The organism is Marisediminitalea alba (genome assembly GCF_002993365.1).
Taxonomy (GTDB): Bacteria; Pseudomonadota; Gammaproteobacteria; order Enterobacterales; family Alteromonadaceae; genus Alteromonas; species Alteromonas alba.
In genome coordinates this window covers 1-44,699 of sequence record NZ_PVNP01000200.1, presented here as the reverse complement: position 1 = coordinate 44,699, position 44,699 = coordinate 1, and the positions used below count along the sequence as shown (strand labels likewise).

Annotated in this window: 35 protein-coding genes; 15 read left to right on the top strand and 20 right to left on the bottom strand. The window is 49.8% G+C overall.

Going from position 1 to position 44,699, the window contains the following annotated elements; translation table 11 throughout:
• Positions 1-3: 3 nt before the first annotated feature.
• The 5 genes from C6Y40_RS20595 to C6Y40_RS20575 all read left to right on the top strand — a co-directional run bounded on the left by C6Y40_RS20595 (position 4) and on the right by C6Y40_RS20575 (position 5,560).
• Entirely contained in the window at positions 4-1,056 is a 1,053-nt protein-coding gene (locus C6Y40_RS20595) for an ISAs1 family transposase (RefSeq protein ID WP_105933364.1), read from the top strand.
• A gap of 1,351 nt (positions 1,057-2,407) precedes the next feature.
• Positions 2,408-3,316, top strand: a complete 909-nt coding sequence (locus C6Y40_RS20590) for a hydrogen peroxide-inducible genes activator (RefSeq protein WP_105936280.1) — start codon at positions 2,408-2,410, stop codon at positions 3,314-3,316.
• A gap of 75 nt (positions 3,317-3,391) precedes the next feature.
• Positions 3,392-3,934: an RNA polymerase sigma factor gene (locus C6Y40_RS20585; RefSeq protein WP_105936279.1), complete on the top strand. Its 543-nt coding sequence runs from the start codon at positions 3,392-3,394 to the stop codon at positions 3,932-3,934.
• Positions 3,927-4,589: a hypothetical protein gene (locus C6Y40_RS20580; protein WP_105936278.1), complete on the top strand. Its 663-nt coding sequence runs from the start codon at positions 3,927-3,929 to the stop codon at positions 4,587-4,589. Before C6Y40_RS20585 ends, C6Y40_RS20580 begins: the two co-directional genes overlap by 8 nt.
• A 20-nt stretch (positions 4,590-4,609) precedes the next feature.
• Complete coding sequence (locus C6Y40_RS20575) at positions 4,610-5,560, top strand: coiled-coil domain-containing protein (RefSeq protein WP_105936277.1); 951 nt, start codon at positions 4,610-4,612, stop codon at positions 5,558-5,560.
• A gap of 536 nt (positions 5,561-6,096) precedes the next feature.
• Here C6Y40_RS20575 and C6Y40_RS20570 read toward each other — a convergent pair.
• Positions 6,097-6,393, bottom strand: coding sequence for a GIY-YIG nuclease family protein (locus C6Y40_RS20570; protein WP_105936276.1), 297 nt, complete (start codon positions 6,391-6,393; stop codon positions 6,097-6,099).
• Between the two features lie 62 nt (positions 6,394-6,455).
• Positions 6,456-7,472: a universal stress protein gene (locus tag C6Y40_RS20565; RefSeq protein WP_105936275.1), complete on the bottom strand. Its 1,017-nt coding sequence runs from the start codon at positions 7,470-7,472 to the stop codon at positions 6,456-6,458.
• A 242-nt stretch (positions 7,473-7,714) separates the two neighbouring features.
• On the opposite strand from C6Y40_RS20565, the gene C6Y40_RS25455 reads away from it, so the two are divergent.
• Positions 7,715-7,849, top strand: coding sequence for a hypothetical protein (locus C6Y40_RS25455; RefSeq protein WP_276309530.1), 135 nt, complete (start codon positions 7,715-7,717; stop codon positions 7,847-7,849).
• A 156-nt stretch (positions 7,850-8,005) separates the two neighbouring features.
• On the opposite strand, the gene C6Y40_RS20560 is transcribed toward C6Y40_RS25455, so the two are convergent.
• The 5 genes from C6Y40_RS20560 to C6Y40_RS20540 all read right to left on the bottom strand — a co-directional run bounded on the left by C6Y40_RS20560 (position 8,006) and on the right by C6Y40_RS20540 (position 14,876).
• Entirely contained in the window at positions 8,006-9,271 is a 1,266-nt protein-coding gene (locus tag C6Y40_RS20560) for an inorganic phosphate transporter (protein WP_105936274.1), read from the bottom strand.
• Positions 9,272-9,576: 305 nt separating this feature from the next.
• Positions 9,577-10,299 carry a phosphate signaling complex protein PhoU gene (gene phoU / locus C6Y40_RS20555; protein WP_105936273.1) on the bottom strand — a complete coding sequence of 241 codons (723 nt, stop codon included), beginning with the start codon at positions 10,297-10,299 and terminating at the stop codon, positions 9,577-9,579.
• Between the two features lie 24 nt (positions 10,300-10,323).
• The gene (gene pstB / locus C6Y40_RS20550; RefSeq protein ID WP_105936272.1) at positions 10,324-11,130 is read right to left on the bottom strand and encodes a phosphate ABC transporter ATP-binding protein PstB; all 807 of its coding nucleotides are present in this window, start codon (positions 11,128-11,130) and stop codon (positions 10,324-10,326) included.
• 13 nt (positions 11,131-11,143) lie between these two features.
• Complete coding sequence (gene pstA, locus C6Y40_RS20545; protein WP_105936271.1) at positions 11,144-12,733, bottom strand: phosphate ABC transporter permease PstA; 1,590 nt, start codon at positions 12,731-12,733, stop codon at positions 11,144-11,146.
• Entirely contained in the window at positions 12,726-14,876 is a 2,151-nt protein-coding gene (locus C6Y40_RS20540; RefSeq protein WP_105936270.1) for an ABC transporter permease subunit, read from the bottom strand. Before C6Y40_RS20540 ends, pstA begins: the two co-directional genes overlap by 8 nt.
• A 275-nt stretch (positions 14,877-15,151) precedes the next feature.
• Between C6Y40_RS20540 and C6Y40_RS20535 the strand changes: the two genes are divergently transcribed.
• The 3 genes from C6Y40_RS20535 (at position 15,152) to ppx (ending at position 19,376) form a co-directional block, all read left to right on the top strand.
• The gene (locus C6Y40_RS20535) at positions 15,152-15,658 is read left to right on the top strand and encodes a glycine cleavage system transcriptional repressor (RefSeq protein WP_105936269.1); all 507 of its coding nucleotides are present in this window, start codon (positions 15,152-15,154) and stop codon (positions 15,656-15,658) included.
• A 112-nt stretch (positions 15,659-15,770) separates the two neighbouring features.
• Positions 15,771-17,840, top strand: coding sequence for a polyphosphate kinase 1 (ppk1, locus tag C6Y40_RS20530; protein ID WP_105936268.1), 2,070 nt, complete (start codon positions 15,771-15,773; stop codon positions 17,838-17,840).
• Positions 17,841-19,376, top strand: coding sequence for an exopolyphosphatase (gene ppx / locus C6Y40_RS20525; RefSeq protein ID WP_105936267.1), 1,536 nt, complete (start codon positions 17,841-17,843; stop codon positions 19,374-19,376).
• Between the two features lie 8 nt (positions 19,377-19,384).
• Here the strand turns inward: ppx and C6Y40_RS20520 are convergent, their stop codons facing one another.
• From C6Y40_RS20520 to C6Y40_RS25450, 6 genes are all read right to left on the bottom strand, one after another.
• The gene (locus C6Y40_RS20520; RefSeq protein ID WP_170308550.1) at positions 19,385-20,521 is read right to left on the bottom strand and encodes a GGDEF domain-containing protein; all 1,137 of its coding nucleotides are present in this window, start codon (positions 20,519-20,521) and stop codon (positions 19,385-19,387) included.
• 1,066 nt (positions 20,522-21,587) lie between these two features.
• Positions 21,588-22,484: a fructose bisphosphate aldolase gene (locus C6Y40_RS20515; protein ID WP_105936265.1), complete on the bottom strand. Its 897-nt coding sequence runs from the start codon at positions 22,482-22,484 to the stop codon at positions 21,588-21,590.
• Positions 22,485-22,686: 202 nt separating this feature from the next.
• A complete protein-coding gene (locus C6Y40_RS20510; protein WP_105936264.1) occupies positions 22,687-23,862 on the bottom strand; it encodes a phosphoglycerate kinase in 1,176 nt (391 codons plus the stop codon).
• Positions 23,863-23,898: 36 nt separating this feature from the next.
• The gene (epd, locus tag C6Y40_RS20505; protein ID WP_105936263.1) at positions 23,899-24,915 is read right to left on the bottom strand and encodes an erythrose-4-phosphate dehydrogenase; all 1,017 of its coding nucleotides are present in this window, start codon (positions 24,913-24,915) and stop codon (positions 23,899-23,901) included.
• Between the two features lie 30 nt (positions 24,916-24,945).
• Complete coding sequence (tkt, locus tag C6Y40_RS20500) at positions 24,946-26,937, bottom strand: transketolase (RefSeq protein WP_105936262.1); 1,992 nt, start codon at positions 26,935-26,937, stop codon at positions 24,946-24,948.
• A 148-nt stretch (positions 26,938-27,085) separates the two neighbouring features.
• The gene (locus tag C6Y40_RS25450) at positions 27,086-27,217 is read right to left on the bottom strand and encodes a hypothetical protein (RefSeq protein WP_276309529.1); all 132 of its coding nucleotides are present in this window, start codon (positions 27,215-27,217) and stop codon (positions 27,086-27,088) included.
• A 192-nt stretch (positions 27,218-27,409) separates the two neighbouring features.
• On the opposite strand from C6Y40_RS25450, the gene metK reads away from it, so the two are divergent.
• Positions 27,410-28,555 (top strand): methionine adenosyltransferase, encoded by a 1,146-nt coding sequence (gene metK / locus C6Y40_RS20495; protein WP_105936261.1) that lies wholly within the window; start codon positions 27,410-27,412, stop codon positions 28,553-28,555.
• Between the two features lie 386 nt (positions 28,556-28,941).
• On the opposite strand, the gene C6Y40_RS20490 is transcribed toward metK, so the two are convergent.
• Positions 28,942-29,439 carry a CYTH domain-containing protein gene (locus C6Y40_RS20490; RefSeq protein ID WP_105936260.1) on the bottom strand — a complete coding sequence of 166 codons (498 nt, stop codon included), beginning with the start codon at positions 29,437-29,439 and terminating at the stop codon, positions 28,942-28,944.
• 419 nt (positions 29,440-29,858) lie between these two features.
• On the opposite strand from C6Y40_RS20490, the gene C6Y40_RS20485 reads away from it, so the two are divergent.
• Positions 29,859-30,371 carry a hypothetical protein gene (locus C6Y40_RS20485; protein WP_105936259.1) on the top strand — a complete coding sequence of 171 codons (513 nt, stop codon included), beginning with the start codon at positions 29,859-29,861 and terminating at the stop codon, positions 30,369-30,371.
• Positions 30,372-30,400: 29 nt separating this feature from the next.
• Here C6Y40_RS20485 and C6Y40_RS20480 read toward each other — a convergent pair whose 3' ends face one another.
• Both C6Y40_RS20480 and C6Y40_RS20475 read right to left on the bottom strand, forming a co-directional pair.
• Positions 30,401-31,093, bottom strand: a complete 693-nt coding sequence (locus tag C6Y40_RS20480) for an aspartate/glutamate racemase family protein (RefSeq protein WP_105936258.1) — start codon at positions 31,091-31,093, stop codon at positions 30,401-30,403.
• A 60-nt stretch (positions 31,094-31,153) separates the two neighbouring features.
• The gene (locus C6Y40_RS20475; RefSeq protein WP_105936257.1) at positions 31,154-31,678 is read right to left on the bottom strand and encodes a hypothetical protein; all 525 of its coding nucleotides are present in this window, start codon (positions 31,676-31,678) and stop codon (positions 31,154-31,156) included.
• Between the two features lie 405 nt (positions 31,679-32,083).
• Between C6Y40_RS20475 and C6Y40_RS20470 the strand changes: the two genes are divergently transcribed.
• Positions 32,084-32,815 (top strand): queuosine precursor transporter, encoded by a 732-nt coding sequence (locus tag C6Y40_RS20470; protein ID WP_105936256.1) that lies wholly within the window; start codon positions 32,084-32,086, stop codon positions 32,813-32,815.
• A gap of 12 nt (positions 32,816-32,827) precedes the next feature.
• Here the strand turns inward: C6Y40_RS20470 and C6Y40_RS20465 are convergent, their stop codons facing one another.
• From C6Y40_RS20465 to C6Y40_RS20455, 3 genes are all read right to left on the bottom strand, one after another.
• On the bottom strand, positions 32,828-34,462 hold the full coding sequence (locus tag C6Y40_RS20465; RefSeq protein ID WP_105936255.1) for a methyl-accepting chemotaxis protein: 1,635 nt from the start codon (positions 34,460-34,462) through the stop codon (positions 32,828-32,830).
• A gap of 400 nt (positions 34,463-34,862) precedes the next feature.
• The gene (locus tag C6Y40_RS20460; RefSeq protein WP_105936254.1) at positions 34,863-37,211 is read right to left on the bottom strand and encodes a TonB-dependent receptor; all 2,349 of its coding nucleotides are present in this window, start codon (positions 37,209-37,211) and stop codon (positions 34,863-34,865) included.
• A 193-nt stretch (positions 37,212-37,404) separates the two neighbouring features.
• The gene (locus tag C6Y40_RS20455; RefSeq protein WP_105936253.1) at positions 37,405-38,703 is read right to left on the bottom strand and encodes an aminotransferase class V-fold PLP-dependent enzyme; all 1,299 of its coding nucleotides are present in this window, start codon (positions 38,701-38,703) and stop codon (positions 37,405-37,407) included.
• A 219-nt stretch (positions 38,704-38,922) separates the two neighbouring features.
• Between C6Y40_RS20455 and C6Y40_RS20450 the strand changes: the two genes are divergently transcribed.
• The 3 genes from C6Y40_RS20450 (at position 38,923) to C6Y40_RS20440 (ending at position 42,965) form a co-directional block, all read left to right on the top strand.
• A complete protein-coding gene (locus C6Y40_RS20450) occupies positions 38,923-40,065 on the top strand; it encodes an HD-GYP domain-containing protein (RefSeq protein WP_105936252.1) in 1,143 nt (380 codons plus the stop codon).
• A 106-nt stretch (positions 40,066-40,171) separates the two neighbouring features.
• Positions 40,172-40,915 carry a sulfite exporter TauE/SafE family protein gene (locus C6Y40_RS20445; RefSeq protein WP_276309528.1) on the top strand — a complete coding sequence of 248 codons (744 nt, stop codon included), beginning with the start codon at positions 40,172-40,174 and terminating at the stop codon, positions 40,913-40,915.
• 121 nt (positions 40,916-41,036) lie between these two features.
• Positions 41,037-42,965 carry an alpha-amylase family glycosyl hydrolase gene (locus tag C6Y40_RS20440; RefSeq protein WP_105936251.1) on the top strand — a complete coding sequence of 643 codons (1,929 nt, stop codon included), beginning with the start codon at positions 41,037-41,039 and terminating at the stop codon, positions 42,963-42,965.
• A gap of 166 nt (positions 42,966-43,131) precedes the next feature.
• On the opposite strand, the gene C6Y40_RS20435 is transcribed toward C6Y40_RS20440, so the two are convergent.
• Entirely contained in the window at positions 43,132-44,265 is a 1,134-nt protein-coding gene (locus tag C6Y40_RS20435) for a hypothetical protein (RefSeq protein WP_105936250.1), read from the bottom strand.
• Positions 44,266-44,699: the final 434 nt, after the last annotated feature.

The window sequence follows — 44,699 nt, the reverse complement described above, 5'->3', positions numbered from 1 at the left end:
CAAATTAATGTTCAACATGACTTTATTGATGTGATATTTCTGACTGTGAGTGCAGTCCTTTCTGGAGCAGAGGGTTGGAGCGATATAGAAGTGTTTGGTCGAGATAAACTTGATTGGTTGCGCCAATACCGTCCCTTTGAAAACGGCATTCCTGTTGACGATACCATTGCCCGAATTGTCCGAGTAATATGCCCTGAACAATTAAATAAAGCCTTTATGAATTGGGTGAATGAAGTGCGTGTTGAAACGGGTAAGCCTCAAATTGCCATCGACGGTAAGACACTTCGTCATTCCTACGATGGCGATAAGCAAACGGCATTACATAGCATTACCGCCTGGAGCAAAGATGCAGGTTTAGTGCTTGCGCAACTGAAGTCATCGGGCAAGAAAAATGAGAATGCTTCGGTATTGGACCTACTCGACACGCTTAATATTAAAGGCGCTCTTATCAGTGCAGATGCCATGAACTCTCAGAAAAAGATAGTCGAGAAAATCAGCTCGGAGAACGCAGATTATGTGCTCTGCATCAAAAATAACCACAAACAACTACGCGATGAAATTGCCGCCTATTTCCATAAGGTAGAGAGGGATAATCCCGCTTGGATTGCCTGTAATGAACAGACTGATTCTGGCCATGGACGAATTGAAGTACGCCGGTGCCAGCAACTAAGAGTCAGTGAGTGGATAAGTGAAGCACAGCACTGGAAAGGTATACGCAGTGTTATCAAAATAGAACGAGAGCGCCACCTTAAAGACAAAGAGGTGAGCACTGAAACGCAATATTACATCAGTTCACTGGATATTGACCCCGTTGCGGTCAACCAGGCTATCCGAGCACACTGGGAAGTCGAAAATAAAGTCCACTGGGTGTTAGACGTGACGTTCAAAGAAGATGATAGCCGAATACGCAAAGAGGACGGAGCGGAAAATGTCGGAGTGATTAGGCGGTTTTGTTTGAATATGGCTCGTTTACACCCCAAGAAAGCCAGCATGAGAAGCAAACTCAAAATGGCTGGCTGGGCCGATGAATTCAGAGCAGAGCTTATTTTTGGGTAAAAGTATGCGGTTGCCCTGCCCATCCCCCCTGACTTTACGCTTAACTGTTCCGTTTATACGATGCGGATAAGTACTTCGTACTTTTTGGAATTACAAAAACCGCCCATCATCCCGGAAGTTTTGCCCTCCTTCGTCATCCTCGTATGCACCACCTTCGTCATCCCCGCATGCACCCACTACCGTCATCCCCGCATGCACCCACTACCGTCATGCCCGCATGCTACTACCTTCGTCATCCCCGCATGCTCTTGGGCGGGGATCTCCTCAAAAGACTATTTGAGCGGAGCAGACTGTTTAGGAGATACCGGATAGATACTTCGTATCTTCCGGTATGACGGGAGGAAGGAGATCCCGGCTCGGAGGCCGGGATGACTGAATTTTTTGGCCGGGATGACTATAATTTATGGCCGGGATAACAGGAATGGAAATAGTCATGCCCGCATGCCAACACCTTCGTGATCCTCGTATGCACCACCTTCGTCATCCCCGCATGCTCTTGGGCGGGGATCTCCTCAAAAGACTATTTGAGCGGAGTCAGACTGTTTGGGAGATACCGGATAGATACTTCGTATCTTCCGGTATGACGGGAGGAAGGAGATCCCGGCTCGGAGGCCGGGATGACTGAATTTTTTGGCCGGGATGACTATAATTTATGGCCGGGATAACAGGAATGGAAATAGTCATGCCCGCATGCCAACACCTTCGTCATCCTCGTATGCACCACCTTCGTCATCCCCGCATGCTCTTGGGCGGGGATCTCCGTAAAAGGCCATTTAAACGGAGCCAAACTGTTTGGGAGATACCGGATAGATACTTCGTATCTTCCGGTATGACGGGATTGAGAATAGTCATGCCCGCATGCCAACACCTTCGTCATCCTCGTATGCACCACCTTCGTCATCCTCGTATGCACCACCTTCGTCATCCCCGCATGCTCTTAGGCGGGGATCTCCTCAAAAGACTATTTAAGCGGAGCCAAACTGTTTAGGAGATACCGGATAGATACTTCGTATCTTCCGGTATGACGGGATTGAGAATAGTCATGCCCGCATGCCAGCACCTTCGTCATCCCCGCATGCTCTTAGGCGGGGATCTCCTCAAAAGACTATTTGAGCGGAGCAGACTGTTTAGGAGATACCGGATAGATACTTCGTATCTTCCGGTATGACGGGGAAGGAGAAGATCCCGGCTCGTGGGCCGGGATGACTGTAATTTTTGGCCGGGATGACTGAATAATATTTGTTGTGATGACAATGTTTTAATAACCATAATGATAGTAAATTTAAGGATGCATTTTCCATCTTTATCTATATACTAGATTAAAAATACAAATAACAATCGAGTACTTTGCATGAAATGGCCTAATTTAAAACATCTTCATTATTTGGTGACCTTGCATCAGGAGCAGCATTTTCATCGTGCGGCGCAGCGTTGTAATGTGAGCCAGTCTACCCTGAGTACGGCTATCCAGAATCTGGAGGAGCACTTTGGTAGTCAGTTACTGGAGCGGGAACATAAAACCTTTGTGTTTACCTCGCTGGGCCTGGATGTAGTGGAGCGTGCCAAGGTTATTTTGCAGGAAGCCGGCGAGCTGGTTGAGTATGCGCAGAATGCCGGTAACTGGCAGCGCGGTAAATTGCGGCTTGGGGTTATTCCTACCATTGCGCCATTTTTGTTTGAAGCCATGCTGGGTGCCTTTAATGCGTTTTTACCGGAGATCCAGTTAGAACTGCAGGAAGATACCACCGCCAATCTGCTGCAACAGTTAACAGATGGCAGTCTGGATTTGCTGGTACTGGCACTGCCCATGGAAACCCCGGGCTGTAAACAAATGGTGCTGGGGCACGATCCTTTTCATTTAATTGCCCATAAAGAGCTGGCCAGCCAATTACCTAAGCCGCTGGATATTCAGAGCCTGCCGAAAAAGAGTATCTTTTTACTGCAGCAGGAACACTGCATGACAGGCCATGCAGTAAGTGCCTGTAACCTGCAGCACAGCGATCAGATAAGCTCGTTGGCCGCCAGTTCGTTATACACGCTGGTGCAGCTGGCGAACAGCAAGCTTGGCTACACCTTTTTGCCAGAGCTGGCGTTAAACCAGGATCTGCTGAAAAACACCAACCTGGTGTCTTTTCCTTCAGAGGACGAAGCGTACCGTGAAATTGGCCTGGTCTGGCGCTCGGGCACCACGCGTATGCGGCTGTTCCGCCGGGTAGGCGAAATTCTTTCTCCCTTGTTACCGGTTCCTACGCTAAATTAATTTAAAACAGGGCAAACTTTTTTGCCCTGCCCCCCGACTATACCCACAACACAATCATAAAAATGGGAATATCCGGTGTTTGAAAAGCGTGACGAACAACTTATTGAACAGGCCTTAAAGGGCAGTAAGAAAGCCTGGTTCACGCTGATCAAACGCTACGAAACCGGTATTTATCAGTACGGTATTCGCATGACAGGCACGCCACACGACGCGGCCGACCTGATGCAGGATATTTTTATTGCGGTATTTAAGAGCCTGTCGAACTTTCGTGGTGAAGGCAGTTTTAAGGCCTGGTTGTATCGCATTGCGCATTTTCGTTGTATTGAGTTTTATCGGCGTAAACGCCCGGATACTCCACTTGAAGACAGCGAAGAGCTGAGCTGCGAACGCCCAACGCCCGAGCATTCATTAATGACCGACATTACCAGTCAGTCGTTAACGCATGCCATGCAGCGCTTACCGCTTGCCCAACGGGCTGTGATTGAACTGAAATTTTTTGGCCAGTTTACTTTTGAGGAAATCGCCGATCAGCTGGGACTCTCCAGCAACACGGTGAAGTCGCGCCTGTACAGCGCCCTGTCGAAGTTAAAGCTGGATTTGGAGGTAGAACATGGTTAATCAATCCCCTGAATATTTGTTTGGTCAGTGGCTCGATAACGCCCTGACAGAAGACGAACGCGCTGCGTTTGAGGCGTTGTGCATCAGCGATGCCGAGTTTGCGGCCCGGGTTGCCACCGCTACCCAGCTTAATGTGGCGGCCGAGCAGTTCAGCGCACCGCCCATGCCCGCCTGGGATAAGAACGCAACCTTTATTGCCCCGGATAAACCTAAGTGGTGGCAATGGCAGGGGCTGCCAGCGGTGTCGATGGCCATGTCCGCAGCAGCTATGGTGATGGTGCTCAGTGGCTTTTCAGTTCAGGTAGAAGAAGGTCGCGTTACCATGGGCTTTGCTCAAAGTGCACCGGCTGGCCCAACTGAAGCCGAAGTGGCCGCACTGGTAGCCGATCGTATAAATGATTACCAACAGGCCAATCAGGCCATGTTTACCCAGTATGTCAATGCCCTGCAGCAACAGCAACAAGACAGCAGTGCCCAGCTTGCGCAGTACTTATTAAAGTCGAGCCGCCAGGAGCGCCGCGAAGACTTTGCCGAACTGGTGCAGTTTATTAACCAGCAGCGCGACGACGACCAGCGCTACTACACACGCCAGCTCACTCAGCTGCAACGTGAAATTAATGCCATCGACGACGGTTATACCGCCGTTACCGAATAATCAACCTATTGGACACCATTATGAAAGTAACCACTCTTGCCACGCTACTGGGCACATTAATCGGTAGCGCAACGTTAAGCACTGCGGCCCAGGATTTACCCGAACTCGACCGTCAGCTTACGATTATGTCGGGCGTTATCGAAACGGCCCTGAAACAGGACACCCGTAAAGACAAAGTACGCTTTCGCAGTATTGAGTCAACTTACCTGGCCAAACAGGGCGTGGTATTTACTATTCGTACCGGCGGCATGGGGCGGGTATTTGACTTTAACTTTGGCGACTTCTTAAGCAATATCCCCGGAGCCCCACCGGCGCCGCCAGCGCCTGCTGTAACTGTAACTGCCGATGGTGTGCATGTAGAAACTGACGGTGACTATGATGTAGTTTTCGAGTCGGCCGACTGGGAAGACACCGCCCATCAGGTGATCCGTAAAGTGGAGCACATTATTCGGGAAACTGACGACCGCATGCGGGAGTTTCGCAGCGATCACCGCGAAGTAGAATGGGAAATGCGCGAGCTGGAGCGCCGCAACCGTGATTTAGAATTTGAGCTTCGCACGGCCGACAAAGAACGCCAGAAAGAAGTTGAAAAAGAAATGAAAGAAATGCAAAAAGAGCTGGAAAAGCTTAAAGCGAAAGAACAGGTGATCGCTCAGGAAACCAAAGAACTGGCTGCCGAGAAGAAAGCCGAGCTGGAAAAGCAAAAGAAAGCCCAGGAGGAGTCTTATAAATCTTTCCTGGCTAACTTTGAAGCCAGTATCGGCGATACCCTGTGTAGCTTTGGTGCGGGCTTGCGGGAATTACCGGATAGTGAGCACATTACCTTTGTGCTGGATGACTTTGCCCGCAGCGAAGAAGGCAAAAGCGCCGACCGTGTATACATCTTCAATAAAAAAGACATTAAGCGCTGTGTTACCGAAGATATCTCAGCCAGCGATATGTTGACCAAAGCCGAGGTATATACGTTTTAGATTGACCTTTTCTCGTCATCACCGCATGCCTCCCGTTCGTAAACCCGGCATGCCAACCCCTTCGTCATTCCCGCATGCCAACCCCTTCGTCATCCCCGCATGCTCTTGAGCGGGGATCTCCTTAAAAGGCTATTTAAGCAGAGCCAGACTGCTTGGGAGATCCCGGCTCGGGGGCCGGGATGACTGTATTTTATTGGTCGGGATGACGGGTAAATAAAGTCATCCCAGCATGCCACCCGTTCGTAAACCCCGCATGCTCCCCCTCTGTCATCCCCGCATGCTCTTGGGCGGGGATCTCCACAAAAGACTATTTGGGCTGAGCCAGACTGTTTGTGAGATCCCGGCTCGGAGGCCGGGATGACTGTAATTTTTTGGCCGGGATGACTGTATTTTATTGGCCGGGATGACAGTGTTTTATTGGCCGGGATGACTGTTTAATATTGGCCGGGGACAGCTGTTGTTTGGCCGGGATAACAGTATTTTATTATCCCGAATGACAAGAATATAATAGTCATACCGATGTTCTGCACCCTGCGTCACCCCTGTATTAGCGGGTATAAATCCTGCCAGTGGGGGTTTTGTTTTTCAATGAGCTTTATTTTCCAATCCCGGCGCCAGCGCTTGAGGCGCTTCTCCCGTTGAATAGCGGCTTCGATGTCTTCGTGCATTTCGAAATACACCAATAGCTTTAAGCCGTATTTCTTGCTGAAGCCGTCGGCCAGGTGCATTTTGTGTTGGTATATCCGTTGTAACAGGTTGGTGGTTACGCCGGTGTAGAACACGGATTTATAGGAATTAGTGAGTATATAAACTGCCGGGTATTTTTCGATCATGACTAGCCTCCTGAGAGGCTATTTCACGCGAAATACCAACGGGCAGACAACTGCACTGTGGGTTAGTTATTTTCCTTCGGCACGATTGATTCGAAGCCATCTGGTTTGAGGGCCAGTACTGCGCAGTCGAGGTTACTCAGTACATCTTCGGCGGTATTGCCCATTAACAGGCCTGGCACGCCCACCCGGGCAACTGTTCCCATTACTACCACATCTGCTTGTAGCGACTCAGCCATGCGGCATAATCCCTCTGCCGGGTGGCCATCGGCCAGGTGCACTTCAGGTTGCAGGTATCCTAAACTTTTTTCGTCAAACTTCTGCTGCAGACTGTCTACCAGTTCGGCCAATTCTTCGCTACGTTCTTTTTTAAGTTCAGCCAGGGCGTTGTCCATTTGCTGCTGATGGCTGCGCATCAAGCCGTCGCGCATCATATGCCGGGGCGCAGCATCGTAAACATGCACTATGTGTAACCGAGCGTTTTCGAGCAGGGCCACTTCTGCAGCGCTGGCGATTACCGCCTCGTTTAACTGCCAGCGAGTCTGGTTTTCTTCGCGGGTGAAGTGATAATTTACATCCACAGCCGCCATTACCGATTTATAGTTACGCGCGGTTTCTTCGTGGATCAGCCATACCGGGCATGGGCACTTGCGTAGCAGATGCATGGCGTCGGCACCCAATAAGAAGCCCGACATACCGCTTCTGGCCTGACTGATCACCAAATCATGACCGGCATGCATTACCTGCTGAATCACGTCATAATAAGGCTTGCCTACCGTCACCAAAGTCTCTGGCCGCTCAGTAACGTTTAACTTATCGACCATAGCACTGAGCCGTTCCTGGGCTTCTTCTTTGAGTGACTGCTGCGAATCAATGTAGGCGAATGACGCCATTACCAGACTGGCATTTGGCGGCAAGCTTTCCAGAGCCAGATGCAGAGTAAGCGAGGCCTGATGGCTTTCGGCCACATGTAAGGCTTGTTCAACCAGTGCTTGTTGCTCGCTGATACTGGTAATAACACAAAGAATGTTGTTGAAATGCCCAATCATGGTCGCTGCCTCACCATTATTTTTAGCCTGCATTTAATACTATAGATTAAATATGATGGTTCTATGATGGCTTTTCCAGCCATATCGGCGAATTATTTAAATTAATTTTGATACATCAATCGTAAAAATTAGTATCTATATATCAATTAGTTAAATTATTACAGGGTGGAGAATAACCGAACCTGATTTGTATCAGCCGCAAAATCCGCTTGATCACAAAACTGTAATAATGTAATTTTAAAAAGTGAAAAACCAAGTAAAAAAGGGGGCTTACCATGCTTAAGGCATTCACAAAATTTTTTAAACGCAAGCACCCGTACGCTATTGCCGCCTACCTGGGTCGTAAAAATACCCAGCGTATTCTGGATTGCAAAATCGAAAAGAAGTCTAAACTTCTGGCACACGACTAATAACAAAAAATAGAGCCGCTAATACGGTGATTTGTATTAAATCGTAAGCAACAGGTGCGTTACCTAAGTGCATACCGCATAAAGAAAATCCGATGGCAAAACCATCGGATTTTTTTGTATCTGAATACTTTTGCTCTGCAGCTATGCTGGCCGCTATTAAACGCCGAAAACAGCCTTAAGAGTGAAGAAGCAGGCGATGGATAAAATCGCGCCGGCAGGCAACGTTACAATCCATGAGATCACGATATTACGAATAATGCCCAGGTTGAGCGCCGAAACGCCGCGCGCCAGGCCCACACCCAACACCGCTCCAACCAGCGTTTGCGTGGTCGAAATAGGTAAGCCGGTGCCCGAAGCAATTACCACGGTACAGGCGGCCGCCATTTCTGCCGCAAAACCACGGCTGGGCGTTAAGTGGGTAATGCCCTCACCGATGGTCGCGATAACCCGGTGACCAAACAGCGCCAGACCGGCCACAATACCTAACCCACCCAAAGGCAGGATCCACGGCGCCAGTGTGCTGCTGGCAGTAATTTCGCCGGTCGACACAACGCTTACTACAGCCGCCAATGGGCCAATAGCATTCGCTACATCGTTTGAGCCGTGGGCAAAAGCCATACAACAGGCAGTTACCACCATTAGCAGGGCAAACACCTTTTCTACGTTAGCGCGTTGCAGTTCGGCATCGTCTGAATGGCTGTAAGTCTGACGGCTGATTAGCCACTTACCAATAAAGGCAATGACTGCCGAAAGGGCGATAGCGAGCAAATAACCAGAGGTGTCAGACATGTTAAGGCCAACATGCTTGAGGCCCTTTTTAATGGTAACCAGCGCCATTACAAAGCCGGCAAATGCCATATAGAAAGGCACGTATTTTTGTGCGTTTTCAAACGGCTTGTCGGTTTGGAAAATCAGTTTACTGGCGCTTTGATAGATGAGGTAAGCAATAATGCCGGAGATAGCCGGGGTAACCACCCAACTGCCCACAATGCCGCCCACTTTGCTCCAGGCAACGGCATCCATACTCACACCAACAGCGGTAAAGCCGATAATGGCACCAATAATGGAATGGGTGGTAGACACAGGCCAACCCAGATAAGACGCCACGCCCAGCCAGATTCCGGCAGCAAACAGCGCAGAAATCATACCCAGGACCAGGTATTCGGGAATATCAATAAAGTATGCGGTATCGATAATACCTTTACGAATGGTCGATGTCACCTCGCCACCGGCCAGATAGGCGCCGGCAAATTCGAAGATCATCGCAATAATGATGGCTTGCTTGATAGTTAACGCTTTAGAACCTACTGAGGTTCCCATGGCATTCGCCACGTCGTTAGCACCAATCCCCCACGCCATTACAAAACCAACAACGGCAGCGAGGATAATCAGGATCATGCCATAACTTTGTAGGATTTCCACAGACAGTCGCTCCGGTTGTGCCTAGCTGTATGCCACGAAAAATGCAGGAAACTGAGTTTCTGTTGTCTGAGCAAATTCTGTCGGTTTACTCAGTACTGGCAATAAAAAAACTTTAAGCATCTTGGTTTGGTTGAATTTTTATACAATTACCTTAATGGTTGCGGCGCATTCTAGCGCAAAGTGCCGTCGAGCCATAGGCCATTTTTAATAATTCATCACAATAAATCAGACAATCAGCACCGTTCGGCGATTATTAAGTCAATTATGTCATTTATATTACAGATTTAAGACAGCCATCCTCGTTGCTAGCTCTCGCTGATGTTGTCGAGCTTTTGCTGCAAATTCTCCAACGGCGTATGGCGAACATCACGCCCGCTGGTGAGCGACACCACATATTCACAAATATTTTTGCAGCGGTCGCCGATCCTTTCCAGCGATCGCAAGGCCCAGAGGATTTCCAGCCAGTCTTCCATGGAGTCGCCGGAGCGCGACATTTCATCAGCGGTATAGCTCAGCAGCTTTTTATATTCACTGTCGATACTGTTGTCCTGATCGTACACTTCCAGTGCCGCTTCCTCATCGAGGCGGGCAAAGGCATCAAAAGTCCCTCGCATCATGGCTACAGCCTGTTGCCCTATCGACAACATACTGCTCTTTATCGCCACATCGGTGGGCAGCTTTTGTTTGGTTACCAGCCTGGCGATCCGCTCTATCTCATCGCCCATGCGTTCAATATCGGTGATGGCCTTGGAGATAATCATAATCAGGCGCAAATCGCTGGCAGTCGGGTGGCGCTTGGCGATGATGCGTAAGCACTCCTCGTCGATCTGAATTTCCATTGAGTTAATTTTCAAATCGTTGAGGATGACCGTTTCGGCCAGGCCCGGATTATTGGTGGCAATGGCTTTTAAGGTATCCGCCAGTTGCTGCTCTACTTCCCCGCCCATGGCCATTACCGAGTTACGTAAGTTTTCCAGCTCAATATTAAACCGGCCTGAAATGTGTGTATTGAGTGCAACCTGTCGCATCATAAGCTCCTGTACAGCCCCTGATCAGCCGTAACGGCCGGTAATGTAGTCTTCGGTTTGTTTTTTCTCTGGCAGCGTAAACAGGGTATCACTGTCGCTGTATTCCACCAGTTCGCCCTGATGTAAAAAGGCGGTGTAATCAGACACCCGCGAGGCCTGCTGCATGTTGTGGGTAACAATCACAATGGTACAACGCTTTTTGAGGTCTGCCATCAGCTCTTCTATTATAAGCGTGGTGAGCGGATCGAGCGCCGAGGTAGGTTCGTCCAGTAATAAAATCGACGGTTTAAGTGCTAACGCTCTGGCAATCACTAACCGCTGTTGCTGGCCGCCCGAGAGCGTGGTGGCCGATTCGAATAAGCGATCTTTTACTTCGTCCCACAGCGCCGCCTCTATCAGCGCCCGCTCTACCGCGTCATCCAGCTGGCGGCGTTGTTTAATCCCCTGCAGGCGTAATCCGTAGCACACATTATCGTAGATGCTCATAGGGAACGGGTTAGGCCGTTGAAACACCATGCCCACCTGAGAGCGCAGTACAGAAAGGTTTTCTTTCTTGCGGTTGATGTTGCGCCCGTCAATGATAATCTCACCTTCCGTTACGCTGTTGTCGATAAGATCGTTCATGCGGTTAAAGCAGCTGATCAGGGTCGACTTGCCGCACCCCGACTGGCCAATCAATGCGGTAATGCGGTGTTTCGGAATACGCATGGTGATGTTGTGGAGCACATGCTTATCGCCAAACCGCAAACACAAATCGCGCACCTCAATGGCGGTTTGTTCCTCAGGCAGTTTTGCTAAGTTGAGCTGTTCTCGTTCAAACAATTTCAGCATGGGATCACAACCTCTAATAGCCGCGTAAATAACGCTTTCTTAAGCGCCGGCGCAATATCACCGCCAGTACATTTAACACAAAAACCACCACCAGTAACAACAGACAGCTGGCAAACATTAAGGAAGCGCTGCGCACATCGGTCTGGCTATGAAAAGCCCCATCGTAAATCAGTACGCCTAAATGCATAAACTGGCGATCCAGATGAAGATACGGAAACTCGCCGTCAAAAGGCAGGTTGGGCGCAAACTTCACTGCCCCCACCAGCATTAGCGGCGCCACTTCTCCGGCGGCGCGGGCAATGGCCAGGATCACGCCGGTCATAATGCCGGGGCTGGCCATGGGCAGTACGGTATGCCAGATAGTTTCAAATTTGGTGGCGCCCAGTGCATAACTGCCCGACTTTAAGCCTTCAGGCACGCGCCGCAATCCTTCTTCGGTAGCTACAATCACCACCGGCAGGGTTAAGATAGCCATGGTCAGTGACGCCCAGAACACCCCCGGCGTACCCATGGTAGGTGCCGGCAATGCGTCTTTAAAAAACAGCTCATCAATATTGCCGCCCACCAGGTACACAAAAAAGCCCAGGCCAAATACCCCATAAACAATCGATGGCACGCCAGCCATATTGCTTACGCAAATTCGAATTACCGAGGTTAAGTGGTTATCCGGGGCGTACTCATTAAGGTAAACCGCGGCCAGCACGCCAAACGGCGTAACCAGAATGGTCATAACAAATATCATCAGCACGGTGCCAAACAAGGCCGGAAACACGCCACCAGCCGTGTTGGCCTGTTTGGGCGTGTCGGTCAGAAATGCCACCACGCCAGCCCCCACAATCCCCAGTTTCCCAAACCAGTCGAGCTGGCCCGGATAACTCAGGCGATCGATGTCATCAAGGGGAATTAACAACTCACTGCCATTGTTAAACCGGGTGACCAGCTGATAATTTGCCAGTTGCGCTTCCAGGCGTAACACCTCCTGCTGCCAGCGCTCAAAGTCGGCATACAGGCGTAAGCGAGCCGGGGCATCTTGTTCCACCTGACGCAAATCCAAACTGGCCAGCTCCCGGTGAACACTGGCTAAACGCTCTTTACGCACCGTTTCGATTTGTTCCCGAATGGCTGATACCGTGTCGCGCACCTCATCGTACTGTACCAGCTCACCTGATTGCCCTTGTGGCAGGCGAATGCTTAACGGTTCGCTGAATACCCGGGTACCGTTATTTAACAAAATATCAGCCGCTTGTGGTGCCTCGCTGATGGCCTCCACGGCATTGGCTTCTACCAGTAATGAACGGCCATAGGGATGCTGGCTATCAGAATAGCGAAACACAAAGGCCGGCTCGCTGCCACTTTGTACTGGCGAGTTAATATGGCGCTCGTTGATTTGCGCATAAACCTGTTTGGTTGTGCCATCGGGTAACTCAAACTCAATACTCTGTACCGGCCGTGGCCAGAAATAGTCGAGCCCGCGAATGGTAATTAGCATTAGCACGCACGCCAGGGCAACTACCAGTAAACCGGCACAAAACGCGCCCAGGCTGATCACATAAGACTGCTGCTGACGGTTAGTTAAGAACTGCCGGAGCGACCACTTACCCATGACTTTTCACCCGGCGAGACCGCTGGCGCAATAGCTCAGCCAGCGTATTAACAATAAAGGTAAAGCTAAACAGCACGCAGGCTGTTAAAAACAGCACCTGATAATGAATACTGTGCACCTCGGCCTCGGGCAACTCAATGGCCAGGTTGGCGGTGAGCGCCCGTAACCCGGCAAATAAATCCCAATCGGCGATCGGCGTATTGCCGGTTACCATCAGTACTATCATGGTTTCACCAAAAGCGCGACCAAAGCCCAGCATCATGGCCGCCACAATACCCGGAAAAGCCACTTTTAATACCACCCGGCGCAGGGTTTGTAAGCGGGTGGCGCCCAGCGCATAGGAGGCCTGCCGTAAACTGTGGGGCACACCGCTGATAGCGTCTTCGGCCAGCGAGTAGATACTCGGTGAAATAGCCAGGCCCAATGCAATAGCTACCAGAATGGTGGTTTTACCCACCGGCACTTCGGTGGTATGGGCAAAAAAGGTAAAATCGTCGGCGTCCAGTGCAGCCAGCAGCCAGTCAGGTGCCCAGACCACGCAAATATAGCCGTACACCACTATTCCGAGTACCGGCAGCACGGCTTCGGCAAAGTTCTGCAACTCACTGCTAACGTTTTGCGCCACGCGGTGCTGTACCAGGGCAATAAACAGTAAAATCACCGGCAGGGTCACCATAAATACCGCAATGGAAAACAAGAATCGCTCAGCCAACGGCGCCAGCCATATCGCCGCAATAAAGCCAATCAGTACCGATGGCACAGCCTCGAGCATTTCGATGGTGGGTTTAATGCTGTCTCGCACCCGCGGGCGGGCAAAATACGCGGTATAAACAGCCGCGCCCAGAGCCAGCGGAATGGCAATCAGTAACGCCAGCGAAGAGGCTTTCAGGCTGCCAATCAGCAGCGGCACCAGGCTCATTTTAATTTCCTGATAATCCGAGGCACTGCTGGTTTGCCAGATTTGATCGGGAGCCGGATAGCCTTCATATAAATGAGGCATTAATAAACTGTTGGTGGTACTGAGCCCTGCCATGTTGCGTACTTCGTGGCGAATATAGGCATCCGCCCCATATACATACACCCGCGAATCAAACCAGCTAACGCCTGTGGGCTGCACCGGCAACTGCTGGCGTTCCACCACTTCGCCGCTGATGCGGTTAATTAACAATAACTGCTGCTGACTGGTAATAGCGGCAATGCCATTCACGCTGGCGTGAGCATACAGCGCCACGGGGACTTCGTTGGGCTCTAGCTGAATGGTGTAGGCCGGTTGGTAACGCAGAATGCCAGCCTGGTTATACAGGCTTAACCGCACCAGGGTGTTATTTGCCAGCGCCACAAACACCGAGCGATTTTTCACGATAGTGTCGGCCCAACTTACGTTTTGCGCCACCGTAAGCTGATGCAGCCGCTGATTGCTGCTGTCGACAAAAGTAAGCACGTTGTTGTTGATAAGCATGATCTGGCGAGTATCCGGCAACAACACCATGGGCTGATCCGCCGAGTATTGCTGACGCACGATGTGCGTAGGGTTGTTACGGTTAATCCACTGCACCAGGGTTTCATCCGGCGTATTTACCAGCATGATGATCCACTGTTCGCCCACCGCCATTTGCCAGCCGGTCTGCTGTGCCCATATATCTTGTGGCAAGGCAAAAGACATCTCATTGGCCAGCGGCGTATCAATAAAATTGGATTGCCGGAGTGGTTGGCTCACGGTAGGTACCGGGAGTAAACGCACCTGGCCGGAAGCGGAGATATCTACCACATAAGGCAGGCCGTAACTGGTCACCACATCCAGCGTATGCGAACAGGGCCGACGCAGGGTTTGGCGGGACGACAATATGCCGTTGTTTAACCGGGCCAGCGACACACTGCATCCCGGCCCGGCAATAACCGCCGCCTGACCGTTAGCCATATCCCCCACATATAAAAACTCCCCCCCTGCGAGTACCGGCGTTTCCTGGCGCGGTTTTACGCCCGGTGAGGCAGCAATATTCATGGCCTGGGAAAAAAGGTGCCAGATGATCATCACCATGGTCAGCAACACGATGTAGCCAAACACCGAGATCACCGACCGGGCAATCCGATCGCGACGTAAGCGTTTTTTCAGGAATGATACCTGTTGAGATGCTACATTCATGTATAGAACAACGATTTGCGTGAAATTGCACTGCCCAGCAGTGTAAGTTGTGATATTTTAAGATCAAGTGAAACTTAAAGGAAGCTGCGAATAAGCGGGATGTGTTGCTACTGATCCGTTGCGGTTAACCATAATAAAGCTGATCACCAGTATGCCGCGAGTGTCAGGCAACAAAAATAATCATCACGCAAGGTCACAGTAATGTAATTCGGTACCGTTAATGCCTGCGCGATGCACTTAGGTCGCGACTCAGGACGCAATAAAGGAGTAAGAGGATGAAGCCTGTCATCTTCACGATCATTGGTAAAGACAGACCCGGCCTGGTTGATGCAGTGGCCAAAAAAGTATACGAATACGGCGGCAACTGGCAAGGCAGTAGTTTTGCGCATATGGCCGGACAGTTCGCCGGGTTCGTGGAAGCGCTCGTGCCTGGCGATAAGCACCAGCAACTCATTGCCGCCCTCAACACCCTGGATGGCCTGCAGGTGCACTCGCAGTCGGTCACTGAATCCGCCCTGTCGGATGCCGATGAGCTGACCATTGAAGTCATGGGTAACGACCGCCCGGGGATCGTGCAGGAACTCACCAATGTGCTCAACCGCTTTGAGCTGAACATTATTCATTTTAACTCGACCTGCGAAAGCGCCCCTAACTGGGGCAGCGAGATGTTTAAAGCGCGCGTGCGGGTAGCCATTCCGGCCGACGTGGATCGCGACGACGTAAAAGATGCGCTGGAAGCGGTAGCTAACGATCTGGTTGTTGATATTACTACCACTGTGTAATTTTCCCTGCGGCCTTCAACGGCGAATTTTCGCCGGGTCGTCAACTGCCTGTCACACTTTGCTGGCAGGCTATAGCCTATTTTTTTGATTGCAGAAATAGTGATTTATCAATATGGAATCCACTGATTTATATTATCCCAAGGAATTAAGCTGGCTGGCGTTTAACGAACGCGTGCTACAAGAGGCTGCCGATAAAAATAATCCGGCGGTTGAGCGTATTCGCTTTTTGGGAATTTACTCAAATAACCTGGACGAATTTTTCCGGGTGCGGGTAGCAGACGTAAAACGTCAGATTGTGATTGCCCACAATGCCGGTAACGATGAAGAAGCCGAACACCAACGCCGGTTATTAATGCAAATCCAGCGCAAAGTCGTTGAGCTGTCTAAGAAGTTCGACACTATTCATAAAGAGGTGGTCAAAACCCTAGCCCGCTACAATATTTATATTCTGCCCAAAAATCAGCTCGATGAATATCAACGCGACTGGGTGCGTAACTACTTTATTAATAAGGTACTGCGCCACATTGCGCCCATTCTGATTGATAAGAAAACCGACCTGCTGAGCCGCCTGAATGGCACTGCGGTTTACTTGTATGTAGCGTTACGTCGCGAGGGCAAAAACCCGCGCTTTGCTGCTGTGCAGGTACCCACCGGCGAAATCTCGCGTTTTCATTTAATTCCACCGCAGCAGAGCCGCAAAAACAAGCACATCATCATGCTCGACGACATGATCCAGCTGTGTATGGAAGACATCTTCCGCGGGTTTGTGAAGTTCGATACCCTGGAGTCTTACTCATTCAAAATGACCCGGGATTCTGAGTACTCCATCAACGATGAAATTGATGAAAGTTACGTAGAAAAAATGTCAGAAAGCATGAAGCAGCGGCTGATAGCTGAGCCGGTGCGGGTGATCCACGACCAGGATATGCCGGAAGACATGGTGGAAGATCTGCAAAAACGCTTAAAAGTCACTAAGCTCGATACCCTGCATTCAGCCGGTCATTACCGTAACTTTAAAGACTTTATCGGCTTTCCCAATGTGGGGCGGGATTACCTGGAAAACAGCAAACTCCCGGCTATCGATACCAAAGACTTCTCTGGCTACAACACGGTATTTGATGCTATTACCGCGCACGATATTCTGCTTTATTATCCGTATCACCGGTTCCTGCACTTTACCGAATTTGTACGCCAGGCGGCTTTCGACCCCAGTGTAAAATCAATTCGTCTGAACATTTACCGGGTAGCCAGTCAGTCGCGGATTGTCAGCTCGCTGATTGATGCAGTGGATAACGGTAAGAAAGTCACCGTGGTGGTAGAGCTGCGCGCCCGTTTTGATGAAGAAGCCAACATTGAGTGGTCGAAACGCATGACCGATGCCGGTATTCGCGTGGTACTGGGGATCCCGTCGCTTAAAATCCACTCTAAGCTGTGTATTGTGTCACGCGAGGAGCGCGGCAAATTAATGCACTATGCGCATTTTGGTACCGGTAACTTTAACGAGAAAACCGCCAAAATTTATACCGATTACAGCCTGTTTACCAAAAACCAGGAAATGGCCGAAGAAGCTAACTCGGTGTTTGAATTGATTTCGTACCCGTACCGCCGGTTTAAGTTCCAGCATCTGCAAATATCGCCGCTCAATGCGCGCACTAAGATCCAGTCGTTGATCCGGCAGGAAATACAGTTCCTAAAAGAAGGCCACGATGCTCAAATTCTGTTTAAAATTAATAACCTTGTGGATAAAGAGCTGATTGACGACTTATACCGCGCCAGCCAGGCCGGCATTAAGATCCGCGGTATTGTGCGCGGTATGTGTGGTTTACGTCCGGGCATTAAGGGGCTTAGTGAAAACATTGAGCTGATCTCCATAGTCGATCGCTTTCTGGAACACCCCCGGGTAATGATCTTCAACGGCGGCGGTAACCGCAAGGTGTATATTTCGTCGGCCGACTGGATGACCCGCAACATGGACAACCGCATTGAAGTGGGTGCGCCTATCTATGATGAAACCCTGCAACAACGGATTGTCGATATCATGGAAATTCAGTTCAGAGACACGCTGAAGGCTCGTCAGATCGACAAAGACCAGTTGAACCAGTATGTTAAAAGGGGTAACCGCAAGAAGTTGCGTTCGCAAGAAGAAATCTACACCTATTTAAAACAGCTTGAGCAAAAATAAATGACGCCAACTCCCGCCTCTTTCGACAGCGTAGACAGCCGCGAAGCCAGTAAGGTTGCCGCTCTGGATATCGGTTCTAACAGCTTTCACCTGGTAGTGGCCCGCATTGTAGCGGGCTCGGTGCAAATTCTGCACCGGGTAAAACAAAAGGTGCGATTAGCCGAGGGACTCGATAGCAACAATGTGCTGTCTGAAGAGGCCATGGAGCGTGGGCTCGCTACACTTCGAGTGATTGCCGATAGTCTTAAAGGCTTTGAACCAGACTCTGTAAAGATAGTGGCCACTTACACACTTAGAAAAGCTGTTAACGCCAACGTATTTATAAAACGCGCCATAGAGATCCTTCCCTACCCCATTGAGGTGATTTCCGGGCCCGAAGAAGCCCGCTTAATTTACTCCGGCGTAGCCCATACCAATCATGATAATGGCAAGCGTCTGGTGGTGGATATTGGCGGTGGCTCAACCGAATTTATTATTGGTGAAGGGTTAACGCCCAAACTGTGCCGCAGCCTGCAAATGGGCTGTGTGAGTTTTACCCAGCGTTTTTTTGCTAACGGCGAGTTAAAAGCCAAACAGTTTGAGCGTGCCATCACCGCCGCCGAACAGGAAATGGAGCCCATTGAAGAGCGTTATCGCCGCATGGGCTGGCAGCGTTGTATTGGTACCTCCGGTACCATTAAAACGCTGTGTAACCTGGTAGTAAACCAGGGCCAGAAAGAGCCGACTGACGAAGCTGAGGTCACCCTTAAAGCCCTCAAGCAAATCATGAAGCAGTTTATTGAGGCTGGTCATATCGACAACCTTACCGACCCGGCTATCAGCGACGATCGCCGCGCAGTGATCCCGGCCGGTTTATGCGTGCTAATTGGCCTGTTTAAGGCATTAAAAATCGAATCGCTGCATTATTCTCCGGCGGCCCTGCGCGAGGGCGTGCTGTATCAGATGGAAGATGAACTGCACAACACGGATATTCGTGGGCGCACCGCATCGAGTCTGGCCACCCGCTATGATGTGGATACCAGCCAGGCCAACATGGTACTCACCACTACTAAAACGCTTTATGACGCCTGCCAGAAAAACTGGAAGCTGCGCCACAGCGACTACCGTGCCATAGTAAGCTGGGCGGCGCTGTTACATGAAGTGGGTTTACAAATTAATACCCGCGGCGTACAACGCCACTCTGCGTATATTTTGCAAAACGTGGATATGCCCGGCTTTAACCAGGCCCAACAGGAGTTACTGGCCACTCTGGTACGCTTTCATCGTAAGAAAATTCGAGTGCAGGATATCCCCGCTTTTACTCAATACAGTAAAGAAGATATCCATAAGCTTATTGCGCTGCTACGCCTGGCGGTTTTGTTGAATATTAAACGTCAGGAAGGTTTTTTACCTGAGTTTGATGTGACCGCTGAGAAACGCGCTATTACCCTGACCTTTCCGGAAGGCTGGTTAAACTCCAAACCTATCATGACAGCGGATCTGGAACGTGAAATTAACTACCTGCAGGCGGCGGATATTAAGCTGGCGGTAAGCTAAACCGCCCGTTACACCATAATGACTTTATTACGGCCGTTGGCTTTCGCGTCGAACAGTGCCTGATCGGCGCTTTTTACTGTGGTAAACAAATCTGCTCCAGGCGGCATTTGCATCACACCAAACGATGCGGTGAGTGAAATATCTACGCCCCGCGCCGAAATAACGCTTTCTGAAATCGTTTTGCGAAGACGTTCGGCCATCTGAGCGGCCTTATCGCCATCATACTGCGGCGATAGTATTAAAAATTCCTCGCCACCCATACGGATCAGCGTATCTTCCTGGCGCAGTTGCGACTGAATGATTTCACAAAACCGCTTGAGCGCGATATCACCAATCACATGGCCGTGTTCGTCGTTAATCGATTTAAAATAATCAATATCGCACGCCACCAGCGACAGGGTTTCATGCTTACGTTTGGCGTGAGCACTGAGTTTAGGTGCAATTTCGTAGAAGAAATGACGGTTTTTAGCGCCGGTGAGTGGGTCGGTATGCACCTGTGAGCGCAGTTTAAGCAGTAGCGACTGCAGAATATTCACTGCAAAGGCCAGCATAAAGATAAGCATGATCACCAACATAAATGCCGAAGTAGCGGCCAGGTGATAATGACTGTCTGCCGGCGCAATCGTCAGATAAGCCGGTACGCCAAACAGCACCAGGGCAATTACCAGCGACAGCACACCAAACAACAGATGGCCACCAATGCTCTCGGTACTGAAGTGTTGTTTTACACAGCGCAACGCTTGCCAGACGGGGAACGCCACACTGCTAAGCGCCAGACTATGCGCAATCCAGGCAGGGGCTTTGGTGGCTACCAGTACCGACGTAACCACCATAACCCCAACGATATGCAATGCGGCTGCAAATTTCTTACTTTGGCTTACTTCTGTGCCGTACCGCTTTAGCACCGACATTAACTGCATGTAAGCGCCTAATATGGCTGCGGCATATACGCCGGGTAAACCGATCTGAGGGTACCCGATATGAGCAATTGCCTGACAAAATACTACCAACCAGGAAGCGACCAGAAACCAGCGGGCATAACTGGCCGATTTCGCTTTAAGCTGATGACGCGGTTTTGGAAGTGCAAAGGTAAAACTAATCCCTATCATTGCCACGATAGCGAGCACGCCTACCTGAATATACATATGCACGTCCTGCATCAGGCTAAATATCCTTGTTTAAATGTACGATACACGGTTATCAACATTGATAGTTATGTAAAAAATTAGTTACAAAATATAGACTAATATCTGTGCAATGGCCATAGCTTATTTAGAGTTCAATATCTGTTACCAGCTTATAGTGTAATGAATTAGATACATAAAAGGGGTAATTGCCACCATGAGTAGCCTCTGCACAATGGCACAGAGACATCGTTATACCGGCCCCCGAGCCGGTATCTCCTTAACCACCTGACTACCTGAAACAATCCTATTAGGTGAATAAAACTGTTCAGGAGATCCCGGATAGCTGCTATCGCAGCTTCCGGGATGACAAGAGTGTTTGGGATGACAATTTATTATCTGTCATACCGGCCCCCAAGCCGGTATCGCCTTAACCGACTGACTGCCTGAAACACTCTTATTGAGTGATGGCAGGCACGAGCGCGTCAGCGCGTTTTGGCATTTCCCTTGGTTCTTGTTATCGCGAGATACTGTCAATGGGCAGATCCCGTAAAAGCGTAGAGGCGTCATGGATGACGCCTCCGGCCAGCGAGGGCAGGACGCCCTCTCTGGACGATAGATTTTACCTGCCCATTGACAGTATGCCTTTCGCGATTTAAGAACTGCGGGGGTCAAGGGGCGTCGCATTACGCCCCTTGGTGCAGTCGGCACCCCGACAAAATGCGGAGATTTCCGGTGCAGTCAATATACACCGTTTTTCCGGCCCCCGAGCCGATAGCTCCTTAACCGCCTGACTACCCATAAATATCCTTTTAGATGAGCAAAGCTGTTCAGGAGATCCCGGATAGTTTCTACAAAACTTCCGGGATGACTATATGTGTTACCGGCGTAAAAAATACCGTCATACCGGCCTCCGAGCCGGTATCGCCTTAACCACCTGGCTGCCTGAAACGTTCTTATTGACTGAGTAAAACTGTTCAGGAGATACCGGATAGATACTTCGTATCTTCCGGTATGACGGTAAAAGGAGAACCCGGATATTTTCCTGCGTAAATTCCGGGATGACAGATTTTAACTGGAATAGCGACTAGGTCAGAGACGCCTGGTAGATGCCTTCGATGGCGGCATCCAGAGTCGCTTCAAACTCTTCGTCACTCTGTTGTGCTGATACACCTTCAGTCAGCGCGCGTGAGAAGCTGGCAATCATGCCCTGATTCTCGGCCAGTTTGGCATTGGCGTCATCGCGTGAGTAACCACCAGAAAGAGCAACTACTTTAATCACTTTAGGGTGATCCACCAGCTCTTTGTAGAAGTTTGCTTCGGTAGGAAGGGTCAGCTTAAGCATAACCTTCTCATCACCCAGCAAATTCAGCTGGGTAAGAATTTCCAGTTTAAGCAGTGCTTCGGCTTCGGCTTTTTCCGGGCTGTTGATGTCTACTTCAGGCTCGATAATAGGCACCAGACCGGCGTCCAGAATTTGTTTACCCACAGCGAACTGTTGTTCAACAACGGCTTTGATACCTTCGTGGTTGGCCAGTTTAACAACCGAACGCATTTTGGTACCAAACACATCCTTGGCATTGGCTTTCGCCAGCAGCTCGTCGAGTTGCGGCATAGGCTTCATAAGTTGCACACCGTTAGCTTCGGCTTCCAGACCTTTATCGACTTTCAAAAACGGCACAACGCGTTTTTTCTGCCACAGGTAATGAGAAGAGGCTAACCCTTCGATTTCACGATCGAGTGTGTTTTCAAACAGGATTGCGCCGAGGACACGCTCACCTGAAAAGGCGTTACAGGTTACGATACGGGTACGCATTGCGTGCACCATGTCGAACATTTCCTCATCGTTTGAGTACTCTGATTCTTCGATACCGTAAAGTTTAAGTGCTTTTGGGGTACTACCACCGCTTTGATCGAGGGCGGCTATAAAGCCCTTTTGGGTGATGATTTTATCCAGCATAGCTTGCTGAGCCTGTGATGCCATGTGCAACACTCCTTATTTTCTTATCCGTTTTTATAAACGGTTGTAGGGTTAAGAGAAATCATTTATTAGGCATGGGAAGTCTCGTTTTATCAGAGCTTTAGCAGTGCTTACGGCGCTATGACAAACGGTCTTTCAGCCTGCGTATCCTTATGCAGGTGTCGCCGGAATACTGCTATTCCGGCGCCGGGACATTACTTTGCTGTTAGCGGTTTTTTTCTTCTAATATCGCTACTGCAGGTAAAGTTTTGCCCTCAAGAAACTCCAGGAACGCACCGCCACCGGTTGAGATGTAGGATACTTTGTCTGCAATTTCATATTTATCTACTGCTGCTAGCGTATCACCACCGCCGGCAATTGAAAATGCATCGCTGGCAGCAATCGCTTCTGACAGCGCTTTTGTTCCACTTGCGAACTGATCAAATTCGAATACCCCTACCGGGCCATTCCAAACAATGGTGCCGGCATTTTTCAGGATATCTTCCAGCGCTGCTGAGCTGTCCGGGCCGATATCAAAAATCATATCGTCGTCGGTTACTTCACTAACTGGCTTGAGCTCAGCCGGTGTGTCTTCGGCAAAGGCTTTACCGGTGACTACATCCGTTGGTACCGGGATATCGCCGCCATTGGCCTGCGCCTGCTCAATCAAACGCTTGGCTTCATCAACTAAATCCATTTCCACCAGCGATTTGCCCACATTGTGGCCCTGCGCCGCGATAAAGGTGTTAGCAATACCGCCACCTACAATCAGTTGGTCTACTTTATCAGCCAGAGATTTCAGCACGGTTAACTTGGTCGACACCTTAGAGCCACCCACAATAGCCACCATCGGGCGAGCCGGGTTATCCAGCGCCTTTGACAGCGCCGCCAGTTCACCTGCCAGCAATGGACCAGCCACGGCCTGTGGGGCAAACTTTGCCACGCCATGGGTTGAAGCCTGAGCACGGTGGGCAGTACCAAACGCATCCATTACGAATACATCACATAATGCAGCGTACTGCTTCGACAGTGCCTCGTCGTCTTTTTTCTCACCCTTATTAAATCGCACATTTTCCAGGATCATGCATTGACCGGGCTCAATGTCTACGCCATCCAGGTAATCTTTTACCAGTTTAACTTCGACATCCAGTACGTCGTTGAGGTAGTTAACCACCGGTTGCAGTGAAAACTCTTCGGCAGGCTCGCCTTCGGTTGGGCGGCCCAGGTGCGACATCACCATTACTGCTGCGCCTGCTTCCAGCGCCGCTTTGATGGTGGGTAAAGACGCTTTGATTCGCGCGTCTGATGTCACTTTACCGTCTTTTACCGGTACGTTGAGATCCTGACGGATCAGTACGCGCTTACCTGACAACTCAATGTCTGACATGCTTGGGATTGACATAAGGTTTCCTTCTCATCCTGTTGAATTCAAATTAAATTATTCGTTGCCCGTTTGATACATCGCCAATGCGGTATCCAGCATTCGATGGGCAAAACCCCATTCGTTGTCACACCACACCAGGGTTTTCACTAACTGGCGGTGACTCACCCGAGTTTGTGTACCATCCACAATACACGAATGGGGATCGTGATTAAAATCCACCGATACCAGCGGCTCTTCGGTGTAATCCAGAATGCCTGAGAGGCGTCCGGTGCGGGCCGCACTAAGCGCCTGATTCACTTTATCGATGGTCACTTCTGTGGCCAGCGTCACACTCAAATCCATGGCACTCACGTTGATTGTGGGCACTCGCACGGCAATGGCTTCGAACTTACCGGCAAACTTGGGCAGTATGCGCTCTATACCGCGGGCCAGGCGGGTATCCACCGGAATAATCGACTGACTGGCGGCCCGGGTACGGCGCAGGTCGGGATGATAAGCATCAATTACCTGCTGATCGTGCATGGAAGAGTGAATAGTGGTGATGGTGCCGCTCTCCACCCCAAAAGCTTCGTCGAGCACCTGGATCACCGGCACTATGCAGTTGGTGGTACAGGAACCGTTCGATACCACTTTATGTTCTGGTAGCAACGTGTCTTCGTTACAACCGTAAATAATGGTGTTGTCCATATCCGGTGCACCCGGCTGGGAAAACAGCACTTTTTTAGCACCTGCTTTGATGTGGGCCAGGCCACTGGCTTTATCGGTATACTGGCCGGTACATTCCAGCACAATATCCACACCCAGTTCGGCCCAGGGCAGGCCGGTGATTTCGGTTTGATGACACAGACGAATAACGTCACCGGCCACGGTGAGTTGTTCGCCCTGACGTTCCACATGGCAGGCAAAACGGCCATGGGACGTATCGTATTTGAGCAGATGTGCCATGCCATCGGGATCAGCGATTTCGTTAATCGCGACGACCTGGATAAACTGATTGCGGCCACTCTCGTAGAGTGCCCGCAGTACATTTCGGCCAATGCGGCCAAAGCCATTAATGGCGAGTCTTACCATATTTTTATGCAGCCTAAAGGCCGGAGCAGATTAAAGCCCCAGCGCAGCTTCTACCACGGCGTCAACAGTAATGTTGAAGTGCTTGAACAGCTCGCCGGCCGGTGCAGATTCACCAAAGGTGTCCATGCCCACAATGGCGCCATTAAAGCCCACGTACTTATACCAGCTCTCTTTAGACAGCGCTTCAACGGCAACGCGTTTCACCACTGTAGAAGGTAGAACTGACTCACGGTAAGCCGCATCCTGACGATCGAACACGTCGGTGGATGGCATAGACACTACGCGCACTGCTTTACCCTGCTCGCTCAGTTTGGCCGCAGCGTCAACAGCTAGCTGTACTTCAGAGCCGGTGGCAATGAGGATAAGTTCCGGTGTGCCGTCGCAGTCCACCAGTACGTAACCGCCTTTGGCGACATCAGCAACCTGTGCTTCGCTACGAGGCTGTTGTGCCAGGCCCTGACGGCTGAAGATCAACGAGGTAGGCCCATCAGTGCGTAAAATCGCTTCTTTCCATGCCACCGCAGATTCTACCTGATCGCACGGGCGCCAGTTGTCGAGGTTTGGCGTAGCACGCATGGCAACGACTTGTTCTACCGGCTGGTGCGTCGGGCCATCTTCGCCCAAACCAATTGAATCGTGGGTATATACAAAGATAACCGGCTGCTTCATTAATGCTGCCATACGTACAGCGTTACGAGCGTATTCCATAAACATCAGGAAGGTAGCACCATAGGCTTTAAAGCCGCCGTGCAGGGCAATACCATTCATCATGGCAGACATACCGAATTCGCGTACACCGTAGTAAACATAGTTACCGCTGGCATCGTCTTTTTCTACGCCTTTACAACCGTTCCAGATGGTCAGGTTAGAACCGGCCAGGTCGGCCGAGCCGCCTAATAATTCAGGCAGTAGCGGACCAAAAGCATTCAGCGCGTTTTGTGAGGCTTTACGGCTGGCAATCGTATCCGGATTCGCCTGCAGCTTAGCAATATAGTCATCGGCTTTCGCCACAAAATCTGCCGGTACGTCACCGCTTAAACGGCGCTTCAGCTCAGCAGCCAGCTCCGGGTAAGCTTCGGCGTATTTTGCAAACAGCTCATTCCAGGCCTGTTGCGCTTCACCGCCTTTGCTTTTGCCATCCCAGCCGGCGTAGATATCAGCCGGCACCTCAAACGGTGCATGGCTCCAGCCCAGCGCTTCACGGGTAAGGGTAATTTCATCGTCACCTAATGGTGCACCGTGGCAGTCTTCTTTACCCTGCTTATTAGGTGAGCCAAAACCAATAACGGTTTTACAGCAAATCAGCGTGGGTTTGCCGGTTTGGGCTTTGGCCGCTTCAATGGCGCTGTTGATTGCTTCAGGGTCGTGACCGTCGATATCGGTGATCACATGCCAGCCATAAGATTCGAAACGTTTTGGCGTATCATCGGTAAACCAGCCTTCTACTTCACCGTCGATAGAAATACCGTTGTCATCCCAGAACGCAATCAGCTTATTCAGGCCCAGGGTACCGGCCAGTGAGCTCGCTTCGTGGGAGATACCTTCCATCAGGCAGCCATCACCCAGGAACGCGTAGGTGTAATGGTCGACTACCGCAAAGTTATCGCGGTTAAATTGCGCTGCCAGCACTTTTTCAGCCAGCGCCATACCTACCGCATTGGTAATGCCCTGCCCCAACGGACCAGTAGTGGTTTCAACACCGGGTGCGTAGCCGTACTCAGGGTGACCAGGGGTTTTAGAATGTAACTGACGGAATTGCTTAAGTTCGTCGATAGGCAGCTCGTAGCCGGTGAGATGCAGCAGCGAATACAGCAACATTGAGCCGTGACCATTCGACAGGACAAAACGGTCGCGGTTAGCCCAGGCCGGATCAGCCGGGTTATGTTGCAGATGATCGCACCACAGTACCTGGGCGATGTCTGCCATGCCCATTGGCGCACCAGGGTGACCTGATTTGGCTTTCTGAACGGCATCCATACTTAATGCTCTGACAGCATTAGCAAGTTCTCGACGAGACGGCATGTTGACTCCTGAATTGTATTTGAGTGCCAGTTGATGTGGCAATTTACAGTAATTAATAACACATCAGCGATGTACTAATGTATTTGTGTTTGCTGCAAATCGCTGCTATTAACTTACGGCAATCCTGCAAACAGAAATACACTTTCACTCAGAGCTTCATATTGTTACCCACCGGCCAGTGCAGTTCAATGTGTTTTGGTCTTGTCGGAGCATTTAATAACAGTAGCAATGCTCCCTGGCGGGCGATAGCCAGCGCCAGACTGTCAAGTAAACGTAACAAATAGACTTTTAGACGTCCAGAAGTAAAGACTGGTATTTATACATCAGCTTGCTACAATAGTTGCATGTGTATTGATCTACAATGAGCACAGCCGCCGTAAAACAGCGCCAGAACGGTATATTTATTGTTTGTAACGGTGTTCAGGTAAGCAATACGCCCCGAATATAAATTTAAATAAACACGGAGCATGTAATGGCAGCCCATTTATTTACGTCCGAGTCAGTTTCTGAAGGCCATCCGGACAAGATTGCCGATCAAATATCCGATGCGGTACTTGATGCAATCCTGCAGCAGGATCCCAAAGCGCGTGTCGCCTGCGAAACTTATGTAAAAACCGGCATGGTGCTGGTTGGTGGTGAAATTACAACTTCTGCATGGGTAGATATTGAAGAGCTCACTCGCCAGACCGTGCGCGAAATTGGCTATACCCATTCAGATATGGGGTTTGATGCAGACTCCTGCGCGGTACTTAATGCCATTGGTAAACAGTCGCCAGACATCAATCAGGGCGTAGACCGCACTCGCCCGGAAGAACAAGGCGCTGGTGACCAGGGTCTGATGTTTGGCTATGCCAGTGACGAAACCGAAGTGTTAATGCCTGCTCCCATTACTTATTCACACCGTCTGGTACAGCGTCAGGCAGAAATGCGTAAGTCGGGCAAGCTCGACTGGTTGCGCCCGGATGCGAAAAGCCAGGTAACCTTTATATACGAGGATAATGTGCCGGTAGGCATTGATGCCGTGGTACTGTCTACTCAGCATTGTGATTCGGTGTCTACCGAGACCGTGCGCGAAGCAGTGATGGAAGAAGTCATCAAACCAGTACTACCGGCTGAGTGGATTACGGCCAGCACCAAATTTCATATCAACCCCACCGGGCGCTTTGTCATCGGCGGCCCCATGGGTGATTGCGGTCTGACCGGGCGTAAGATTATTGTAGATACCTACGGTGGTATGGCGCGCCATGGTGGCGGAGCTTTCTCTGGTAAAGATCCCTCTAAAGTAGACCGTTCGGCAGCCTATGCCGGGCGTTATGTAGCGAAGAATATTGTGGCGGCTGGCCTTGCCAAGCGTTGTGAAATTCAGGTGTCTTATGCCATTGGTGTGGCAGAGCCAACGTCTATCAGCATCGATACTTTTGGCACCAGCCAGTACGACGAAGCAACCCTGGTAGCACTGGTTAAACAGCACTTTGATTTACGTCCTTATGGTCTTATCAAGATGCTCGACCTGGAACGCCCTATTTACCAGCCCACAGCTGCATATGGCCACTTTGGCCGCGACAGTTTCCCATGGGAAGCCACTGATAAAGCCGAGGCTTTACGCGCTTCGGTTTAAGCCACGCGCTTTTTGCTTACAACGCCAGACTCAGGTCTGGCGTTTTTGTTTTCAGCCCTAAACCACCTACTTCTGTAGGTGGTTATCATTCGTGGAAGGGCTTGGCCCGTATAGATAAGTCAGCAAATAAGGGGGTATATAGATTGTTGTCGGAGTCGCCGACCGCGACCAAAGGGTGTTGTGCGACCCGGTAACCGTGAACCACTCTGGACTCCCCGCAGCCCTTAACAGTGAAAAGCGTCATCGTCCCTGACAGAACAAACTAGACCGTCAATGACAACACTGAAGAAGGGCACAATTATTGTCCTTTCTTCGATTTAAACAGAGCCCCCTTTTAGGGGTTAACGCAAAGCCACCTTCTTTAGAAGGTGGATTCTTTACTTGTGCTAATAAGCATTGGCCATTGCTAAGGCATCCGGCAGGCCCATTCTGGCCAGATGTATATTTTGATATTCCCTTTGGTGGGTTACTTCCAGTTCGGCAAAATCCGGCGGTAGAAATTGCCGGCTGTGTATTTCGCTATCGAACGTTACTTCCACCAGAATTAGCGGCTCCAGATGTGCGGTAAACACATCTAATAATAACCTATGGCCGAAAAAACCGATGCGATAGCGTTTTTTCTCAACCCGCATATGTTGGGTGAGCGGCCACAAGTCATTAAACTGCTCTGCGCTAATAGAAATTTCTGTGTCGAGACGCTTTAAGCCAACTCCCTGTTCGACTGTCATAGTAAAGTCACCCCCTTCGTCTCTTATTGTAATATGCCGGTCTCCCTGAGCGGCTATGTAACCCTGCCTGACCAACACGGGTTTCCGCGTTTCCAGTAATCCTTCAGGTAAGTAAGTAACAACAAATTTTCGTTCAATTTCCCAGTCTGCTCGCATTATTTGATCCTCAGAGGGCAACGTCCGTGGCCGCCTTATCAGTGGTTCCGTATTGATTGAATCCCGAAAGCAACAATGTTCATTAACTACGATCTTAACTTTTTGTTTTATATATAATTACAACGTTATCTTTATGAAAAAACCGGCTTGTAGGGCGCTGCTTTTTATCTTTATTGATAACTTTAAAGCTAGCTGAGGCGGGTCTGTTTCGCCAGCTAAATCGACGAAATGCGGTGAATAAAAAAGTGCTTTTCACACTTGGTATCAGCTCTGATTAGGTCTATATTGATACTATGCTGCCCTAAAAGCCCGCGGTGCTTTAGGTTCCGCAAAAAAGCAGCAGTTATAAAAATACTGGAATAACACTGCGTAGAGTAACTTTACGCTTTATTTGCACTCTCACACGGGAAGACCTCTCAATGAACAAGCCCTTTTTCCGCTTGTTTTTGTTTGGTTTGGTTGCGATGTTTAGTTGTCCGCTACTGGCCAATCAAGCTGCCATGTTGCCAGATTCTTCACTGGTTACTCAGCCCGTGGGAAACACTCAGTATTTTATTGCTTATCAAAGCAAGCGCCTGCCCAAGTGGAATTTTAGTGTTGAGGTTAACCGCTCGTATGCGGCTCGTTTTGCCAGTGATACACGCACTCTCCCCATGTCTGTGGTGGGCCTGGAAGCGGTAAGTTTATCGGCCAGACGGGCACTGCCGGTTAAGTCTTCACAATGGATTTACGCCACCATTCGCTCTACTCAGTACTCGCTAACGCCTCAGTCTGGTGCAGTGCCAATAGTGAGCGACAGCGACAGAGCAGCAAGCGTAGGCTGGCAGTTTGGTGAAATGCGCGGCTTTGGTGTGGCGGTAGGCTACGAATACCGCGATGCCGGGCAGATTGATATCAACTCACTGGTTATGGGCGTGCACTACTATTTTTAAGACTGGTATTTTTAAGTCTGTCCTGCCGGCTACTCGCTCAGTATAAAATCAACCACACTGTCGGCATGCAGCACTGCCGTATCCAGCACTGGTAAGGGGCTGTCTTCTGCAGTTACCAGTAAGCCTATCTCAGTACATCCAAGAATAATGGCTTCGGCTCCTGCCGCTTTGAGGTTTTTAATGATCTGCAGGTAACGGCTAAGTGATTCCTTGCGGATAACCCCCTGACAAAGCTCTTCATAGATCACGCGATGCACATCCTGCCGCTCTGCATGTTCCGGCACCAATACCGACAATCCGCCCGCGCTGAGATGATCGCGCAAAAATCCCTGTTCCATGGTGAAGGCTGTGCCGAGCAAACCTAAACGGCGGTATCCCCGGGCCTGGCTTTCGGCTATCAGTGCGTCACCGATGTGCAACAATGGAATGCGCACCACATTTGCTATCTGAGGTGCCACTTTATGCATCGTATTGGTGCAAATCGCCAACGCATCGGCGCCGGCTTTTTCGAGACTTTTGCCAACGGATGCCAGATAATCTGCCAGTTGTAGCCAGTCATTGTTGTGTTGCAGTTCGGCGATACGCGCAAAGTCCACGCTGTAAAGGATCAGCGGTGCACTGTGTAACCCCCCTTTGCGTTGCTTAATTTGCTGGTTAATACGCTGGTAATAAGTCAGCGAAGACTCCCAACTCATCCCGCCGATAAGGCCCACCGTTTTCATTTCGTTTCCTTGCCTGAAGAGTTCGTTACTGATGAGCAGGGTAACCCACCTCAACCCGGTTTAGCCATTAATTACGGCGCGGGCGAGATGATCGGTATCCTGATGCGGGAGCGTGCGTATAAAGGTTTGCTGAATAATTTCTGCATCGGTACTGGCACGATGACGGCAGCCATTGAAATGCGACACCACCTGATTTTTGGTGCGCATCCACAAGTCCATTTGCTGTTCGCTAAGCACGTATTCCAGCGCTCTGACACTAAACGACATATCCACGCCGGCGGCGGCGTACAGCTTAATAAGCCAGGGGTGATCCACCACCCAGCCATCGGTATAGGCGGTGCCATTCGCCAGAAACTGATTAAGCGCCAGGCACACGTCGCGGCCATCATTGCCCCACTTTTGCAGGTGGTCGCGGCTCAATCCGTGGAGCGCCTCGGCTTTTTTATCCCAGTGTGACCACTGGGGGTACGGACGAATCAATCGACAAAAACGCGCACCATCACTCCTGATCACACCTACCTCTATGGGGTAGCTGTGAGAGCTAAAACCGCTGGCTTCCACGTCGATGATTGTTGGTATTTGCATGCCGCTTTTTCCTGTCTGTATCTTAAAGCTAGTTTGTTATTTGTCAGATGCAAATTTAAACCATAATGTAGCTGTACTTATTTAGTCTGGCCGGGTAAAACTCTGGCGCTGACTGCCCTTTGGCATTACTTCCGGCTAAACGTTTAATGCCAGGGGCAATCAATTACCGTGCCACTACAAATTATCGACTGAGTTGAATAAGGGATCATGTTTTTTATCGATAATTTTCTGGTAATGGCGTTTACTAACGCTCGTATTTTTGAGCCAGTATGACTCTCAGACATTGCACCCTGATGACCAATTCGTCACAAAAAAGGATCCATCTGGCTATGCACAGCGTATTGCACGAGTATTGAAGACTGTGCCACACTGGATTGCCTTTTCCCTTATTTAACTTTGGCTTTTATGACAGCGTCACTGAATAAAGTTACCGACACATCCACTCGTCATTTTCGTTTTTTTGATTTTGTTCTGGCTGCCACCTGTATCTTAATTGTGTGCTCCAACATTATCGGTGCGGGTAAAGTGGCGGAGATTGCTGGTTTTACCTTTGGTGCCGGCGTGATTTTCTTTCCTTTATCCTATGTACTGGGCGACGTACTGACCGAGGTTTACGGCTATCAACGCGCACGGCGGGCTATCTGGGCGGGATTCTTTGCTGCCGGATTTGCTGCCTTTATGGCCTGGTTTATTACTGAAATGCCACCAGCACCAGGCTGGAATGAAAACCTCGGCGGCGGACTCAGCCGGCAGGACAGTTTCGCCATGAACTTTGGCCAGGCACCGCGTATCGTACTGGCCTCAGTACTGGCAATCTGGTTAGGTGAGTTTGCTAATGCATTTGTTATGGCGAAAATGAAAGTGCTCAGCAAAGGCAAAGCACTTTATCAGCGAACAATTGGCTCTACCATTGTGGGGCAGGCGGTAGACTCGGCGGTGTTTTATCCGGTGGCTTTCTGGGGGATCTGGAGTACCGAACTTATCTTTACGGTAATGGCCACCAATTACGCACTGAAAGTGTTGTGGGAAGTGCTCTTAACGCCGGTAACCTACAAAGTTATTGCGGTGCTGAAACGTGCAGAGGGTGTTGATGTGTACGACGAACACACCAACTTTACCCCCTTTTCGATCAAATAATTCGCCTTGCGCTTACAGCTTAAAGCGGCTGACCTGGCGCTGCAGATCACTCGCTAATTGACTGAGCTGCTCGCTGTTGGCAGCCACCATCTCCGAGGCGCTGCTGGTTTGTTCGCTGACCACGGTGATATCGCCCAGATGCTGCTGAATTTCTTTTACTACAACACTTTGCTCTTCGGTGGCCTCTGCGCCATCAAGGGCTTGCTCGCGAACGCTCTCTACATGGCCAAGGATTTGTTCGAGGCTGTCGTTGGCATGACTGGTAAGCTGCATGCTGTCGATAGCATTTTGCTCACTTTGCTCCATGCTCGATACCGATTGCGCCACACTGCTACGCAAACGTTCAATTACGCCACGCACTTCTTCAGTTGAACTGCGGGTGCGCATAGCGAGCTGACGAACTTCATCGGCCACAACCGCAAAGCCGCGCCCTGAATCCCCTGCCCGGGCAGCTTCAATAGCAGCGTTTAACGCCAACAGATTGGTTTGCTCAGAAATACTTTCGATTTCCACCAGCACGTTGGCAATTTCCACGGTATCGGCTTCCAGTGCCCGTAACTGACCGGCGGTAGCTGCTACTACCTCTGACATGCCTTTAATGGTCGCTTCCGAGTCTGCCACTTCGGCTGAGCTGCTTTTCACGCCTTTTTCCACTAACTCGCTGACCTGCGCGGTTTGATTTGCCCGCTCGTTAATGGCGTCGATGGTGACACTCAGGCTTTCCACTGCGTGATACAACTGCTGGGTACTGCGCATTTCGGCCTGCACGCCCTGATTAGTTTGCACCGCTGCCGACGCCAATTGTTCGGCACTGCCTTCCACCTGAGTAGCCGACGCCACCAGCTGAGCGATTAACGACTGGAATACCTCCAGCGTCTTATCGATATTCGCCGCCATTTCACCCAACTCATCCGCCGAGTGATAATTAAGCCGCACGGATAAATCGGCATTGGCCACTTGCTCCATGATGCGATTAACCCGCCGTAACGGACGTAGAATCGAGGTGCACAATCGCAACCCGGCAAACACCATTACACTGCCGATGATCACCAGTGCGATAGAATTTACCAGGATGTCATGCAAAATTTGCGCATTGATATCATCTATAAACACACCGGTACCTACTGCCCACCCCCATGGCTTGAAGGTGGCCACATAACTTACTTTGGGCTCTGCCGTTTGGCTCCCCGCCTTTTTCCATTTGTATTCAAAAAAGTCGGCCTGATTAGCACTGTTGTTAACCAGAGCCGCCATTTGGGCGAACACCGGCTCGCCGGCTTCAGTAAGCACCTGACTGTAGTCTTTGCCTCTTACATCCACCCGGTCACCATGGCCAATCATTCTGGCTCGGCCGTCCAGCACAAAGAAATACTCGTTGCCCTGATACCGCTGCTGGTTGAGTTGAGCAAGTGCCCGCTCCTGTGCCTCGCTTTCGGTCAGTTCACCACTGAGTACCAGCTGGTGATAGGTATTGAGCTGACTTACCGCTGATTGCACCAGACTCTGCACTTCGCGCTGACGTGCATTTACTGCATCGTTGTAGGCATTGAATAAGCTAAAAACTTCCAGTGCCAGTATTGCCAGTAGCACCGCTGCAATACTCGCATAAAGCCGACCACTGATAGTGGTAAATAATCCTTTAAACATGGTGAAAGAGGTAATAGGTGGGTTTGATTAAGTACTATTAAACGATATTAAAAAATGCTAAACCACCACTAATTTACATAAGAATAAATTGATATATAGCGGAATAAATACAACCTAAACAGGCATTAATCAACATCGTGGATTTATGTTAATATAGTTTTAAAAACAGTACTTTAGTATAATTTTTTGTGAATTTTTTGAGCGTGCCCCTTACCAATTAATAAGACTGGTAAGACCAGGTTAATCGATTAAGATTGTCTGCTTTTTAACCATTTAATACATTGTCAAAACCAACGACTTCATTTTGTGTAACACGCAAAAAAGCGCCGGTAGATACCGGCGCTTGATATGACTAAGTTGTCAGGGAAGCCTTATCAGCTTCGCCGTGCAAAAAGCGCGATTAAAAACTCGCTTTTAAGTTCAGGGCTGCCGTGCGTGGTGCACCAATCCAGGCTCCGCCATTCACCACTGTACCCAGGTAGCTGCTGTCGAACAGGTTGTTAATAGTTAAGCGGACATCAATGTTGCTGATCCCCTGAACCGGCGAATCAACCACCGCGCCCAGGTAGAAGTCGGCTACAGTGTAAGAATCAACTTCAAAAGAACCGGCTGAGCGCTCGCCCACATACTTGGTTGAAAGACCCATGTTGTACACGTCGGCAGTATAATCCAGGCTTACCACAAACATGTCTTCGGCTGAGCCAACCACGCGCTGACCATCCACAAAGCCGGTAGAGGCAGCAGGATCCTTGTACTCTGAATTGTTGTGAGTGTACGAGAAGTACAGACCAAGTTTATTGGTAATGGTGTAATCCATGGCTACTTCAATACCGTCTGACTGCACACCACCCACGTTAACGTAAGTGCCGTCGAGCTCACCTAAGTAATCTACACCATCAGCGTCTTCAGCACTTTGGTAGGTAATACGGTTGTCAAAGTCGATGTTGTAGTAAGTTAAGCTGACATTGATATCGGCAGCCACATAGCGCAAACCTAAATCGATGTTGTCGGCGGTTTCCGGCTCAACCGAAGAAATATCTACTGAGCTGCTTTCCAGCACGCCGTCTTTAATGGCAGCGTAGTTTTGTGCAAACCCGGCGAACACTTCAATTTCATCAGTTACCGGCGCAACTACACCAGCAGAAAACAGTACATCCGAGTCAGACTCAACCGACAAACTGTTCCCCGGTACAAAGAGGTCTTTTTTCTCGATATCAACGTTAAATTTCTTGGCACCAACGCGCAGTGTGGCCACACCGAGGTCGATTTCATCTTCCACATAATACATCAGCGTTTCAACCGGGAATTCGCTGCTGTACTGCACCCAGTATGGGGTTTCATCAAACTGATAACCTACCCGTGAATCGATTATTTTCTGCCAGCTACGGTTTTCTTTACGCTCGTAATCTTCGTACCACAAACCCGCGCGCAGGGTGTTTTCCATGTCGCCAATCTGCGCAACCCATACGGCATCGATATTGATACCGGTACGCTGCTTGTCGTAGTTGGTGTGGCGATAAGAGCCAACCGGAATCGCATTAGTCGGATAACAGGCCGGATCGTACACTGCACCGCCGCCACCATAAGGGAATGTCAGCGAGCTTTCACAATCAGCCATGGGTGATAGCGAGTTGCCGTTTGCATCCACAAAGTAGATTTGCCCCAGCGGCGCGCCGCCTTCATAAGTATTGCCGTGTACCAGCTCCGAATGGCCGTTGCTGCCATCATCGTTAACGTCCACGACGTAAGGCGGTACCCAGTCACCGCGGCCTTCGTTTTTGTGCCAGTAGGCATTGGCTTTCACGTCTACGCCACCCAATGACATATTGGCTTCTAAGTAAGCAAACAGGTTCTCACGCAGGGTAGACCAGCCTCGGCGATAAGACTGATCGATGTAAGGCACACCGGTCCAGTTGCCGGTTAATTCGTCCCAGGCCGGGCTTTGAGCAAACTGCTCAAGGCTGAAAATGCGCTGGTAGTTATCTTCGTGAGTATCGTCGTAAGAAATGTAACCGGTGATATCCATGTTGCTCATATAGCTGACAAACTTGGCAGCCATATGATCGCGGGTATTCTCGGCGGTTTGCGTCATCCAGTCGCTGTTTTCCTGGGTCGACATACTGATCCAGGCATAGGTGTCGGCGGCAATTTCACCGGTTTCATAACGCATAAATAATTTCTGCGCGTCGAATTCACCAAAGGTCGAGCTCACCGTAAGTAACTCTTCCGTGCCCGGATTAATGGTAGTGAAGTTAATAGTACCACCCAGTGCTTCGTGTGAGCGGGACGCGATATCAGCAGTACCCTGAGACACTTCTACAGCGCGCAGGTTTTCGGTATCGATATAGCGATTGGCTTTGGCACCACCGCCGTAGTTAGAGTTACCATTGGCAATGCCATCAACCGTCATACCAATTTGTTGCTGGTCGAGATCCACAGAGAAACCACGAATTGAAATACTCGTAGACCAGTCGTCTGAGCCAAAGGTATCACCTTCGTTGATCAGCACGCCCGGCAGGTTGTCAATGGTAGCCAGCACGCTGGTCATGCTGCTTTGCTGCTTGATCATCGACTCTTCTGTAGCGTTGTTGGCGTAAGATACGCTGCGTCCTACTACGGTGACTTCTTCGATTTCATCCGGCTGGGCAGCAGGCGCATTCATCGCTTCGGCCAAAACGGGCGTACCAGCCATAGCGGCCAGTACCGACAAAGCCAGCAGCGAGCGCTGCTTTAACTTAGTTGGGTTCATGGTTGTGTTTCCTGTGTGATTTTATAGGGATATTTGGCGCGCCAGATTAGACTCACTCAATGACAATTCCATGACAATTCCATGACCATTCCCTGACAGTTAAATGAATAAAAAAACATATAAAATTCATCTATTTGTAACAGTCACACAGGTTTAAAAAGCCTACGATATAACGTTATTTTGAAGGCCCGGTTTACGCCAGGCTGGCAAGTGCATCAACCAGCGCATCTATATCTTTTAATGTGGTAAATACCTGAGGTGTAACGCGGATACAGCTGCCGCTGGCTAAATCGTGACGGCCAACCGTGAACACTCCGAATACGTTTTCCAGACGTTTCTGCAATTGATTAACTTGCTCGCGGCTGGTTTGCCCGGCAAGGCGAAAGCCGCCCATTCCGCTGGCACTGGCATCATCGGTAGCCCCCAGAACTTCGATGTGCGGCATGTTGCGTGCTTTGCTCACCCAGCGCTCCCGCAAGTATTTTAAGCGGGCCATTTTGGCCGCCGGACCAACCCTATTGTGAAAACGGATAGCATCTGGTACCGCAAGAAAGGCGGCAAAGTTAGACGTGGCCATATGCACCCGTTTGTGCACCAGGGTATTATCGGGATCGGTTTCACCAGGATAGGGAGCTACTTTGTCCAACGTACCCTTACGCATATATAAGGCACCAACGCCCACTGGCGAACCAATCCATTTGTGCAGGTTAAACACCGCCCAATCGACATTCAGTTCTGGCAGAGTAAAGTCGATTAGCCCCCATGACTGAGCGCAGTCGCAGATCACATCAACGCCATGCTGTTTAGCAAAAGCCGCGATTTCGGCCACTGGTAATATTAACCCGTGTTGATTAGAAGCATGGGTCAGGATCATTAGTTTCAGGTTGGCTGTGCTGCGGATCTTGTCCTGGTATACCTCAAGCAATTGCTGTTTGGAGGCTTGCGCAGGCAAGTTAATTTCTACCCCTGTGGCGCCGCGCTGTTCTGCCAGTGCCGCCATGGTGCGTTGAAAGGCGGGATAGTCGATATCAGCCCACATCAGACTGTCGCCAGGCTTTATGCCTTTATACTGGAATAACAGATTATGCATGGCTTCGGTGGCATTGCGGGTGAGCGCAATTTCTTCTGGCGGGACCGCCAGTGACTCTGCCACAGCATTTACCGAATCCTTTGAATCCCCGTACCAGTCTTTACGCGCGTAGAATGACAACTGATGATTCACCATTTTGGTCAGTTCGATATAAGACTGCTCCACGGGCAACGCCATCTTGCCCCAGTAGCCATGCTCAAGATTAACAATGCCATCGGTCTTTTTATAAAAGGCGCTTACCAAGCGCCAGTAGGCTTCATCTTTCGCCAGCTCAACAGCAGATAAATCGGATTGTGGCAAGGCTGGCCAGCCATCGGCAAAGGCTCGTGTGGCCGCCAGAGAACCAGACAGCAACAAAGAGTGCTGTAAAAGTTTACGCCGGGATAATAAAGGGGCAGACATGCAAGAGACTCCAGAGTAATGTAGATTAGTATTTTTTATACGATTACACTATTACGTTTTGAAAACAATCTCTTGAAAGCCGGTTAAGATAAAACAACGAATCTTAGAGATATGTTACAACATAACAAAACCAACAAAAATGCGGTTTAATTTGTGGGAGTCGTTGTTGTGGTCTAATTTTATACTTTAGATGGTGTATGTTTACTTAGAGATCCTCAATTGACTTCATTTCAGCCCTTGCATTCTGTTACTTCCCAGTCGCTTACCGGCAAGCTACAAGGATTTCACGAAGCGTTATTAGCCGACTATCCGCATATTTGCCGACTGGCCTGCGCCATTTATGATAAACCCACAGATGTGCTTAAAACTTTTATTAACAGCACCCGTCAGGGTCATGCTATTGCCGGGTACGAGGTAAAGCTGCACGATACGCCCTCTTTACTTCACCTGGCCAACCATCAGCAAAGCCGGGTTATTGATGATATCAGCGCTGAGATCCACGGCGGTTCGGTACATTCAGACTGGTTGCTTGAACAGGGGTATATGAGTTCGTTTACCGTCCCCATCATTCGTCAGAACCAGTTTCTCGGCTTTGTGTTTATTGATAGCGTTGAAAAAGACAGCTTTACCCCAAGCATCCAGCGTGACCTTATTATGCGCTGCGCCAGCATTTGTGATGCTATTGCCAACGAACTGGCAGCTGCCCATTTACTGGTAGCCACCGCATCGGCCATTCGCAGCATCGCTAACCTGCGGGATTTTGAAACCGGCATGCACCTCACCCGCATGGCGGAACTGAGTAAACTGATTGCCCGTAATTTACCTGCTCACTTTGGCCTCTCCGATGAAGACATTGAGCACATTTACCTGTTTTCGCCACTCCACGATATCGGCAAAATAGGCATTCCCGATGCCATTTTATTAAAGGCTGGCAGGCTAACCGATAGCGAACGTCAGATTATGCAAACCCACGTGCAAAAGGGCGTAGACATGATTGATTCCATCCTCGCGGATTTTAATCTGATTGAGGCTAACGATGCCAGGATCATGCGCAATATTATTGCCTTTCATCATGAGTATCTCGACGGTTCCGGCTACCCTTTTGGGCTCAAGGGTGAGCAGGTGCCCATTGAAGCCCGGATAGTTACTGTGGCCGATATCTTCGATGCCCTGACCCACAAACGGCCTTACAAAAAGTCCTGGTCGGTGGAAAACTCGCTCACCGAGCTACATCAAATGGTTGAGCAGGGCAAGATTGATGACGACTGCGTTACCGCGCTGGCTAACTCGTTAAACGCAGCCCAGCATATTGTTACCACCTATTGTGACAGCCAGGAGCCGGCCAGTAATCCAGGCTATTAGCAATATAAGCGCTTTCATCCCCTGTTTGCTTTGTGGTTCAATAGTTTACCCGATACTGGTTCAGGTATCGGGTATAAGTCTGCTTGCTAATTAGGATGAATTAGTTTTGATTTTTGAATCGCTCACTGGGTTTGACATAGTGTTGGTGCTGGCTATTGGCTTTATGGTAGGCCTGGCCAAAGCCGGGATCCACGGCCTGACACTGTTATCGGTACCGCTGCTTGCCTTGCTATTTGGCGGTAAACACTCCTCCGGCGTCATGCTGCCTATGCTGATAATGGCCGACATATTCGCCGTGCATCATTATCACCGCCATGCTAACTGGCAATTTCTTATCAAGCTCTTTCCGTCGGCATTTGTGGGCGTCTTAATTGGTACCTGGCTGGGCGACCACATTAACGATGCGCTGTTTATGCAGATTATGGCGGTGATTATTTTTGCCAGTGTGGGGCTGATGTTGTGGCTTGAGCGCAATAAATCCGCCGTGCCGGATTACACCTGGTTTGCCATTCTGGCTGGGGTGCTTGGCGGTTTTACCACTATGGTGGGCAACCTTGCCGGCTCAGTAATGGCCGTTTACCTGCTAAGTATGCGCCTGCCTAAAAACGAGTTTATTGGCACTGCGGCCTGGTTCTTCCTGGTAATCAATATTTTTAAGGTACCCTTCCACGTATATGTGTGGGAAACCATTAACTGGCAGAGCTTTTCCTTAAATCTGATAGCCTTACCGCTGATCATTGCCGGTGTGTATTTAGGGATCTGGCTGGTAAAGCGGATCAACGAAAAACACTACCGCTGGCTGGTGATTGGCATGACCTTACTGGCTGCCGCCGCATTATTGCCGGGGTAGCTATTTTAACGGGTGGCACAGGCTCATAAAACCAGCCTGCATCGTTGAATACGTATGTTTGTGTTTTTACGGTAAATCAGCGGCTATGCTTGGGGAAATGCCAATTGAGAGAGCCTTGCCCATGTCACACAGTTTTCCGACCTCAGCCAGACACGGCCTTTTCCTGAGCGTGCTGGCTGCGTTATTGTTAGGGTGTAATCCATCCCCAACCAGTACCGAGGACAACGTGTCTGCCAGCCACCAAAAACCGCAACCACAAGCCGCTCTACCCGCCGGTAAGCCCGTGGTATACCAGGTCTTCACCCGCTTATTCGGCAATAAAAATACCACTAACAAGCCGTGGGGCACGCTGGAGGAAAATGGCGTGGGCAAATTTGCAGACTTTACCGATAAAGCCTTGCAGGGCATTAAGGCGCTGGGCACCACCCATATCTGGTATACCGGCGTACCTCACCACGCGGTGATCAATGATTACAGCGCTTATGGCATCAGTCACGACGATCCGGACGTGGTAAAAGGCCGCGCAGGTTCACCCTATGCGGTAAAAGACTATTACAATGTAAACCCCGATCTGGCCGTTGATCCGGCCAATCGCCTGGCAGAATTTGAGGCGCTTATTGCGCGCACCCACACCCATGGCATGAAAGTGATCATCGATATTGTGCCTAATCACGTGGCACGCAACTACGAGTCGTTATCGAGCCCTGCCGGGGTAAGTGACTTTGGCGCTCACGACAATACCGCAGTGACTTATGCCCGGGACAATAACTTCTATTACGTGGTGGGCGAGTCATTCCAGGTGCCTGCCACTGATAACGGCTATCAACCACTTGGAGGTCAGCCCCACCCGCTGGCTGATGGTAAGTTTGAGGAAAATCCGGCCAAGTGGACGGGCAATGGCGCACGGGCAGCCCGGCCCGATGCCAATGACTGGTATGAAACCGTTAAGGTCAATTACGGTATTAAACCCGACGGCAGTGAAGACTTCCCGGCCTTGCCAGCAGGATTTGAGCTACAATCCGTTGCTGCCCACGCTGCTTTCTGGCAGGACAAAGACGTACCTGATTCCTGGCGGAAATTCCGTGATATCACCCATTACTGGCTCGATAAGGGCGTAGATGGCTTTCGCTACGACATGGCCGAGATGGTACCGGTAGCGTTTTGGTCTTATTTAAATTCATCGATAAAGGTACGTAACCCGGACGCTTTTTTACTGGCCGAAGTTTATCAGCCTCAGCTTTACCGTGATTACCTTCACCTGGGCAAAATGGACTATCTCTACGACAAAGTGGCGTTTTATGACTCGTTAAAAGCCATTATGCAGGGCCATGGCGATACCGCAGATCTGGTTTCTATTCAGGCGGACATGCAGGATATCGAGCGTCATATGCTGCATTTTCTGGAAAATCATGATGAGCAGCGTATCGCTGCTCCTGAATTTGCCGGGGATGCCGATAAGGGCAAACCAGCGATGGTGGTATCAGCCCTAATCAGCCGTTCACCAACCATGGTGTACTTTGGTCAGGAAGTGGGCGAAGACGGCAGCGAAAATATGGGGTTTGGCAAACCGTCGCGCACCACCATCTTTGATTACGCCGGTGTACCCGCCCACCAGCGCTGGATGAATAACGGGGCGTTTGATGGCGGGCAACTATCAGAAAAAGAACGAGCACTGCGAGACTTTTACCGCCGGGTTCTTACTATTTCGGCTGACTACCCTGCCATGAGAGGTGATTATTACAGCCTGCATGCAGCGAGTCTGGCCAATGACAGTGACTACTCCTCATCCCAGCTGGCTTTTGCCCGCTGGACAGACACCCAAAACATGATTGTTGCGGCCAACTTTAACGCCACCACACCAGTAACTGTTGAGCTCACTTTGCCAAAGGATTTGCTGATAAAGTGGCAATTACCACAGGGTGAAGTAGCTCTGACAGAACACCTGAATCAACCTCAAACAGCGAACAAGATGATGGTCAATGGCGAAACCGGCCGCATACAGCTTACTTTACCGCCACTGGGCTCGGTGGTGTACACCGTAGATCGCTAACCAAAATTTAAGGGGCCTTCAAGGGGTCTTCAAGGGGTCAGAGTAAATTAATCTGACCCCTTAAATTCAAGTTACTCTGACCCCTTGAATAGACCCCTTGAAGAAACCACCTCGTTAGGAGGTGGCATATCCTGCTAACGAATAAGCTGTTAGCACTATTTAGATGTTAATTTACTGGGCAGGCTACTGGAAATGAATACGTTGAACTAGTGCAGGTTACTGCATCTTCGTCAGAAGAACAGGTTTTGTAACTCACATTTCTTACGCAAAAGGACGAGCCGTTCCTCGTACTTCTGGTCACCTCATTGGAAGATTCCATACCGTCCCCGATATACACTCCCCAAGAGAATTGTTCAGCAATCTCCTGGACTAAATCCCTTAAGCATTGATGATCAGCAGTTGTGGTGTTATAAGCCTCGTTATTAACCCCATCAGGGAAGGCATTCTGAAAGCTTAAACCATCAATCCTGGATAAATGTCTATCTAATTTAAGACCGATATGAACTTGCGACACATCTCCCAGTTCCAAAGTCCCTTTAAAACTTAGATCAAATACCAATCGATTATCGTCATCCCCTAAGGTCGCTATAAGGGGTATTTGTGTTGATTCCCAGGTAACTCCCAACGCCACAGTGTTCCTGCCTAATTGCACATTTAAGCCAGTAAGATCCTCATCTTCGCCAATATCATTTACATTCACGCCATTTAAATGTTCGGCCAGCTCCCTTCTTACAAAATCCTGAGTATCTGATTGCGTGATTCGATTTTTCATATATTGACTCACTGCGGCACAGGAGGCCGGATCAGAGTTATTCCCGGTCAACACTGAATTACCAGGCACACTAATGCCTTGCACAGATAAGAAATCTTCGTAACTAACTTCCAGGTTTCCCCCGCTAGTTGCTATGAGGACGTCATCGTAAAAATTATAAAATATTTCAGCCGCCGACAGTTCATCAGAAGAAACACCGACAGGTGTTGAATTAATTTGAATTATGTATTGCTGTGGATAAGACGCTGTAACTCTATACTTCCTGGTAGTTTTATTTTGTGGATCAATGATAATGACGTCTTTATTGGTAACATCACAATACATTGGCGTCTCATCTATTACCGCAGGTCCTCCTCCTAGGTCACCAAACTGACATGAGGGCTGGTCAAACTTAGTTGTCGCTAAATCTCGAGCTTGAGATTCCGAGCAACTCTGACAAACAAAAGTCTCGGTGACCTCTGCTGATACGGGGAGAATAAACGAAGGAATAATTAGCAGAAAGTACGCTAATCGTTTCTGTAAGCCCATGTTATGCTCCGTATAAATGGGATTGAGTTAGCGAGTACTCTAAAGCGAGTGTAGAAAAGAGAAAGAATTATTGCAATAGGTAAAATGAGGAAACTCAAAAAGAAAAGAAATCAAGGCAAATCAAAGGGTCTTCAAGGGGTCAGAGGGTCTTCAAGGGGTCAGAGTACATGAATCAACTGATTCATGTACTCTGACCCTGAGGGATCCCCACGAATTTAATTTCATGTGCCTGCGGCCCAGGCAGCGTCAACTATGGAGCTGTACCATTTGAGTGCAGCTTTCCACTGTCGCATAGTGAATCTTATTCGGCAAGCAATAGCTCTCAGACCGAGATAGTGGAATGACAGCACGCTTCTGGTGTCGGTATTAGCTTGGAAGCGCCGATGTTTATTCGAAGAGACGACTACCATACCCAATAAGATAGCAACCAGTGA

Coding starts and splice junctions, on each gene's coding strand:
- C6Y40_RS20590 (WP_105936280.1), top strand. CDS start 2,408: ATGAAATGGCCTAATTTAAAACATCTTCATTATTTGGTGACCTTGCAT.
- C6Y40_RS20580 (WP_105936278.1), top strand. CDS start 3,927: ATGGTTAATCAATCCCCTGAATATTTGTTTGGTCAGTGGCTCGATAAC.
- C6Y40_RS20575 (WP_105936277.1), top strand. CDS start 4,610: ATGAAAGTAACCACTCTTGCCACGCTACTGGGCACATTAATCGGTAGC.
- C6Y40_RS20570 (WP_105936276.1), bottom strand. CDS start 6,393: ATGATCGAAAAATACCCGGCAGTTTATATACTCACTAATTCCTATAAA.
- C6Y40_RS20565 (WP_105936275.1), bottom strand. CDS start 7,472: ATGCAGGCTAAAAATAATGGTGAGGCAGCGACCATGATTGGGCATTTC.
- C6Y40_RS25455 (WP_276309530.1), top strand. CDS start 7,715: ATGCTTAAGGCATTCACAAAATTTTTTAAACGCAAGCACCCGTACGCT.
- phoU (WP_105936273.1), bottom strand. CDS start 10,299: ATGCGACAGGTTGCACTCAATACACACATTTCAGGCCGGTTTAATATT.
- pstB (WP_105936272.1), bottom strand. CDS start 11,130: ATGCTGAAATTGTTTGAACGAGAACAGCTCAACTTAGCAAAACTGCCT.
- pstA (WP_105936271.1), bottom strand. CDS start 12,733: ATGGGTAAGTGGTCGCTCCGGCAGTTCTTAACTAACCGTCAGCAGCAG.
- C6Y40_RS20540 (WP_105936270.1), bottom strand. CDS start 14,876: ATGAATGTAGCATCTCAACAGGTATCATTCCTGAAAAAACGCTTACGT.
- C6Y40_RS20535 (WP_105936269.1), top strand. CDS start 15,152: ATGAAGCCTGTCATCTTCACGATCATTGGTAAAGACAGACCCGGCCTG.
- ppk1 (WP_105936268.1), top strand. CDS start 15,771: ATGGAATCCACTGATTTATATTATCCCAAGGAATTAAGCTGGCTGGCG.
- ppx (WP_105936267.1), top strand. CDS start 17,841: ATGACGCCAACTCCCGCCTCTTTCGACAGCGTAGACAGCCGCGAAGCC.
- C6Y40_RS20520 (WP_170308550.1), bottom strand. CDS start 20,521: ATGTATATTCAGGTAGGCGTGCTCGCTATCGTGGCAATGATAGGGATT.
- C6Y40_RS20515 (WP_105936265.1), bottom strand. CDS start 22,484: ATGGCATCACAGGCTCAGCAAGCTATGCTGGATAAAATCATCACCCAA.
- C6Y40_RS20510 (WP_105936264.1), bottom strand. CDS start 23,862: ATGTCAATCCCAAGCATGTCAGACATTGAGTTGTCAGGTAAGCGCGTA.
- epd (WP_105936263.1), bottom strand. CDS start 24,915: ATGGTAAGACTCGCCATTAATGGCTTTGGCCGCATTGGCCGAAATGTA.
- tkt (WP_105936262.1), bottom strand. CDS start 26,937: ATGCCGTCTCGTCGAGAACTTGCTAATGCTGTCAGAGCATTAAGTATG.
- metK (WP_105936261.1), top strand. CDS start 27,410: ATGGCAGCCCATTTATTTACGTCCGAGTCAGTTTCTGAAGGCCATCCG.
- C6Y40_RS20490 (WP_105936260.1), bottom strand. CDS start 29,439: ATGCGAGCAGACTGGGAAATTGAACGAAAATTTGTTGTTACTTACTTA.
- C6Y40_RS20485 (WP_105936259.1), top strand. CDS start 29,859: ATGAACAAGCCCTTTTTCCGCTTGTTTTTGTTTGGTTTGGTTGCGATG.
- C6Y40_RS20480 (WP_105936258.1), bottom strand. CDS start 31,093: ATGAAAACGGTGGGCCTTATCGGCGGGATGAGTTGGGAGTCTTCGCTG.
- C6Y40_RS20475 (WP_105936257.1), bottom strand. CDS start 31,678: ATGCAAATACCAACAATCATCGACGTGGAAGCCAGCGGTTTTAGCTCT.
- C6Y40_RS20470 (WP_105936256.1), top strand. CDS start 32,084: ATGACAGCGTCACTGAATAAAGTTACCGACACATCCACTCGTCATTTT.
- C6Y40_RS20465 (WP_105936255.1), bottom strand. CDS start 34,462: ATGTTTAAAGGATTATTTACCACTATCAGTGGTCGGCTTTATGCGAGT.
- C6Y40_RS20460 (WP_105936254.1), bottom strand. CDS start 37,211: ATGAACCCAACTAAGTTAAAGCAGCGCTCGCTGCTGGCTTTGTCGGTA.
- C6Y40_RS20455 (WP_105936253.1), bottom strand. CDS start 38,703: ATGTCTGCCCCTTTATTATCCCGGCGTAAACTTTTACAGCACTCTTTG.
- C6Y40_RS20440 (WP_105936251.1), top strand. CDS start 41,037: ATGTCACACAGTTTTCCGACCTCAGCCAGACACGGCCTTTTCCTGAGC.
- C6Y40_RS20435 (WP_105936250.1), bottom strand. CDS start 44,265: ATGGGCTTACAGAAACGATTAGCGTACTTTCTGCTAATTATTCCTTCG.